This is a genomic window from Sphaerisporangium album, assembly GCF_003323745.1.
GTDB lineage: Bacteria > Actinomycetota > Actinomycetes > Streptosporangiales > Streptosporangiaceae > Sphaerisporangium > Sphaerisporangium album.
In genome coordinates this window covers 1-57,274 of record NZ_QOIL01000018.1, presented here as the reverse complement: position 1 = coordinate 57,274, position 57,274 = coordinate 1, and the positions used below count along the sequence as shown (strand labels likewise).

The 57,274-nt window shown below is 71.2% G+C and carries 52 protein-coding genes and 1 pseudogene; 27 read left to right on the top strand and 26 right to left on the bottom strand.

The features are described from left to right. The first annotated feature begins 216 nt into the window (after positions 1-216). The gene (locus DQ384_RS28320) at positions 217-1,335 is read left to right on the top strand and encodes a globin domain-containing protein (RefSeq protein WP_114031930.1); all 1,119 of its coding nucleotides are present in this window, start codon (positions 217-219) and stop codon (positions 1,333-1,335) included. Positions 1,336-1,650: 315 nt separating this feature from the next. Then, positions 1,651-1,956, top strand: a complete 306-nt coding sequence (locus DQ384_RS28315; RefSeq protein WP_114031929.1) for a ubiquitin family protein — start codon at positions 1,651-1,653, stop codon at positions 1,954-1,956. Positions 1,957-2,005: 49 nt separating this feature from the next. Here DQ384_RS28315 and thyX read toward each other — a convergent pair whose 3' ends face one another. From thyX to DQ384_RS28295, 3 genes are all read right to left on the bottom strand, one after another. Next, positions 2,006-3,232: an FAD-dependent thymidylate synthase gene (gene thyX / locus DQ384_RS28310; RefSeq protein ID WP_114031928.1), complete on the bottom strand. Its 1,227-nt coding sequence runs from the start codon at positions 3,230-3,232 to the stop codon at positions 2,006-2,008. Between the two features lie 62 nt (positions 3,233-3,294). After that, the gene (locus tag DQ384_RS28305; protein WP_245966842.1) at positions 3,295-4,659 is read right to left on the bottom strand and encodes an amidohydrolase family protein; all 1,365 of its coding nucleotides are present in this window, start codon (positions 4,657-4,659) and stop codon (positions 3,295-3,297) included. A gap of 111 nt (positions 4,660-4,770) precedes the next feature. Continuing rightward, the gene (locus DQ384_RS28295; protein ID WP_114031927.1) at positions 4,771-6,903 is read right to left on the bottom strand and encodes an anthranilate synthase component I; all 2,133 of its coding nucleotides are present in this window, start codon (positions 6,901-6,903) and stop codon (positions 4,771-4,773) included. Between the two features lie 326 nt (positions 6,904-7,229). Here DQ384_RS28295 and DQ384_RS28290 point away from each other — a divergent pair, with 326 nt between their 5' ends. From DQ384_RS28290 to DQ384_RS28255, 8 genes are all read left to right on the top strand, one after another. Continuing rightward, on the top strand, positions 7,230-8,825 hold the full coding sequence (locus tag DQ384_RS28290; protein WP_181871471.1) for a CocE/NonD family hydrolase: 1,596 nt from the start codon (positions 7,230-7,232) through the stop codon (positions 8,823-8,825). Positions 8,826-9,154: 329 nt separating this feature from the next. Further along, positions 9,155-9,385 (top strand): DUF3311 domain-containing protein, encoded by a 231-nt coding sequence (locus DQ384_RS28285; RefSeq protein ID WP_114031926.1) that lies wholly within the window; start codon positions 9,155-9,157, stop codon positions 9,383-9,385. Next, positions 9,382-10,989 carry a monocarboxylate uptake permease MctP gene (gene mctP / locus DQ384_RS28280; protein WP_114031925.1) on the top strand — a complete coding sequence of 536 codons (1,608 nt, stop codon included), beginning with the start codon at positions 9,382-9,384 and terminating at the stop codon, positions 10,987-10,989. The genes DQ384_RS28285 and mctP overlap by 4 nt, the downstream gene beginning before the upstream one ends. Positions 10,990-11,232: 243 nt before the next feature. After that, the gene (locus DQ384_RS28275) at positions 11,233-13,083 is read left to right on the top strand and encodes a serine/threonine-protein kinase (protein WP_114031924.1); all 1,851 of its coding nucleotides are present in this window, start codon (positions 11,233-11,235) and stop codon (positions 13,081-13,083) included. 83 nt (positions 13,084-13,166) lie between these two features. After that, a complete protein-coding gene (locus DQ384_RS28270) occupies positions 13,167-14,009 on the top strand; it encodes a hypothetical protein (RefSeq protein ID WP_114031923.1) in 843 nt (280 codons plus the stop codon). Positions 14,010-14,078: 69 nt separating this feature from the next. Further along, positions 14,079-15,188, top strand: coding sequence for a hypothetical protein (locus DQ384_RS28265; protein ID WP_245966841.1), 1,110 nt, complete (start codon positions 14,079-14,081; stop codon positions 15,186-15,188). 76 nt (positions 15,189-15,264) lie between these two features. After that, on the top strand, positions 15,265-16,734 hold the full coding sequence (locus DQ384_RS28260) for a hypothetical protein (RefSeq protein WP_114031922.1): 1,470 nt from the start codon (positions 15,265-15,267) through the stop codon (positions 16,732-16,734). 70 nt (positions 16,735-16,804) lie between these two features. Further along, entirely contained in the window at positions 16,805-18,103 is a 1,299-nt protein-coding gene (locus tag DQ384_RS28255; RefSeq protein ID WP_114032034.1) for an AAA family ATPase, read from the top strand. 25 nt (positions 18,104-18,128) lie between these two features. On the opposite strand, the gene DQ384_RS28250 is transcribed toward DQ384_RS28255, so the two are convergent. The 7 genes from DQ384_RS28250 to DQ384_RS28220 form a co-directional block, all read right to left on the bottom strand. Beyond that, the gene (locus tag DQ384_RS28250) at positions 18,129-18,416 is read right to left on the bottom strand and encodes a hypothetical protein (RefSeq protein ID WP_114031921.1); all 288 of its coding nucleotides are present in this window, start codon (positions 18,414-18,416) and stop codon (positions 18,129-18,131) included. A gap of 145 nt (positions 18,417-18,561) precedes the next feature. After that, complete coding sequence (locus DQ384_RS28245) at positions 18,562-19,494, bottom strand: Ppx/GppA family phosphatase (protein WP_114031920.1); 933 nt, start codon at positions 19,492-19,494, stop codon at positions 18,562-18,564. A 50-nt stretch (positions 19,495-19,544) separates the two neighbouring features. Then, a complete protein-coding gene (locus DQ384_RS28240; protein WP_114031919.1) occupies positions 19,545-19,988 on the bottom strand; it encodes a MarR family winged helix-turn-helix transcriptional regulator in 444 nt (147 codons plus the stop codon). Between the two features lie 21 nt (positions 19,989-20,009). After that, positions 20,010-21,713, bottom strand: coding sequence for an MFS transporter (locus DQ384_RS28235; protein WP_220183181.1), 1,704 nt, complete (start codon positions 21,711-21,713; stop codon positions 20,010-20,012). Between the two features lie 148 nt (positions 21,714-21,861). Next, a complete protein-coding gene (locus tag DQ384_RS28230; RefSeq protein ID WP_114031918.1) occupies positions 21,862-22,086 on the bottom strand; it encodes a DUF3592 domain-containing protein in 225 nt (74 codons plus the stop codon). Further along, positions 22,083-22,274, bottom strand: a complete 192-nt coding sequence (locus DQ384_RS28225) for a DUF3592 domain-containing protein (protein ID WP_114031917.1) — start codon at positions 22,272-22,274, stop codon at positions 22,083-22,085. Before DQ384_RS28225 ends, DQ384_RS28230 begins: the two co-directional genes overlap by 4 nt. A 235-nt stretch (positions 22,275-22,509) precedes the next feature. After that, positions 22,510-24,126, bottom strand: a complete 1,617-nt coding sequence (locus DQ384_RS28220) for an MDR family MFS transporter (RefSeq protein WP_114031916.1) — start codon at positions 24,124-24,126, stop codon at positions 22,510-22,512. Positions 24,127-24,265: 139 nt separating this feature from the next. Between DQ384_RS28220 and DQ384_RS28215 the strand changes: the two genes are divergently transcribed. Beyond that, a complete protein-coding gene (locus tag DQ384_RS28215) occupies positions 24,266-24,832 on the top strand; it encodes a TetR/AcrR family transcriptional regulator (protein WP_114031915.1) in 567 nt (188 codons plus the stop codon). Between the two features lie 93 nt (positions 24,833-24,925). Beyond that, entirely contained in the window at positions 24,926-26,677 is a 1,752-nt protein-coding gene (locus DQ384_RS28210; RefSeq protein WP_114031914.1) for an HAD hydrolase family protein, read from the top strand. A gap of 20 nt (positions 26,678-26,697) precedes the next feature. Here the strand turns inward: DQ384_RS28210 and DQ384_RS28205 are convergent, their stop codons facing one another. The 12 genes from DQ384_RS28205 to DQ384_RS43175 all read right to left on the bottom strand — a co-directional run bounded on the left by DQ384_RS28205 (position 26,698) and on the right by DQ384_RS43175 (position 39,578). Next, positions 26,698-27,456, bottom strand: coding sequence for a sugar isomerase domain-containing protein (locus tag DQ384_RS28205; RefSeq protein ID WP_220183180.1), 759 nt, complete (start codon positions 27,454-27,456; stop codon positions 26,698-26,700). Between the two features lie 25 nt (positions 27,457-27,481). After that, positions 27,482-28,219, bottom strand: coding sequence for a GntR family transcriptional regulator (locus DQ384_RS28200; protein ID WP_220183179.1), 738 nt, complete (start codon positions 28,217-28,219; stop codon positions 27,482-27,484). A 2-nt stretch (positions 28,220-28,221) separates the two neighbouring features. After that, positions 28,222-29,061, bottom strand: coding sequence for an ROK family protein (locus DQ384_RS28195; protein ID WP_114031912.1), 840 nt, complete (start codon positions 29,059-29,061; stop codon positions 28,222-28,224). Beyond that, positions 29,058-29,960 carry a carbohydrate ABC transporter permease gene (locus DQ384_RS28190; RefSeq protein WP_114031911.1) on the bottom strand — a complete coding sequence of 301 codons (903 nt, stop codon included), beginning with the start codon at positions 29,958-29,960 and terminating at the stop codon, positions 29,058-29,060. Before DQ384_RS28190 ends, DQ384_RS28195 begins: the two co-directional genes overlap by 4 nt. After that, positions 29,957-30,895: a carbohydrate ABC transporter permease gene (locus DQ384_RS28185; RefSeq protein ID WP_114031910.1), complete on the bottom strand. Its 939-nt coding sequence runs from the start codon at positions 30,893-30,895 to the stop codon at positions 29,957-29,959. Before DQ384_RS28185 ends, DQ384_RS28190 begins: the two co-directional genes overlap by 4 nt. Further along, positions 30,892-32,244 (bottom strand): extracellular solute-binding protein, encoded by a 1,353-nt coding sequence (locus DQ384_RS28180; RefSeq protein ID WP_220183178.1) that lies wholly within the window; start codon positions 32,242-32,244, stop codon positions 30,892-30,894. The genes DQ384_RS28185 and DQ384_RS28180 overlap by 4 nt, the downstream gene beginning before the upstream one ends. A 277-nt stretch (positions 32,245-32,521) precedes the next feature. After that, positions 32,522-33,784, bottom strand: coding sequence for a PucR family transcriptional regulator (locus DQ384_RS28175; RefSeq protein WP_114031909.1), 1,263 nt, complete (start codon positions 33,782-33,784; stop codon positions 32,522-32,524). Positions 33,785-34,070: 286 nt separating this feature from the next. After that, the gene (locus tag DQ384_RS28170; protein WP_114031908.1) at positions 34,071-34,307 is read right to left on the bottom strand and encodes a hypothetical protein; all 237 of its coding nucleotides are present in this window, start codon (positions 34,305-34,307) and stop codon (positions 34,071-34,073) included. Then, positions 34,294-34,566 (bottom strand): DUF6400 family protein, encoded by a 273-nt coding sequence (locus DQ384_RS28165; protein WP_114031907.1) that lies wholly within the window; start codon positions 34,564-34,566, stop codon positions 34,294-34,296. The genes DQ384_RS28170 and DQ384_RS28165 overlap by 14 nt, the downstream gene beginning before the upstream one ends. 399 nt (positions 34,567-34,965) lie before the next feature. Further along, positions 34,966-35,631 (bottom strand): response regulator transcription factor, encoded by a 666-nt coding sequence (locus DQ384_RS28160; protein ID WP_114031906.1) that lies wholly within the window; start codon positions 35,629-35,631, stop codon positions 34,966-34,968. Further along, on the bottom strand, positions 35,628-37,028 hold the full coding sequence (locus tag DQ384_RS28155; RefSeq protein ID WP_114031905.1) for a sensor histidine kinase: 1,401 nt from the start codon (positions 37,026-37,028) through the stop codon (positions 35,628-35,630). The genes DQ384_RS28160 and DQ384_RS28155 overlap by 4 nt, the downstream gene beginning before the upstream one ends. A 204-nt stretch (positions 37,029-37,232) precedes the next feature. Beyond that, the gene (locus DQ384_RS43175) at positions 37,233-39,578 is read right to left on the bottom strand and encodes an RICIN domain-containing protein (RefSeq protein WP_245966839.1); all 2,346 of its coding nucleotides are present in this window, start codon (positions 39,576-39,578) and stop codon (positions 37,233-37,235) included. 691 nt (positions 39,579-40,269) lie between these two features. Between DQ384_RS43175 and DQ384_RS28145 the strand changes: the two genes are divergently transcribed. Beyond that, entirely contained in the window at positions 40,270-41,016 is a 747-nt protein-coding gene (locus DQ384_RS28145) for a FadR/GntR family transcriptional regulator (protein WP_245966838.1), read from the top strand. Here the strand turns inward: DQ384_RS28145 and DQ384_RS44280 are convergent. The 3 genes from DQ384_RS44280 to DQ384_RS28130 form a co-directional block, all read right to left on the bottom strand. Then, positions 40,914-41,297: an L-rhamnose mutarotase gene (locus tag DQ384_RS44280; RefSeq protein ID WP_220183177.1), complete on the bottom strand. Its 384-nt coding sequence runs from the start codon at positions 41,295-41,297 to the stop codon at positions 40,914-40,916. The two genes, DQ384_RS28145 and DQ384_RS44280, sit on opposite strands and share 103 nt — an antisense overlap. Then, positions 41,294-42,535: a mandelate racemase/muconate lactonizing enzyme family protein gene (locus tag DQ384_RS28135; RefSeq protein ID WP_220183176.1), complete on the bottom strand. Its 1,242-nt coding sequence runs from the start codon at positions 42,533-42,535 to the stop codon at positions 41,294-41,296. The genes DQ384_RS44280 and DQ384_RS28135 overlap by 4 nt, the downstream gene beginning before the upstream one ends. Before the next feature lie 221 nt (positions 42,536-42,756). Next, complete coding sequence (locus DQ384_RS28130; RefSeq protein ID WP_114031902.1) at positions 42,757-42,945, bottom strand: hypothetical protein; 189 nt, start codon at positions 42,943-42,945, stop codon at positions 42,757-42,759. Between the two features lie 340 nt (positions 42,946-43,285). Here DQ384_RS28130 and DQ384_RS28125 point away from each other — a divergent pair, with 340 nt between their 5' ends. From DQ384_RS28125 to DQ384_RS28105, 5 genes are all read left to right on the top strand, one after another. Further along, positions 43,286-44,776: a sugar ABC transporter ATP-binding protein gene (locus DQ384_RS28125; protein WP_181871469.1), complete on the top strand. Its 1,491-nt coding sequence runs from the start codon at positions 43,286-43,288 to the stop codon at positions 44,774-44,776. 62 nt (positions 44,777-44,838) lie between these two features. Then, the gene (locus DQ384_RS28120; protein WP_181871468.1) at positions 44,839-45,780 is read left to right on the top strand and encodes an ABC transporter permease; all 942 of its coding nucleotides are present in this window, start codon (positions 44,839-44,841) and stop codon (positions 45,778-45,780) included. A gap of 59 nt (positions 45,781-45,839) precedes the next feature. Then, on the top strand, positions 45,840-46,814 hold the full coding sequence (locus DQ384_RS28115) for a sugar ABC transporter substrate-binding protein (protein ID WP_181871467.1): 975 nt from the start codon (positions 45,840-45,842) through the stop codon (positions 46,812-46,814). A 121-nt stretch (positions 46,815-46,935) separates the two neighbouring features. Further along, positions 46,936-47,844 (top strand): ABC transporter permease, encoded by a 909-nt coding sequence (locus DQ384_RS28110; RefSeq protein WP_147268925.1) that lies wholly within the window; start codon positions 46,936-46,938, stop codon positions 47,842-47,844. A 253-nt stretch (positions 47,845-48,097) separates the two neighbouring features. Next, positions 48,098-49,501, top strand: coding sequence for a ricin-type beta-trefoil lectin domain protein (locus DQ384_RS28105; RefSeq protein ID WP_181871466.1), 1,404 nt, complete (start codon positions 48,098-48,100; stop codon positions 49,499-49,501). Between the two features lie 55 nt (positions 49,502-49,556). On the opposite strand, the gene DQ384_RS28100 is transcribed toward DQ384_RS28105, so the two are convergent. Then, a complete protein-coding gene (locus DQ384_RS28100) occupies positions 49,557-50,393 on the bottom strand; it encodes a fumarylacetoacetate hydrolase family protein (RefSeq protein WP_114031896.1) in 837 nt (278 codons plus the stop codon). A gap of 269 nt (positions 50,394-50,662) precedes the next feature. On the opposite strand from DQ384_RS28100, the gene DQ384_RS28095 reads away from it, so the two are divergent. From DQ384_RS28095 to DQ384_RS28060, 9 genes and pseudogenes are all read left to right on the top strand, one after another. Further along, on the top strand, positions 50,663-52,192 hold the full coding sequence (locus DQ384_RS28095; protein ID WP_220183175.1) for a UxaA family hydrolase: 1,530 nt from the start codon (positions 50,663-50,665) through the stop codon (positions 52,190-52,192). After that, positions 52,189-53,076 (top strand): SMP-30/gluconolactonase/LRE family protein, encoded by an 888-nt coding sequence (locus tag DQ384_RS28090; RefSeq protein ID WP_114031895.1) that lies wholly within the window; start codon positions 52,189-52,191, stop codon positions 53,074-53,076. The genes DQ384_RS28095 and DQ384_RS28090 overlap by 4 nt, the downstream gene beginning before the upstream one ends. After that, on the top strand, positions 53,073-53,834 hold the full coding sequence (locus DQ384_RS28085) for an SDR family NAD(P)-dependent oxidoreductase (RefSeq protein ID WP_114031894.1): 762 nt from the start codon (positions 53,073-53,075) through the stop codon (positions 53,832-53,834). The genes DQ384_RS28090 and DQ384_RS28085 overlap by 4 nt, the downstream gene beginning before the upstream one ends. Continuing rightward, a complete protein-coding gene (locus DQ384_RS28080; protein WP_114031893.1) occupies positions 53,831-54,583 on the top strand; it encodes an SDR family NAD(P)-dependent oxidoreductase in 753 nt (250 codons plus the stop codon). The genes DQ384_RS28085 and DQ384_RS28080 overlap by 4 nt, the downstream gene beginning before the upstream one ends. Then, positions 54,580-54,951 carry an FAD-linked oxidase C-terminal domain-containing protein gene (locus tag DQ384_RS44275; RefSeq protein ID WP_181871465.1) on the top strand — a complete coding sequence of 124 codons (372 nt, stop codon included), beginning with the start codon at positions 54,580-54,582 and terminating at the stop codon, positions 54,949-54,951. Before DQ384_RS28080 ends, DQ384_RS44275 begins: the two co-directional genes overlap by 4 nt. Further along, positions 54,948-55,151 (top strand): hypothetical protein, encoded by a 204-nt coding sequence (locus tag DQ384_RS41610; protein ID WP_181871464.1) that lies wholly within the window; start codon positions 54,948-54,950, stop codon positions 55,149-55,151. The genes DQ384_RS44275 and DQ384_RS41610 overlap by 4 nt, the downstream gene beginning before the upstream one ends. Next, positions 55,148-56,158 carry a LysR family transcriptional regulator gene (locus tag DQ384_RS28070; RefSeq protein ID WP_114031892.1) on the top strand — a complete coding sequence of 337 codons (1,011 nt, stop codon included), beginning with the start codon at positions 55,148-55,150 and terminating at the stop codon, positions 56,156-56,158. Before DQ384_RS41610 ends, DQ384_RS28070 begins: the two co-directional genes overlap by 4 nt. Positions 56,159-56,171: 13 nt before the next feature. Next, positions 56,172-56,363, top strand: a pseudogene (locus DQ384_RS44270) (hypothetical protein); the annotation flags it as partial. 623 nt (positions 56,364-56,986) lie between these two features. Next, on the top strand, positions 56,987-57,274 hold a 288-nt coding region (locus DQ384_RS28060; protein WP_245966837.1), incomplete at its 3' end, for an endo-1,4-beta-xylanase.

Genomic DNA, 57,274 nt, shown 5'->3' with positions numbered 1-57,274 from the left:
GATCGGCCATTACGGAGAATCAATCGCCAATTACGAACAGTTCGCTTTCCCGCCACATTGTGGTGAAACGGTTGTGAGGCCCATGTAGGAATGGAAGACTCCAATTCGAGCGATCGGTGGCGCCGGGGCCGCCGGACGCTCACCGACCCGGAACCATCAGGAGGTGGCACGACAAGATCGGACACCGTTTCCGGTCTATTAGGGTGGCGTTGACAAATGTCGTTGAATCCCCGTCTCGTCAAGGAAAGTTTCTCGGACATCCAGCCCGTCATGGGCAAGGCCGTCGCGTACTTCTACGGGAGGCTGTTCGCTGAGAGCCCACACCTCCGGGGGCTGTTCCCGCCCGCCATGGACGTCCAGCGCGACCGCCTCTTCAGCGCGCTCACCCGCGTCGTGTGGAGCCTGGACAGCCCGGACAGCCTCCGCAGCTACCTGGGGCAACTCGGCCGCGACCACCGCAAGTACGGCGTGGTCCCCGAGCACTACACCGCCGTGGGCAACGCGCTCCTCGCCACCATCAAACGCTTCTCCGGCGACGGCTGGACCCCCGAGGTCGAGGCGGCGTGGGCCGCCGCGTACACCGCCGCGGCCAACATGATGATCGAGGCCGCCGAGGCCGACGCCGGGGTCTCCCCGGCCTGGTGGACCGCGGAGGTCGTCGACCACGAGACCCGCGCCCCCGGCATCGCCGTGATCACCCTGCGCCCCGGCGCCCCCCTGCCCTACACCGCCGGGCAGTACGTCAACGTGCAGACCTCCCGCTGGCCCCGGGTATGGCGCACCTACTCCATCGCCAACGCGCCCCGCCCGGACAACACAATCAGGCTGCACGTGCGCGCCGTCCCCGGAGGCTGGGTCAGCACGACGCTGGTCTCCCGCACGCGCGTCGGCGACTCGGTCCTGCTCGGCCCGCCGGTCGGCAGCATGACGCCCCCCGAGGGCGAGCACCCGCGCGACCTGCTGCTCGTGGCCGGCGGCACCGGCCTCGCCCCGCTGAAGGCCGTCGTCCAGCACGTCATCGCCTCCGGGCACCGCCCCAACATCCACCTGCTGTTCGGCGCCCGCACGGCCGCCGAACTGTACGACCTCGGCGACCTCATCCAGATGGAGGCCCGGTACCCGTGGCTGAGGGTCGTGCCGGTCGTGTCCGGCCAGCCCGGCTACGACGGGATGCGCGGCACGCTCACCGACGCCGTGCGCCGCTTCCACTCCTGGACCGACCACGAGGTGTACGTCTGCGGGCCGCCCGCCATGGTGAGCGAGACCGTACGGCTGTTGGAGGACGACGGCGTGCCTCCCGCCCGGATCCACCGGGATCCGGTCCGCGAGCCGTGAGGGCGCGCGCCCGGCCGAAAAACGGCCCTCCTCGCAGGGTAAACAGATATCGCAGGACGATCCGGGCGATCTGATCACCAACATCGCGGGGAGCCCGGCGGACGCCCCGCCGACGTGACACGATGATGCCGATCCGCGCGCAGCGGCCGACACGTCGGCCGGGCGGCGCCACGCCGTGTCGGGGGAACGGCGACGCGGCCCGGCCCCGAAAGGAAGGGCGATCATGCAGGGCACCCCGCCCGCCGCCGACCCCCGGCGGCCCTCTCCCCCATTCGCCCGGGCCCGTCTCACCGCGCCGGCGGTGCACTGACTCCCATGGCCAAGCCGGTCACGCTCGTGACATTCGTGCTGCCCAGCGCGCTCGGCCACTGGGGCAGCGGAGCGACCGAGGTGCGGGTCTTCGCCGTGGCGGACTCCGCCGAGAGCCGTCCCACGCTCGGCGCCGCCCTCCACACCCTGCGCCGCACCCACCCGATGCTGGAGAAACGTCTGTGCGACGAGTACGGCGGGATCCGCCGTCACATCAGCATGTTCGTCTGCGGGGAGAACGCCCGCCGCCTCGGGGGGCTGGCCTGCGCCTTACCCCCCGGGGCCGAGGTGTACGTGCTGCCGGCGCTGTGATCACCGTGTGATCGGCGCGGGGTGATCGGCGCGGGGATCGGTGTCGCGGTCAGGGGGCGACGCGGCCCGCGGCGTTGAAGGCGGCGTACGTGAGCGGCATCAGCCCGGCCCAGATCGCCTCCATCTTCTCGGCGACCATCTCGATCTCGCGCTGCGGGAACGACGGCACCGTGGCCCGCTCGTCCTTGGTGCGCAGCGACAGGAAGTGCATCAGCGAGCGGGCGTTGCACGTGGCGTACATCGAGGAGAACAGCCCGACGGGCAGCACCGCCCGGGCTACCTCCCGGGCGATGCCGGCCTTCAGCATCTCCTGGTAGGCCTCGTAGGACCGCCGGTAGGAGTCCTCCATGGCCTCGGTCACCAGCTTGTACTGCTCGTCGTCCCCCTCGACGAAGGTGTACTTCCCCGGCTTCCCCTGCTGCACGAGCCTGCGCTCCCGCCCGGGAACGTAGAAGACCGGCTGGAGCTCGCGATATCTGCCGCTCTCCTCGTTGTAGGAGTTGTGAACGACGATGCCGTCGGCGATGAAGTTGTGCCAAGGGCCCGGCATGGAGATGTCATAGGTCTCCTCCTCGCCGTCCGGCACGACCGAAAGGATCTCCTCGTCGCGGACACCCTCCCGCAGAGGCCCGGGAACACCGGTGGACTCGCCGGCCGGCACGGTCGCCTGTGCGGAGATCAGGTCTGCGGGCGCGAGATCCTTCGCCTTGACCCAGGCGCCGCGCGAGAGGAGCGCATGGTCGGGTGAGCATCGCAGGACCTTGCCGTGGACCGTCGTGATCTTCAGGATCGGCTTGATCCCGCTCCTGAAGACATCGGCGATGCGGGCCGATTCGATCAGGCCGGTGTCGAGGTTCACCGTACGCGTGGTCGGATGGCGGCGGGAGGGGAGTTCGCGGACGCCGCCCACGGAGTCGTGAACGCCCTCGTGCCAGTCCGCGTAGATGTCCTTGATCTTCTTGTTCACCCCGTTCGTCAACGGCCCCACCGGAATCAGCGCGTCTCCGGGGAGGCACCAGCCCACGCGGTGGCGGTGGAATTCGCGGAAGACGAGGATGGGGGCGCTGATGAAGAAGGTCATCGAGTTGTGCTCGAAGGGGCTGCCGTGGCGGTCGCGCATGAGGTAGTTGATCAGGCCCCTGGAGCGCTCGGGGTCCTGGTGGACGGCCTCCAGCGACTGCTCGCCCGCGGTGGAGACACGGGCGGCCCACACCACGTCGGAGTCGGCGGCGTTGTGCCTGACCAGCTCCACCGTCACATCGCTCAGGAATTCCACGCCTCGGTTCCCCCTCCGTCTGCGGCCGCCGCCATCGTACTGGAGTGCGAGCCCGGGGCCCGCTAGAGGCGGTAGACGCGGCGGGCGTTGTCGGATCCGATCATGTGGGCGACGCGGGCGGCGTCGGGAGCGCTCCACTTCCCCTGCTCCAGCCGGTCCGCCAGCGCCCGCCCGAGGCCCCGGCGGAAGCGCAGCGCGGCGAGGTGGCAGGTCTCGGCGACGCCGCGGCCGTGCGAGCCGAACATCAGCTTGTGGAACGGGAGCAGGTCCAGCAGCTCGCCGACGACGCCCGCCGCGCTCCCGGCGCAGTGGATGAGGGCGGAGCCGGCGTCGAGGTACACGTGCGGGAACCCGGCGGCGAGGTGGGCGGCCTGCCGGTGGAACGGGTGGCAGTGCAGCAGGACCAGCGGCACGCCCGCGGGGCCCAGCGCCTCGGCGAACCCGGCCAGAAGGGCGGGGTCGCAGTGGCCCGGGCCGGCGACGGGGCCGTAGCCGGTGGAGATCTGGAGGGACAGGCCGCGTTCGCGGGCGACGGCGGTGGCCGTCCAGAGCAGGTGGCGCAGCAGGACGGGGTGGTCCAGGGGGCGCCCGGGGTCGGCGAGCCGCCTGCCCGCCGCGGCGATCACCGCGCCGCGTGACGGCCGTGCGGGGTCGAACCCCGGCCCGCAGCGACGGGCGACGACCGTCTTCAGCGCGACGGCGCCGGCGGCGCGTGCGGACAGGTGCTCCTCCAGCGCCGCGAGGTACCCGGCGGCGGTCGTGCCCCCGCGGGCCACGTCCTCCTCGACGCTCTCCAGGCGGACGATCTCGTCGGCGGCGGCCCCGCCGAGCCTGCCCATCTCGGCGGCCGAGAGCAGCTCACGCCCGCCCGCGGCCGCACGGGTGACCGTCTCCTCCCGCGCGCCGCCGTTGGCCGCCCATTCCCGGACGCCGCGCGCGGCGCCATTGGCAGGCCCCACCGGACCGTCGCCCCCCACCGGCGCGCCGCCCCTCGCGCCGTCGGCCGTCCCTGCCCGCGCGCCGCGCGCCGTGCGGTCCGCCATGCCGTCCGGCCCGGTGTCCGTGCCCGTGTCCACGAGGAACGCCACGACGCCGGCGGCGCGCAGGAGGCGGCGGTTGACCTCCTGGGGGCCGAGTTCGGCGCGGCGGGCGAGGTAGACGGCGGGCGGCGCGTGTGGGGCGAGGCCGAGCACGGGGGCGCACCAGCGCCTGATGGCGGCGCCCAGGGGGGTCTCGAAGTGCGTGGTTCCCGGGACCGGCGGGGCGCCGGTCCCGGCGATGAGCGTCTCGAACCGCGCCCGGGGAAGCTCGTCGCGGCGCACGCCGTGGCAGTGGTGGTCCACCAGCGGGGCGAGCAGCGCCGCCCGCACCGAGTCGGGGAGGGCGGCCGGAACCGCGCCGGCCGCGGCCATGTCGGCCGGATCCATCGGCCCCCTCACCCCGCTCTCGGCGTACGTCGTACGTCGCGGGCGGGCCGGACGCCCGCTCGCGCCCGTGGACTCTACGGCCGCGGGCCGCTTCTCATCCCCCGCCTTTACTCAACCCCGGCACAGCCGCAACACGTTGGCGATGATCCTGGCCCCGGCCCCGCCCTCCACGGTGAGGATGGACTCGGGGTGGAACTGGACGCCGAAGCGGCGGTTCTCGGTGTCCTCGATGGCCATGACCGCGCCGTCGGGGGTCTCGGCCGTGACGGTGAACCCCTTCACGCCGGGCCGTTTGGCGTGCAGCGAGTGGTAGCGCGCGGCGGTGAACTCCTGCGGCAGCCCGTCCAGCAGCGCCCCCCCGCCGACCCGGGCGACCTGCCCGCGCTTGCCGTGCTCGGGGTGGGACAGCAGCGAGAGGCTGCCGCCCGCCTGCTCGACCATCGCCTGGAGCCCGAGGCAGACGCCGAAGACGGGCAGCCCGCGCGCGTAGAGGGCGTCCAGAAGGGCCGAGCAGCCGAAGTCGGACGGCCAGCCGGGGCCGGGCGAGAGGACCACCATGCCCGGGTCGACCTCCTCCAGCATCGACAGGGGGAAGCCGTGGCGGAGCGTGACGACGTCGGCGCCGTGCTGGCGGAAGTAGTCGGCGAGGGTGTTGACGAAGGAGTCCTCGTGGTCGACGAGCAGGACCTTCACGCCCTCGCCCGGCCGCTCGGGCGCGGAGGACGGGACGGCATGCTCCTGGGGACGGCCGACGGCGGCGAGGGCGCCGAGCAGGGCGCTTGCCTTGAGCTCGGTCTCGCGTTCCTCGGCGGCGGGGTCGGAGTCGAACAGCAGGGTGGCGCCCGCCCGGACGATGGCCACGCCGTCCCTGATCTGCGCGGTGCGCAGGGTGAGCCCGGTGTTCATGGACCCGTCGAAGCCCAGGTAGCCGACGGCGCCGCCGTACCAGCGGCGGGCGGTCGCCTCCTGGTCCTCGATGAACTGCATGGCCCAGGTCTTGGGGGCGCCCGTGACGGTGACGGCCCACATGTGGGTGAGGAAGGCGTCCAGGGCGTCGAAGCCGGGGCGGAGCCGTCCTTCGATGTGGTCGACGGTGTGGATGAGGCGCGAGTACAGCTCGATCTGACGGCGGCCGATCACCTGCACCGAGCCGGGGACGCAGATCCGCGACTTGTCGTTGCGGTCGACGTCGGTGCACATGGTGAGCTCGGACTCCTCCTTGACGGAGCTGAGCAGGGTGCGGATGGCCTCGGCGTCCTCCACGGGGTCGGCGCCGCGGGCGATCGTGCCGGAGATCGGGCAGGTCTCGACCCGGTCGCCCTGGACGCGGACGTACATCTCGGGCGAGGCGCCGACGAGGTGCTCACCCTCGCCGAGGTTGAACAGGAACTCGTAGGGCGCGGGGTTGCTCTGGCGCAGGTGGCGGTAGAAGCCCGCCGGGTCGGCGCAGGGGGCGTGGAATACCTGGCCGGGGACGACCTCGAACAGGTCGCCGCGCCGGAACTTCTGCTTGGCGGCCTCGACGACCTCGGCGTACTCGCCGCGCTTCGGGTCGGCGGGGACCTCCGCGGGCGGGACGGGCAGGGAAACCGTCTCCCCCTCGCGTTCGAGGCCGCGCGTGGAGACGCCGTCGACGGTGAACTCGTAGAGGTACTCGTAGCTGGTCTCGCGCTTGCGGTCGATCACCATGACGCGGTCGGGCAGGTGCAGGACCAGGTCGCGCTGGTCGGCCGCGCGTTCGAGTCGCCGGCGGATCGGCTCGAACTGGAACGCCAGGTCGTAGCCGAAGGCGCCGTACAGGCCGAGGTGCTCGTCCTCGCCCGCGAACGCGGCGATCACCTCACGGATCGCGGTGAACACGGTGGGACGGCGGCTGCGCATCTCTTCGGGGAGGATCTCCCCGGTCTCGGCGATGTGGACCTCGACGTGGTCGGGGGCCGGCTCGGTGGTGGGCTTGCCCACGGCCAGCAGGCAGCTGGTGACCGCGGGCATCACGACCCGGCCGCGCGCGTTGAGCGCGCGGGCGGAGATGGCGCGGCCGCGGGCGACGATCTCCAGCACCGGGTCGACGTAGGCGAGGTGCCATCGGCTGTAGCGGCCGGGGTACTCCATTCCGGAGGAGAGCACGCCGCCGCGACGCTCGCCGAGCGAGGAGACGACGTCCTCCAGCACCGACTCGGGTACGTCGGCGGTCGTCACCTCGACCTCGATGCCACCGGCGGTGGTATATGCGCTCGTTTCCACCCTTGCCCCGCCCTTCTTGATCTTCGATTGGCCCCGGGCGGGCACGAAAAAGGCCGCCTCCCGGGGCGGCCGTCCGTGGGTATGCGAAAGTCGCGCCGCCTATGCGGGGCGCCACCACTGAGCAGAAGAGGTCTTTCGCATGCTGGAATGCTAGCGGCCCCCGGTGCGCGGCGCCACTTGTTCGCCCCGACACGCCCGCGGCGGCGGCACCCGGAGGGCGGAGTGACGTACGTCACAGCGCTCGACGCACGATAGCACTAGCATGTTACCAGTGAGTAACGCGCCGCTTACGTCCACGAGGGTATGACTCCAAGCGAGGAGCGCCCATGACTCGGTTACCGCACAGGGTCGTCGTGCACAGGGACATGCGGGTCCCCATGCCGGACGGCGTCATGTTGCTGGCCGACCGGTACATCCCGATCGGCGTGAGCGCCCCGCCCACCATCCTCGTCCGCTCCCCCTACGGCAGGCGCGGACTGTTCGGCCTGGTCTACGGCAGGTCGTTCGCCCGGCAGGGCTTCCAGGTGATCCTGCAGAGCTGCAGAGGCGGGTTCGGGTCCGGCGGCGAGCTCACCCCGCTGGACGAGCAGGACGACGGGCTCGCGACCGTCGAGTGGATGCGCGCCCAGCCCTGGTACGGCGGCACCTTCGCCATGCACGGCCCGAGCTACCTCGGGTACGCCCAGTGGGCCATCGCGCCGTTCGCCGGGCCCGACCTCAGGGCCATGGCGACACAGGTGACCGCCTCCCAGTTCCGTGACGCCGCCTACGTGGGCGGCTCTTTCGCGCTGGAGGCCGTGCTGAGCTGGAGCACGCTGACCGCCATGCTGTCCGGGCCGCTCAGCGGCGCCGCGCCGGTCTTCGCCCCGCGCCGCACCCAGCGGGCCGTGATGTCCGGCCGTCCCGTCGGCGAGTTCGACCAGGTGGCCGCCGGGCGCACGCTGCCCTTCTACCAGGAGGTGCTCAGCCACCACGCCGATCCGGCCGTGCCGTTCTGGAAGAAGAGGGACTTCTCGGCCACCGTCGGCGAGGTCGAGGCGGCCGTCACCATGACCGGCGGCTGGTACGACGTCTTCCTGCCCTGGCAGCTCAAGGACTACGCCGCCATGCGCGCGGCCGGGCGGCGTCCCCACCTCACGATCGGGCCCTGGCACCACGCCGACGTGCGGCACGGGCGGCTCGCCAACCTGGACGCGCTGCAATGGTTCCGCGCCCACCTGCTCGGCGACTCCTCGGGCCTGCGGGCCAGCCCCGTGCGGCTGTACGTCACCGGCGCGGGGATGTGGCGCGACTACGACGACTGGCCCGTGCCCGGGATGGCGCGGCGGCGCTGGCACCTCCAGCCCGGCTTCGGCCTCGGCCCCGGCGCCCCGGCCGAGTCCTTCCCGGACCGCTACCGCTACCACCCCGCCCGGCCCACGCCGGTCCTCGGCGGCCCCACCCTGCTCGGCAACTCCGCGCCCCGCGACAACCGGCGCCTGGAGGCGCGGCCCGACGTCCTCGTCTACACCGGCGACGTGCTGCGGGACGACCTGGACCTGATCGGCCCGGTCACCGCCGACGTCTACCTGCGCTCCAGCACCCCCTACACCGACCTGGTGATCCGCGTCTGCGACGTGCACCCCGACGGGTCGTCGTACAACGTGTGCGAGGGCGTGCGCCGGCTGTTCCCCGGAGCGCCGCCCACCGGCGAGGACGACGTGCGCCGCGTCGAGGTCGAGCTGTGGCCGATCGCCCACCGTTTCCTGCGGGGGCACCGGGTGCGGGTCCAGGTGGCCAGCGGGGCCTACCCCCGGCTGGCGCGCAACCTCGGCACCGGCGAGCCGCTGGCCACCGGCCGTACGGCGGTCGCCGCCGACCAGGAGATATTCCACGACCCCGGCCACCCCTCGGCGATCATCTTCCCCCACGCCCGGGCCTGAGGCCACCGCCGAGGATCGCGGGCGCCCGCGCCTCAAGTCATGGCCGTTCCCGCGCGCGTCAGGCCGCTTGTCAAGACCCGCGCCGACGACGATCGGCGACCGGGCCCGCCGCGTCGCCGAAAGGCCACCCCCGGGGCACGCCTCCCCTTCACGACCCCCCTGAGCTGGGAAGATCGCCGAGGGGCGCGCACGGGGGCCCGTTCACCGCGCCAACAAGTCCGTTCACAGATCGGTGAAGGTTTCGCCTCGCACGCGAAATTACGCTTCCGCTCGACCGGATCACCGGCCTCGCCAGGCCGGTGCCGCCTCCCTTTCGCGAGGAGAGTGAGTTGACCACGCCACCCAGCGATCAGCGCCCGGCCAGGAGCGATCGCAGCCCGTGGAACTGGCTGCTGCTCGTGCCGATCGTGATCCCTCTGATCACCGCCGTCTACAACGCGGACGAGCCCCGCCTGTTCGGGCTCCCGCTGTTCTACTGGGCGCAGCTCGCCTTCATCATCCTCGGCGTCGCCTCCACCACCATCGTGTACCAGGTCGGCAAGCGGAGGAACGGCCGATGAGCGAGCATCTCACCGAGATCGTGGTCTTCGCCGTCCTGTTCCTGCTCGTCAGCGGCATGGGGTTCGTCGCGGCCCGCTGGCGCCGCCCCGACGACCTGGCGAGCCTGGACGAGTGGGGCCTCGGCGGACGGAAGTTCGGCACGTGGATCACCTGGTTCCTCGTCGGCGGCGACCTCTACACCGCCTACACCTTCGTGGCGGTCCCCGCCCTGCTGTACGGCGCCGGCGCGACCGGGTTCTTCGCCCTGCCCTACACGATCATCACCTACCCGCTGATCTTCCTCGTGGTGATCCGGCTGTGGTCGGTGTCCCACGTGCACGGCCTGGTGACCCCCGCCGACTTCGTCCGCGCCCGGTTCGGCTCCCCGACGCTGGCCCTGCTGATCGCGATCACCGGGCTGGTCGCCACGATGCCCTACATCGCCCTCCAGCTCGTCGGCATCGAGGCGGTGCTGAAGTCGATGGGCGTCAGCGGCGAGCTGCCGCTGATCATCGCGTTCGCGATCCTCGCCGCCTACACCTACCAGTCGGGCCTGCGCGCCCCGGCGCTGATCGCCTTCGTCAAGGACACGCTCATCTACATCGTGATCCTCGTGGCGGTGATCTACATCCCGACGCGGCTCGGCGGCATGGGCTCGATCTTCGACGCGGCCCGGGCGAAGTTCGAGGCCACCCCCGCGCCCGGTGACGGCTACCTGCTCAACGCCAACAACCAGCTCCAGTACGTCACGCTGGCGCTCGGCTCGGCGATGGCGCTGTTCCTGTACCCGCACAGCGTCACCGGCGTGCTCGCGGCGCGCAACCGGGGCGTGATCAAGCGGAACATGTCCGCGCTGCCCGCCTACAGCCTCCTGCTCGGCCTCATCGCGCTGCTCGGCTACATGGCGATCGCGGCCGGGGTCAAGCCGATCACCGCGGGCGGCAAGGCCGACCCCAACACCGTGGTGCCCCAGCTTTTCGACGCGATGTTCCCCGACTGGTTCACCGGAGTCGCCTACGCCGCCATCGGCATCGGCGCGCTGGTGCCCGCGGCCATCATGTCGATCGCGGCGGCCAACCTGTTCACGCGCAACATCTACAAGGAGTACATCAGGCGGGACGCCACCAACGCCCAGGAGGCGGCGGTCAGCAAGATCGCCTCGCTGGTCGTGAAGATCGGCGCGGTTCTGGTCATCCTGCTGATCGACCCGCAGTTCTCCATCGACCTCCAGCTCATCGGCGGCGTGATCATCCTGCAGACGCTGCCCTCGGTCGGGCTCGGCCTCTACACCCGCTGGTTGCACCGGGGCGGGCTGATCGCCGGCTGGACGGCGGGCATGGCCGCCGGCATGCTGATGCTCTACAACATCGCCAACCCCGCCACCGACCACGCCCACTTCGGCGGGTCGGCGTTCCCGCTGGCGAAGCTGGGCCTGGACACCAAGATGACGATCTACGCCGGCTTCCTGGCCCTGGCCGTGAACCTGGTGGTGGCCCTCGTCGGCACGCTGATCGCCCGCGCCGCCAAGCTCGCCGAGGGCGCCGACGCCACCCGCCCCTCCGACTACTTCGCCGACGAGGGCGACCCCCGCGTCCACGACATCCAGCTCACCGGCTCCCACTGACCGCCCGTCCTCCGGCGGCCCGTCACCCGTGGCCGCCCGGCCGGCACACCCCGCGCGGCACGCCCGCCCGGCGGTCCCCGTCGGATCGCCGGGCGCTCGCGTTCCCACGCGCCGCGCCCGGTGGTGAGCAGGGCTTTTCCTCCCTCCCCGCCGTATCGGCACCGGGTGAGTGTGATCTATACGGAAATATGAGCGAGAACCTTCCGATAGGGTGCCGCTCGCGGGCCGTGAGGGAGGTGGCGGGTGGGCGAGCCTGGGGCGCCCGAGGTGCCGGGGTACGAGGTGCTCGGAATCCTCGGTCAGGGCGGGTTCGGCGTGGTGTACCGCGCGCGGCAGCTCGCCGTACGCCGCGAGGTCGCTCTCAAGGTCGACAACCGCGTGCTGGTCTCCGAGCGCGACCGGCGGCGCTTCATGCGCGAGGTCAGCTCGGCCGGGGCGCTGTCGGGCCACCCGCACGTGGCGGACGTGTACGACGCCGGGGTGCTCGGCGACGGGCGTCCGTACATGGTGCTGGAGCTGTGCCCGGGCGGTTCGCTGTCGGACCGGCTGCGCGAGCAGGGCCCGCTGAGCCCCGCCGAGGTGCGCGACATCGGGGTGCGCATCGCCGACGCGCTGGCGGCGGCCCACACGGCGGGCGTGCTGCACCGTGACGTGAAACCGGCCAACATCCTGGTGAACGGGTACGGGATGGTGGCGCTGTCGGACTTCGGGCTGGCCGCGACCGCTCACACCGAGGGCGAGATGTCGGTGACCCGCGAGTCGCTGACCCCGGCGTTCGGCCCTCCGGAGGCGTTCGAGCTCGCCGAGCCGAGCCCGGCGGGCGACGTCTACTCGCTGTCGGCGACGTTGTACGCGCTGCTCAGCGGGCGTCCGCCGCGTTTCCCCGAGAGCGGCGTGGTCAACGTCGCGATGATCATGGCGTTGCACCGGCGGCCGGTCCCGGAGATCCCCGGGGTGGCGCCGGAGCTGACCGCCGTGCTCCGCGCGGGCATGGCGGCCGACCCCCGCGAGCGCATCCCGTCCGCCGCCGACCTGCGGGACGCCCTCGCGGCGATCCCCGCGGCCGTGCTGCCGGGACGGCCGGGGCACTCCGGGCGATCCGGATCGGGCGGTCCGTCGGTGGCATATCAGGTGGCCCAGCCGAGCCACCCCGGTCCGGCCGCCCAGCCGGGCCACCCCGGGCACTCGGGACCGCTGTCGCATCCGGCCCCCCACGGACATTCGGCGCCGCTCCCCCACGCGAGCGCGCCCGGCCACTCCGGGCCGTACGAGCGCCCGCCGCAGTACTCCCGCCCCGCCGCGCGGAGCGCGCCGTCCGCGCCCCCGGCCCATTCCCGGCATTCGGCTCCCACCGGGCCGTCCCGGCGGCACGGGGACGGCCCTGACCGAGGCGGGCGCCCGTCCCCCCGGGAGGCCGTCACCGGGCCGAGCGCACGTGCCGTGTCCAGTACCCTCCCCCCGCACACGCCGAAGCAGAACGCGCACACCGGCGCGTACGTCGCGGTCGCCGGGGTGTTCGCCCTGCTGCTGACGATCGGGACGGCCCTCGCCCTCCACGAGGGCGCGACGCCCGACGCCGCCACGACCATGCCGGCGAGCGCTCCACCGGCGACGGGGGCGGGCGTGGGCACGGGCCTGCCGTCCGGCGGCCTGGAGCCGACCGCCGGGGCCGTTGCGACCGTCACGGCCAACTGCCCCGCGGCGTCGGTGGCCGCGGCGCGGGCCGCCTGCAGTCAGGAGGCCGAGTGCTGGGGCGGCATCGTCTCCATCGCGGGGTCGGTGACGGTCAAGCGGCGCGGCTGCGAGGAGGCCCACTCGTGGGAGACCTTCGCCGTGGCGCCGATGCCCGTGGACGGGATCACCTACGACCTGCAGGACCTCGAGGCGCACCCCGTGGTGAAGAAGCTCTGCTCGATGCAGGTGCTGCTGAAGTCGAGGCAGGGCGTCGCCAGGGAGATCTCCCCCTCCAAGTGGATGGTCTCGGCGCTGCCCCCGAGCCCGGAGGCTTTCAAGGAGGGGGTGCGCGTCTACCGGTGCGTCGGCGGCGTGATGGGCAGCGAGCGCCCGGGGACCTACTTCAGACCCCTGAGCTGAGAGCGCCGCGCCCGCGGAACGGCGACGCGCTGTGAATATTGGAAATGTCTGGAACTCAAGGGAACTGTTGGTACGCTCCGGGCGTGAGTGAAAGGCTGGACGCTCTGGAGGAGCGCATCAACGCGCTCCGCGCGGAGGTCCGCCGGGCCGTGCGCGCCCGGGACGGCGCGCTGGCGAGGTCGCTGCGGGCCGAGCTGCGCGGCGTGGAGCGCGCGTGGGACCAGGCGCTGGCCGACCAGGAGCCGCCCGCCCGCGAGACCCCCTCGGCGAGCGAGCCGGACGAGGCGCCGCGGGCCGGGGCGGCGCGGGAGCCGGGCGCGCTGGTGCCCGTGCGCGAGCAGGTGCACCAGGCGCTGACGATCCTTGGCGTGCCCGCGTCGGCGAAGATGATCGTCGCCGTGCACGGCGCGCTGCGGGCGGGCTCGTTGCGGGGCACGCAGCTCGCCAGCCTTCGCAGGGACGAGGAGCGTTCCTTCAGGTCCTCGCCGTTCGCGCGGCCGTACTACCTGTGCGCCGCGCTCACCGACCGCCTGTCGGCCTCGCGCGGCCTGCTCACGGTCAGCACGTGGCCACTGGAGCGCCGGGCGATCGGCCCGCTGAGCCCCCGCGTCGACTTCCTCACCACGGCGATCCGCGTGGCCGAGCACATCCTGCGGCTGGAGGAGGCGGGCGAGCCGACGCCGTCCGGCGCGGAGAGACTGCTGTCGCGGCTCGCGTACAACGTCCCCGGCGTTCCCGTCGCGCCCGACGCCCCGCCCCGTCCGGCCATGGTGGTCAAGGCGGCCCGCGCCGAGCTGGAGGTCCACGCCGGCGCGGACGCGGACGCCCGCGCGCGGATCGCCGACCGCGCCCGCGCCCGCCTGGGGGACGCCGAACGGCTGTTCGGCGGCACGATCCTGAGCCTCGCCCGCGAGGAGGCGTCGTGAGAGCCCGCGCCGCGCCCGGGGCGGCCGTGCGGTCCGGTGTTCATGTCGCGTGGCAGAGAGAGGTGTGAGGTGGAGCGGTTCGACCGGTTGCGCGGCGCCGTGCCCGCGCGGCCGCACGACGCGCGGGCGATCGCCGCGCTGGCGGCCAACCCCGGGTGCGCGCGGCGCGCGGTGATGGACGCCGCGGGGGTGGACAAGGACGCGACCGCGACCCATCTGGGGTTCCCGGCGCCGTTCGGGCAGTCGCCGTTCGCGATCACCCGCGGCAACGCGTTCGAGGCGCTGGTGAAGGACTCGGGCTGCGCCGAGTTGCTGCGGCTGCTGCGCGAGCTGCTGGGCCTGCCGATCCCGCTCGCCGCCTACACCGACCTCGGCGACATCGGCGGCAACCCGTCGGCGCACCTGCGCCACGCCCACACGCTCAAGCTGATCGACCGGGCCGCCCGCGACGACGACGAGGCGGGCACCCTGTACGACCACCCGCTGCTGCGGCTGGAGATCGCGGGGCACACCTCGTACCTGGAGCCGGACGTCGTGGCCTTCCGGCTCGCGGGCCGGTTCCACATCGTGGAGATCAAGTCGTTCGCGATCGTGGACGGCCAGGCCGAGCCGGACAAGGTGGCGGCGGCGGCGCGCCAGGCGGCGGTGTACGTGCTGGCGCTGCGCACCATGCTGGCGGAGCTCGGCCACGACCCGGCCCGGGTGTCGCACGAGGTCGTGCTCGTGTGCCCGGAGAACTTCGCGAACCGCCCGGCGGGGACGCTGCTGGACGTGCGCAGGGAGCTGGCTGTGCTGCGCAGGCAGCTCTCGCGCATGGCCAGGGTCGGCGCGATCGTGGACGGGCTGCCCGAGGAGCTGACCTTCGACCTGGCGCCGGACGCCGACGGCGTGCCGACGCGCCCGGTGCCCGAGCTGCGTGAGGCGGTGCGCACGGTCGGGGCCCGGTACGCGCCCGAGTGCCTGTCGACGTGCGACCTGTGCTTCTTCTGCCGGGACGAGGCCGCGGCCGGGGGGTCGACCGAGCTGCTGGGACGTCAGGTCCGCGACGCGCTCGGCGGGGTGGCGACGGTGTCGGAGGCGCTGGGGCTGGCCGACGGCTCCCTGACCCCCGGCGAGGGCCAGGAGGAGATCGCCCGGCTGCTGCGCCTGGCCGACCGCATCTACGCGGAGGCGGGATGAGCCCCACCCGCCGCCGGGCACAACCGCACCGGCGCCCGCGCCCGCGTGGACGCCGTCGCCCGATCGCGGAGGCACGATGAGCACGCTCGCCGCCCTCGCCCGCCTGCGGGCCGTGCGAACCGGGACGGCCCAGCGGCTCGCCACCGTGCGCCACTGCCACCTGTCCGAGCGGCCCATGGTGTTCATCCCGCTGCGGCTCGCGGGCGAGGCCGCCGCGCCGCTGGCCGCGATGGTGGGCACCGACCCCGGCCATCCCCACCTGCTGGTGGTGCCCCAGCCACGCGACCGCGACCTGCGGTTCGCGTTCGCCGCCGAGCTGGCCGAGATCGTCCTGCCGTACGTCGAGGGCTTCCTGAAGGAGACCGAGACGGTCGAGCGGCGCGGCGCCGAGCCGTACGAGCGGTGCGCCGACGCGCCGCAACTGCTGGTCCCGGGCCGCTCCGCGCTGGCGTTCACGCTGCTGCTCGGCCGCTCGACGCGGTTCCGCCGCGCGGAGGGCCCGCACGCCGTCCACCCGTCGGTGCCGATCCTCGGCCGGTGGCTCACGTTCTTCGCCCAGCGGGCGCGCCACCCCGGCTCGGCGCTGCTGCTGGCGGCCACCGAGGCGCTGTCGCTGCACTGGGCCACGGGCCAGAGCGCGCTGGAGGACGCCAACCTCGCGTCGCTGATCGGCTGGATCGACCCGCCGCCGGGCACGACCGGGGCGGACGCGGCGAGGGAGGCGGAGGATCCGCTGGTGTGGCCGCCCGCGGGCCCGGCCACCGACCCCGGCTTCGACGCCGAGGTGCTGGCGCCGGCGATCCGGGCGTACGAGGAGGCGCCGGGCGAGCGGGCGGCCGCGCGGGTCGCCGAGGCGGTGCGCACGCAGCTCGATCCGACCTGGCGGCTGATGTGGCGAGCGGTGGACCTGCTGCGCGGGCTGCCCGAGGGCAGGGGCGCCTCGGCGCGGTGGGAGACCGACCGCGGGTCGTTCACCGCCTTCGCCGAGCAGCTCGCCGAGGGCGGGCCGCCCCAGCCCAAGCACGACGGCGCGGTCGCGGCGGCGTCCCGGCTGGCCCGCATGGAGCGCGCGCAGGCGTCCTACGACGCGCAGCGCGCCTACGACGACCCGCTGGTGATGGCGGCCTACCGGCTGACCGGCGAGGCGTTCACCGGCACGGTCGTCGCGTCCGACCCCGCCAACGCCGAGGGCGAGGGCAGGGGGCGCAAGCTGCGGCCGCTGCTCACCGTGCGGACGGGCGATCCGGTGCGGCTGGCCACCGGGACGAAGCTGGGCACCCCGGACCGGCGCGGCCAGCAGGCCGAGGTCGTGGAGGTCGACGGCGAGCTGGTGACCCTGAAGATCGTCAAGGGCATGGGGCGCGGCAAGGTCGCGACGCCCGGCGCGGTCCCCGAGGTCGGCGACCAGGTCTGCTACGCCGCGCTCAGCGACGAGTACCAGCCGCCCGCGAGCCTGCCCGCCCCCGAGGAGACTCCCTGGACGCACGGCGGCCCCCCGCCGGAGTACGTCCCGAGCACCGAGGACGATCAGGAGGAGTGGTCATGAGCGCGCCCTCCGGCGTGAGGAGAGCGGCGGCCCCGCGCGGCGGCCGGGAGGAGCGGCCGTGATCGGCGCGATGCCGTCCCCCGCGGCGGAGGCGGCGGCGGTCGTCGACGCCGTGCTGGACGATCTGCCGCGGCACCGGGGCGTCGTCGTCGACTCGCCGCCGGGCGCGGGCAAGTCGACGCTGGTGGTGCGCGCGGCCGGGCACCTGGCGGAGTCCGGCGAGCCGCTGATGATCGTCGCGCAGACCAACGAGCAGGTGGACGACCTGATCGTCCGCCTCGCCGAGGAGCACCCCGGCCTGCCGGTCGGCCGGTTGTCGGCGTCCGACTACGTCGTGCCGGCCCGGGTGATGGGCAAGGCCGCCGTAGGCACCAAGCTGCCCGAGCTGGGCGACCCCGCCGTGGTGGTGGCCACCGCCGACAAGTGGGCGTGGGCGGGCGACCGCACCTGGCCGTGGGCGATCGTGGACGAGGCGTACCAGATGCGCTCGGACAAGCTGCTGCGCGTCGCGGGCATGTTCGAGCGGGCGCTGTTCGTGGGCGACCCGGGGCAGCTCGACCCGTTCTCGGTCGTGGACGGCGACCGCTGGGCGGGCCTGTCGTGGGATCCGCTGCAGAGCGCCGTGGCCGTGCTGCTGCGCCACAACCCCGACCTGCCCGTGCACCGGCTGCCGGTGTCCTGGAGGTTGCCCGCCTCGGCCGCGCCGGTCGTCTCCGAGGCGTTCTACCCGTTCACGGGCTTTCGTGCGGGCACCGAGCCGGGCGAGCGGCGCCTGGTGTTCCGGGCGGGCGGCATGCGCACCGCCTACGACCGCGCACTGGAAGAGGCCGCGTCCGGCGGCTGGGCGCTGTACGAGCTGCCGAGCCGGCACACCCTGCGCACCGACGCCGAGGCCGTCCAGGCCGCCGCCCTGCTGGCCACGAGGCTCGTGCAGCGCGCGCCGGTGGCGATCTCCGAGCGTGGCGAGCGCCCGGTGACGGCCGAGCGCATCGCGATCGGGGCGGCGCACCGCGACCAGGTGGCCGCGATCTTGGCCGCCGGGCCGCCGCCGGGGGTCACCGTCGACACGGCCAACCGGCTGCAGGGCCGCGAGTACGACGTCACGATCGTCCTGCACCCGCTGTCGGGGCGCAGGGACGCGACGGCCTTCCACCTGGAGTCCGGGCGGCTGTGCGTGCTGACCTCACGGCATCGGCACGCGTGCGTGGTCGTCGCCCGCGCCGGGATCCCCGAACTGCTCGACGCGCATCCTTCGGCCGAGCCGGTCCGCCTGAACGTCCCGGTGAAGTTCCCCGACGGGTGGGAGGCCAACCAGGCCGTCCTGGCCCATCTCGCCGGGCACCGTGTCGAGGCGGCGCCGCTTCGCTGACCGCGGCGCGGGCGTACGACCCGCCTCACGGGACTCCCGGGTGGCCCTCCCTCCGGATGACGACGCCCCTGGCCTGGCCCATCATCACGCGGCCGTCCCTGCGCTCCTGGACCGGCCGGGGGGCCGGAGAGGCCGCCGGGAGCTTCCCGGAAGGCTCTGGACGCGGGACGGACGTGAGGTCGGGCTCGGGGCTGGTGGCCGAGGCCATCAGCGCCAGGAGGATCAGCGTCACCACGGCGATGAGTATCAGGGCGAGTCCCGCGAGCATCAGGACGGCCAGAACTGTCCAGGCCGCGCCGATGATCTCCATCATCGCCCATCCTCCTCTTGTGTTGTGGCGTGGGACTCGTGCCCGCGACGGGCACGCTCACACTTCGCCCCACGCAGGTGAACGTACTGATTCCGCGGGGCCGCCGCGCCGTTCGCGGGGGTTGCGTTACGCAAGAGACGCCGACCGCTCACGTGCCGGGCATGCCGTCCAGGCGGCGCAGGATGACTCCCTCGCGCAGCGCCCACGGGCAGATCTCCAGCTCACCCAGCTCGAACAGGTCCATGGTGGCGTCGGCGACGATGGCGCCGGCCAGGAGTTGCGGCGCGCGGCCGGAGGAGACGCCGGGGAGCCCGGCGCGCTGGGCGTTGGTCATGGAGGTGAGCCGCTCGGTCCAGTTGGACAGGTTCTTGTGGCTCAGCGTCCGCCGGACGTAGGGGCCCTCGGCGGAGGGCGCGGCGCCGGCGATGCGGGCGAGCTGCTTGAACGTCTTGGACGTCGCCACCGCGTGGTCGGCGCGCCCGTACTTCACGACGTCGCCGACCACCCTGCCGATCTGCGCGCGCACCTGCCGGCGCAGGTCCCGCACCTCCACGGCGGGCGGCGGGTCGCCGGTGAACCAGCGGCGCGTCATCCGCCCGGCGCCGAGCGGCAGCGAGACGGCGACGTCCGGCGCCTCCTCGACGCCGGAGGCGATCTCCAGGGACCCGCCGCCGATGTCCACCACCAGCAGCCTGCCGGAGGACCAGCCGAACCAGCGCCGCACCGCCAGGAACGTCAGCCTGGCCTCGTCCTGCCCCGAGAGGACCTGCAGGTCGACGCCGGTGGCGTCGCGCAGGCGGCCCAGCACGTCCTCGCCGTTGGACGCCTCGCGCACGGCCGAGGTGGCGAAGGCCATGATGTCCTCCACGCCCTTGTCCTCGGCGATGCGCAGCGACTCCTCGATGAACCGGCGCAGCTCGCGTTCCCCCTGCGTGGACAGCGTGTCGCCGTCGTGGAGGTGCTCGGCCAGGCGCATCTCGGCCTTGTGCGAGTACGCCGGCAGCGGCTGCGCGCCCCTGTGGGCGTCCACCACCAGAAGATGCACCGTGTTCGAGCCGATGTCGAGGACGCCTAGTCGCATGATCCGACGCTACTACCTGCGGGGAATCATGAAGAAAATCACCTATGTGATCAGGGCGCGGCGAGCGACTCCAGCGCGGGCAGGGCGGCGGCGAGCGCGGCCCGCTGGGCCGGCGGCAGGGCGGCGACCCGGGCGGTGAAGAACGCCGAGCGGTCGTCGCGGAGCTGGGCCAGACGGGCGCGTCCCTCCTCGGTGAGCGTGAGGAGGGACGCGCGGCGGTCGGCGCGGTCGGGCGCGCGGGTCAGCAGGTTCAGGGTCTCCAGGCTGCCGACCAGCCTGCTCTGCGTGGGGGCGCTGACGCCCTCGTGGGCGGCCAGGTCGACCAGGCGGACCGGGCCCAGGGCTTCCACGGCCGACAGCGTGGAGACCTGGCTCACCGTGAGCGCCTGCGGCACCTGCTGGCGGGCCCGCCGGGACAGGCGTGCCAGGGCCTTGCGCAGGCGGTCGGCGAGTTCGGCGTCGGCGAGGGTGACGCCGGGGGATTGTTCGATCATGAGGCCTTCCACTGCGCGCGGTCACGACTCGCCCACGGCGACCACCTTCCGGGGCGTGGGCTCATCCTCGTGCACGTACCGGCCTCCGCGCAGCAGCGAGGCGAGGGCGGCGAGCAGCGAGATGGCGATCGCGAGCGTGAACACGATGACCAGGCCGTGGTGGAACGGGCCGGAGATGAGGTTCGGGAAGTAGGACCCGCCGGTGAGCGTCCCGGCGTCGGCCGGGGTGAGCGAGGCGAGCGTGCCGGTGGGGGCGAGCAGGCTCTCGACCGGGTTGTAGCCGAGGAAGGCCGCGAACAGCGTGCCGACCGGGGGCAGGTTCCCGATCTGGGCGGCGATGGCGGACGGGACGCCGTGCTCGGTGAGGCCCGCGGTCAGCGTGCGCGGCAGGGTGTCCGCCAGGCCCGCGATCATCAGCGAGAAGAAGACGCCGATCGACAGCACCATGCCGGCGTTGGTGAACGTCGCCCCCATGCCGGAGGCCACGCCGCGCTGCCCCGCCGGGACGGAGTTCATGATCGCGGTGGAGTTGGGCGCGGCGAACAGGCCCGAGCCCACGCCGTTCAGGAAGATGAGCACGGCGAACAGCCAGTACGGGAAGTCGGTGGGGATCAGCAGCAGCCCGGTGAAGGCCAGCGCGGACAGCACCAGCCCGCCGGAGGACAGCGCCCGCGCCCCGTGCCGGTCCGACAGGTGCCCCGAAAGCGGGCCGGCCACCAGGAAGCCGACGGTCAGCGGCAGCAGGTAGATGCCCGCCCACAGCGGGGTCTCCTCGAAGCGGTAGCCGTGCAGCGGCAGCCAGATGCCCTGCAGCCAGATGATCAGCATGAACTGCATGCCGCCGCGCGCGATGGCGGTGAGCAGCCCGGCGGAGTTGCCGGCCACGAAGGCGCGGACGCGGAACAGCTCCAGGTGGAACATCGGCTGGGCGACCCGGGTCTCGATCACGCAGAACAGGCCCAGCACGGCCGCGCCGCCGACGACCCCGGCGAGCACCCACGGGTTGGTCCATCCCATGGGATGGCCGCCGTAGGGCTGGATGCCGTAGGTGACCCCGGCCAGCAGCGCCGTCAGGCCGACGGCGAAGGTCGCGTTGCCCAGCCAGTCGACGCGTGCGCCGGAGGTCCTGCGGACGGTCTCGCGCAGGGACTTGTAGGCCCAGATCGTCCCGGCGACGCCGATGGGCGCGGAGGCGAAGAACACCAGCCGCCAGTTGATCTCGCTGAGCAGCCCGCCCGCGACCAGGCCGAAGAAGCTGCCCGCGATCGCGGCGACCTGGTTGACGCCGATCGCCATGCCGCGCCGCTCGGCGGGGAAGGCGTCGGTGAGGATGGCGGCGGAGTTGGCCATGAGCAGCGCGCCGCCGATGCCCTGGAAGACCCGCCAGCCGATCAGCCACATCGCGCCGGCGTCGGCCTGGAACGGGTCCAGGGCCAGCGCGAGGGTGCCGAGGGTGAAGACGGCGAACCCGGCGTTGTACATGCGCACGCGGCCGAACATGTCGCCGAGGCGGCCGAGCGTCACCACCAGGACGGCCGAGACGAGCATGTACCCCATCAGGATCCACAGCAGGTAGCTGACGTTGCCGGGTTCGAGCGGGTCCAGGTGGATGCCACGGAAGATGGCCGGCAGCGAGATGATCACGATCGACGAGTTGACGGTGGCGAGCAGCATCCCCAGCGTGGTGTTGCTCAGCGCGACCCAGTGATAGTGCTTCGTCCGCACAGGCACCCTTTCAGCAAGTTAGTTGCTTACGCTAACTAACCATATCTTCGCCCGGGACTTCCGAGAAGTCCGGCAGGCAACCCCGCGGTGCCGCGCCTGTGCCGCGCCTCCGGCTCGGCGGCTCGGGGCGCCCGAGGCGCCCGGCGGGTCAGGGGCTGAACGCCGCTATGGCCGCCGCGGCCACCAGGAACACGAGGCCCAGGAACGCGAACAGAACGCCGACGCCGTTGCCGCCGGCCCAGAAGCCCTCCAGACGGATGCGGTCCGGCCCGGCCGGGTCGTACAGCACGGTCACCCGGTCGCCGACGCGGGCCGAGGGCGGGCTGCTCCCGACGCCGGTCTCGGCCTCGACGTACTGCCCGTTCAGCGTCATGAACCGGTGGTCGGGTAGTAGACGGATCCCTCGTCGTCGCGCCTCTCGCGCAGCCGCACGACCTCCCCGGGGACGCGAAGCGCGATGCGGCGGAAGTCGCGGGCCGACAACAGCAGACCGAGGCCGACACCTCCGAGGACCAGGGCGATCACGCCGAAGATGAGCACCATCAGGGCTGCGGTGGACACGTCGGGACTCCTCGTTCTGGCGGGTCTCCGTGGTTCCCGCCGGGGTTCTCGCAAGGGGGGCGCGCCCGACGCTAGAAGGGGTCGCTTGCAGGGCACTTGCCGGGCGCCTGCGGGGAACGAGCGATCAGATGCCTGCCGTGTCCGCCTACGGCCGGAACGGCTACGGCCGTGACCACGGGGAGGTGGCCACGGCCGTAGCGATGAAGCGGATGGGACGTGAGAGGGGCGCGGCGTCTCAGTCGAAGGCCGCGACCGGCATCGCGTCCTTGGCGTCGTCGCCCGTGCCGTCCTTCGGCGCGGAACCCGGGGCGGCGGGGCCGGAGCGCAGCGGGACCTCCTTGATGAAGGCCGCGAACACCGGCACCAGCACCGAGATGAAGATGGCCCAGAAGAACACGCTGGAGATGGAGTCGGCCAGCGAGGACAGGAAGCCGTCGCGGACCTGCGCGGGCAGCCCGGCCAGCGCGGTCGGGTCGAGACGGCCGCTGCCGCCCTGGGCCATCGCGGCCGCCTGAGGTCCGAGCCTGTCGGTCAGGTTGGCGGTGAGCTGGTGGTTGAAGATGGCCCCGAAGAGCGAGACGCCGAACGAGCCGCCGATGGAGCGGAAGAAGGTGGACGCGCTGCTGGCCACGCCGAGGTCCTTCTGCTCGACGCTGTTCTGCGCGATGAGCATCGTGGTCTGCATCAGGCCGCCCATGCCGAGGCCGAGCACGGCGATGAACAGGCCGGTCTGCCAGGTGGTGGTGTTGACGTCCTGGAGCGACAGCAGCCACATGCCGACCACCATGACCACGCCGCCGAAGAACGGCCACGCCTTGTACTTGCCCGTCTTGGTGATGGCCTGCCCGGCGATCAGCGAGATCGCCATCATGCCGGCCATCATCGGCAGCAGCAGAAGGCCGGAGTTGGTCGCCGATTCCCCCTGGACGGTCTGCTGGAACAGCGGCAGGAAGTTGATGGCGCCGAACATGGCGAAGCCGAGAAGGAAGCCCACCAGCGAGACGAGGGTGAAGTTCCGGTCGCGGAAGACGTGCAGGGGCATGATCGGCTCGGCGACCCGGCGCTGGACCGGGATGAAGACGGCGAGGCTCACGACGGCCACGGCCACGAGGCCGAGGATCTGCCAGGAGCCCCAGGCGTACTCCGTGCCGCCCCAGGTGGTGATGAGGACCAGGGCGGTGATGCCCACGCCCAGAAGGGCGGCGCCCAGCCAGTCGATGCGGTGCTCGGTGCGGTACTTCGGCAGGTGCAGGCGCAGGAGCAGCCAGACGAACGCGATGGCGCCGATGGGCAGGTTCACGTAGAAGGCCCAGCGCCAGTTCAGGTTGTCGGTGATGAAGCCGCCGACGAGCGGGCCCGCGACCATCGCCAGCGCCATGATCGCGGCCATGATGCCCTGGTAGCGGCCGCGCTCGCGGGGCGGGACCAGGTCGCCGATGATGGCCATGGCGTTGACCATGAGGCCGCCGGCGCCGAGTCCCTGGATGGCGCGGAAGGCGATGAGCTCGCCCATGCCGCCCGAGGTGCCGCCGAAGATGTCCGAGCCGGCCATGCCGCACAGGGCGGAGCCGACCATGAATATGGCGATGGACGCCAGGAAGATGGTCTTGCGTCCGTACAGGTCACCGATCTTTCCCCAGATCGGAGTCGAGACGGTCGTCCCGAGGACGTACGCCGTCACCACCCAGGAGAGATGGGCCAGGCCGCCGAGCTCGCCCACGATGCGCGGCATCGCGGTACCGACGATCATGTTGTCGAGCATGGCCAGCATGATGGCGAGCATCAGGCCTGGCAGGACGACCATGACCTCCCGCCGACGGCCGGGAACTATCTCGGCCTCGGTCTCCGTCATTCCTTTGAGCCCCCTTGGTAGTTACCTGGTAGTCGGTTGCTTACTTGCCGACCGGCTAGTGACTATACTGCCAAAGGTAGATAACTTACTTGTCGGCCGTCAAGTTAATAAATGGGGACAGGAGCGGTCCGAAACAGACATGAGGGAACATACCGACACAAGGACTCGCATCCAGGAGATCGCCCTGAAGCTCTTCACCGAGCAGGGCTATGAGGCGACCTCACTGAGGGAGATCGCCGAAGAACTCGGCGTGACGAAGGCGGCGCTGTACTACCACTTCAGGACCAAGGACGACATCGTGGCCAGCCTCGGCGAGGACCGGCAGGCCGAGATGGAGCGCCTGATCAAGTGGGCGCAGGACCAGCCGCGCACCGTCGAGACCCGGCGCGAGTTCGTCCTGCGGTACGCCGAGTCCCTCTACAACGCCAACCACCACGCGTTCATGAGGTTCATGGAGCGCAACCAGACCGCGCTGCGCGATCATCCGAAACTGGAGAAGATGCGCAGCCTCATGACCAGCCTGGTCGGCATCCTGTGGGAGGAGCACGACTCGACGGCGCAGCGCCTCAGAAGCTCGATGGCCATCTTCACGCTTCACGCGGCCTGGTTCCTGCTCAAGGAGGACGAGGTCAGCGAGGACGAGCGTAAGAAGGCGGCCGTCGAGGTCGCCCTGGAGCTCATCGAACCTCTCCGCCGCACCGCCTGACGCCCGGGCGCGGGCCGCCGGCGCCCGCGGTTCGCCCGATGTTCGCCCGGCGTTCAGGAGCGTGACCCCGCCCCCAGGGGTAGGGGGCACGGCATGCGCTACCACGTGCTCGCCTGCGACTTCGACGAGACGCTCGTCCACAAGGGGCGGATCGCCGACCAGACCCTCACCACGCTGGAACGCCTGTCGCGGGCGGGGGTGAAGCTGCTGCTGGTCACCGGCCGGCAACTCGACGACCTGCTGGAGGTCTTCGCGCACGCGCGCCTGTTCGACCTGATCGTCGCCGAGAACGGCGCCGTGCTGTACGACCCGGCGCAACGCACCCGCGAGGCCCTGGCCGCGTCGCCGCCGGAGGGGTTCCTGGAGCGGCTGCGCGCGCGGGGGGTGTCCCCGCTCGGCACCGGGGACGTGATCGTGGCCACCCGCACGCCCCACGACGTGCCCGTGCTGGAGGCCATCCGCGACCTGGGGCTGGAGCTCCAGGTGATCTACAACAAGGGCGCCGTCATGGTGCTGCCGCCGGGCGTGAACAAGGCGAGCGGCCTGGCCGCCGCCCTGGACCGGCTGAACCTCTCCCCCCACAACGTGGCCGCAGTGGGCGACGCGGAGAACGACCACGCCTTCCTGACGGCCGCCGAGTGCGGCGCGGCCGTCGCCAACGCGCTGCCCGCGCTCAAGGAGGGCTGCGACCTGGCCCTGGCCGGGGAGAACGGCGCGGGCGTGGCCGAACTCGCCGAGATGATGCTGTCGGGCGAGCTGGACGCGCGGGAGATTCCCCGCAGGCACGTCCTGCTGGGCCACCGCGAGGACGACTCCGAGGTGCGCCTGCCGCCCTACGGGCAGGGCCTGGTCGTGGCCGGGCCGTCGGGCAGCGGCAAGTCGACCGCGACCACGGCGCTGCTGGAGCGGCTCGTCGACGACGGCTACCAGTGCGTCGTGATCGACCCCGAGGGCGACTACAGCGAGTTCCCGGAGATGACCGTGCTGGGCGGCCCCGACGGCGCCCCCGGCGTGGAGGAGGTGCTGGGGGTCCTGGAGTCGCCGGGGCACAACGTCGTGGTCAACCTGATCGGCATGCCGCTGCGCGACCGGCCGGGGTTCTTCACCGAGGTGCTCCCGCGCCTGGCGAGCCTGCGCGCCCGGCTCGGGCACCCCCACTGGGTGGTGGTGGACGAGGCCCACCACCTGATGCCGGCCGAGCTTCCCGAGATCGCGGTGAAGGAGGCCGAGGACGTCGGCTCGCTGCTCATGGTGACCGTGCACCCCGAGGCGATGAGCCCGGCGGCGCTGCGCCTGGCCGATTCGGTGATCGCGGTGGGCGAGAACCCCGCCGGGACGCTGGCGGCGTTCGCGCGGGCCCGCGGGGACGAGCCGCCCGCGCCGCCGGCGTCCGGGAAGGGCGACATCGCGCTGTGGAGGACCGGCTCCGCGCGGGCGGAATCGCTCACGCTGGTGCCCGCCCGCACCGAGCGGAGCCGGCATCGGCGCAAGTACGCCGCGGGCACGATGTCCAAGGACGACAGCTTCTACTTCACCGGCCCCGAGGGGCGGCTGAAGCTGCGGGCCCGCAACCTGCACACCTTCGTCGAGCTGGCCGAGGGCGTGGACGACGAGACCTGGCTGCACCACCTGCGCCAGGGCGACTACTCGCGCTGGATCGGCGGCGCGCTGGGCGACGACGACCTGGCCGAGCGGGTCGCGGAGGTCGAGGAGGCGCACGACCCCGGCGACCCCGCGGGCGGCAGGCGCAGGATCGTCGACCTCATCGACGAGCGCTACACCCTGCCCGCCGAGCCGACCAGCTACGACCCCGACCACGAGGACGAGGACCGGCCGCCCGCGTGACCGCCGGGGCCGCGCCCGGGTCAGGAGATCCCGCGTCCCTTGGCCGCGTGCAGCCGGCGGCGGTGCTCCTCGAACACCTCGTCGTTGGACTCCACCGAGGCGCCCGGCACCGTGGGCGAGACGAACGTGGGCACCACGACCCCGCGCCCGGCCAGCACGGCCGCGGTGCGGGTCACGATCTCGTGGCTGACCACGCAGGCCACGACGGTGGAGGACCCGCCGACCGGGCGGTCCCAGCCCTCGACGTCCACGATGGCGTCCTGGATCGGCACCCCGGTGTCCACGGTGACGTCGCAGACCTCGGCGATGCGCCGTCCGCTGGAGTGCTCGGCCGGCCGGTCGAGGTTGGCCAGCGAGGTGACCGCGACGGTGAACAGCCCGCGCTTGGCGCCGTACATCGCGGCCTCGACGGGGGCGGCGTTGCGTCCGCCGTGGGAGTAGACGATCAGGACGTCTCCGGCCGAGAGCGGCTCGTGGTCCAGGTACTGCTGGACGTAGCCCTCGGTGCGCTCCAGCCAGAGCAGCTCGCGCACCCCGCCGGGGCCGAGCACGTTGTGCCACATCAGCCGGGGGTCGGTCAGCGGGTGCAGCCCGGCGAAGCTGCCGTACCGGGGGAAGGCGTCCATGGTGGGGATCACCGAGTGCCCGCTGCCGTACAGGTGGATCAGGCCGCCGTTCTGCACGGCGTCGGCGCACCGCTCGGCCACGGTGTTCAGCGCCTCGCCCTGGGACGTGTCCAGGCGGTCGAGCATATCGATGAGCGTACGGGTGTACGTCACGGTGTGTTCCTCTCCATCGGTTCCATCAGTGGGTGTCGCGCAGCGCCAGCCGCACGCGGTATCGGTCACCGCGCATGACGCTGCGCACGTATTCGAAGGGCCCCGCGGCGTCGAAGGTCAGCCGTTCGACGTAGAAGGCGTGGGCGCCGGGGGCGACGCCGAGGGTGGGGGCGTCCTCGTCCAGCACTCCGCCGACGGTGAAGGTCTCGACCGCCTCGCGGGGGACGACGCCGAAGACGCTCCTGAGCGTCTCGTAGAGCGACCGGTCGGCGAAGTCCAGGTCGGCGAGGCCGGGGAAGCGCGTGATGGGCAGCAGCGCCGTCTGCACGCCGACCGGCCGTGAGCCGTCGGTCCTGAGCCTGCGCAGGCGCAGCAGCGGGTCCCGCGGCGCGAGCCCCATCTCGGGCGGCAGGTCGGCCTCGGCCGCGGTGACGACCACCTGCTCCAGCACCCGGGCGCCGGAGGTGTGGCCGAGGACCTGGAGTTCGGCGCTGAACGAGGTGACGCCCCGGGCTCCGGCGGTCAGGCTGGTGTCGCGGACGAACGTGCCGCGGCCCTGCTCGCGCACCAGCGCGCCGCGGTCGACCAGCCGGGCCAGCGCCTGGCGGACGGTGACGCGGCTGACGCCGTAGGCCTTGCCGAGCTCGCCCTCGGTGGGCAGCTTCTCCCCCGGCCGCCACTCGCCCGCGTCGATGCGCAGGCGCAGGCTTCTCTCGACCTGCAGGTAGAGCGGGACGCCCGAAGTGGGGTCGAGCGGGGGCACGATCACCATTCCTCCCCGAGGCGGGCGGCCAGCAGGGCCCCCACCACTCCCGCGCGCGACCCGAGGGCGGTCGCGCGCACCGGAACGCGGCGGCCGTCCGGGGACGTCCAGCGCGCGACGTGCGCGTCCAGAAGCGGCCCGAGGACGTCCATCGCGTCGGCCATGCCGCCGCCGATCAGCACGACCTCGGGATCGAGCGCGGCGGCCAGGGCGGCGACGCCCGGCGCGAGGCGGCCCGCGTAGTCGTCGAGCCCGGCGAGCGCGGCCGGGTCGCCGGAGCGGGCGGCGGCCACGAGCCTCGGCCCTCCCCGCAGCGCCGAGCCCGCCGCCACCCGCTCGAACGGCCCCTGGCGGGGGTCGGCGGGCACGGGTGCGGGGAGCCAGCCCCACGAGCCCGCGCTGCCGTGCGCGCCGCGCCAGACGCGGCCGTCGACGAGCAGCGCCCCGCCGACGCCGGTGCCGAGGGCGACCAGGACGGCCGAGCGCAGCCCCTTCGCGGCGCCCTCGGCCGACTCGGCCAGCAGGGTGAGGTGGCCGTCCAGCGCCAGCGAGACCGGCGCGCCGACGCGCTCGGCGAGGTCGGCCGCGAGCGGGCGTCCCTCCAGCCACGGCAGGGCGGGGACGAAGACCGGGGTCCCGCGCAGCGAGGTGCCCGGCAGCCCGACGGCGACGGCCCGCGGAGTGGGCGGGCACAGGGACGCGAGCTGGGCGAGGAACGCCTCGTACCCGCGCGCGACCGGCAGCGCGACCGGCTCGCCGCGGCCCCGCGCGGTCTCGGTGAGGCCCCGGACCGAGGTGCCGCCGACGTCGACGCCCACGTACGTCCCGCTGGTCCCGTTCATCCCTTGACCCCCGTGCGCGAGACGCTCTGCACGAAGACGCGCTGCGCGAGCAGGAACACGAGGATCGTCGGCACGCTGGCGATCAGGGCGCCCGCCATGACCACGTTCTGGTACCGCACGCTGGTGCTGTACGAGAGCAACTGGCCGAGGGCGAGCACGACGGGGAACTTCCCGTCGTCCTGGAGGATCGACAGCGGCCACAGGAAGTTGTTCCAGTGGAAGACGAACGCGAACACCGCCAGGCTGACCAGCGCGGGGCGCAGCAGCGGGGTGACGACCCCCCACAGGATGCGCATCTCGCCCGCGCCGTCGACCCGCGCGGCGTCGATGAGCTCGTCGGGGACGTCGGCGATGAACTGGCGCATGAGGAAGATGCCGAAGGCGTTCGCCAGCCAGGGCAGCATGACGCCGGCGTAGGAGTCGGCGAGGCCCATCGTGGAGACGAGCCAGTACAGGGGGACGAGGGTGACGATGGGGGGAAGGAACATGGTTGCCACGACCGCCCAGAAGATCACATCTCTGCCGCGGAAGTGGTACTTCGCGAAGACGTAGCCCGCCATGACGCTGGTGACCAGCACCGACAGCGTGGACACCCCGGCGATGAGCGCGCTGTTGAGGAAGGCGCGCCCGAACGGGACCACCGAGAACACCTCGGAGAAGGCGCCGAAGGTCACGTCGGCGGGGAACCAGGTGGGCGGGGTCTTCTGCAGTTCCTCCGGCCCCTTGAGTGCGGAGACGAGCATCCAGTACAGGGGGAACAGCGGCGGCAGCATGACCAGCCCGATGACGAGGGAGACCGCCGCGCGCCTCACGAGCCGCCCGGACCTCACCGGCGCCGCGGGCACCCGGGCCGCCTCCGGGGCGGCCTGTTCCCGCGCGGGGGCGACCGGCGCGCTCATGAGCGCCTCCGCATCGCCGCGAGGAACAGCCCGCCGATGGCCAGCAGCACGATGAGCAGGCTGAACGCCATCGCGCTCGCCTGGCCCGCCATGCCGTACTGGAACGCCTCGCGCTGGATCGAGAAGGACACCACCGACGTGCTCTCGGCGGGGCCACCCTGGGTCAGGATGTACACCGGGTCGAACACCTGGATCGCGTTGATGACGGTGATCAGCGTCATGAAGATCGTCGTGCGGCGCAGCAGCGGCAGCGTGACGCTGACCGTCTGGCGCCAGAAGCCGGCGCCGTCGATGCGCGCCGCCTCGTACAGGTCCGGCGGGATCTGCGTGAGCCCGGCGACGACGAGGATCGTGTAGTAGCCGATCATCTGCCACACGTGGAACACGACCAGCGAGACCAGCGCCGTGCCGGGCTCGCTCAGCCATGCCGGGGCGCTCAGGCCCACGGCCGAGAACATCTGGGCGAAGGGGCCGTAGTCCGGGGCGTACAGGGCGCCCCACACGATGGCGGTCGCGACGGTCGGCACGACGTAGGTCGAGAACAGCACCGCGCGCGCCACGCCCTTGGCCGCCGACTTCGGGAAGTACAGCAGCATGCCGAGCGCGACCGCCAGGGGCAGCGTGACCGCCACGACCAGCACGACGTAGACGAGCGTGTTGCGCAGCGCCGTGAAGAAGTCCCGGTCCGCCAGCAGCTCGCGGTAGTTGGCGAGGCCGCGCCAGGCCATGTCGGTCAGCGGGGTGTACATCGACCACTCGTGCAGGCTGATCCAGAACGTCAGGCCGATGGGCACCACCACGAACAGGACGATGACCGCCATCGCCGGCGACAGGAACACCACCGCGGCGCCGCGATGGCCCGCGGCGAGGTCACGTCCCCACCGGGCGGAGGGGCCCCGCCCGGCGGTCGCGGTGGTCACGGAGGGAGAGGTCATGCGCCGGCCTTGGTGAGGATGCCGGCGACCTCCCGCTGCGCGGCGTCCATGGCCTCCTTGGCGGTCTCCTTGCCGAAGACGACGTTCTCGATGTGCTTCTGCACGGCCTGGCTCATCTCCTCGCCGCCGAGGACAGCGGGGAACGGCCTGGCGTGCGGGAGCTGCTCGACGTAGACCGACAGGAACGGGTCCGACAGCTCGGCCTTGTGGGCGGACAGGTCCCCGGTCCGGCTGGGCAGGATGCCCATCGAGACCAGGATGTCGCCCATGGCCGACGAGCCGTTCTGACCGCTGTCCGGCCCGTTGAGGTAGGTGAGGAACTTCCACGCGGCGTCCTGCTTGGCCTGGTCGGCCTTGCCGTTCACCATGGTCAGCCAGGAGTAGGACACCGGTGCGGACGCGGCGCCGTCCGGGCCGACGGGGATCGGCGCGACCCCGACGTCCGCGAACCGGTCGCCCATCGCCTCCTTGAGCGCGCTCTGCCACCAGTTCGCCATGATGATCATGCCGGTCTTGCCGTTGACGAAGTTGTCCAGGTAGGGGCCGGTGGTGTTGGCGTTGGCGTTGCTCATGGACGGCTGGGTCACGCCGTCCTTCACCAGCTTGGCGTACAGGTCGGTGGCGGCCTGGACCTTCGGGTCGTCCAGCTTGGGGGCCGAGCCGTCGACGAGGGCGCCGCCGTTGGAGTTCACCAGCGACAGCCAGGGGTGCACCACGCCCGCGGCCCAGCTCGTGATGACGCCGAAGCCCTGCTGGGTCACCTTGCCGCCGCCCCCGTCGCGCTTGGTCAGCTTGGCGGCGGTGGCGGCCAGCTCGTCCCAGGTCTTGGGCGGCGCGGCGATGCCCGCCTCGGCGAACAGCTTCTTGTTGTAGTTCAGCGCGTACAGGTCGACCTCGTTGGGGTAGCCGCGGGGCCGCCCCTGCTTGGTGACGCCCTCGACGAGGTTGGCGGGCCAGCCGGCGGACAGGTCCTGGGCGACGTCGGCGGGCGCGGGGGCGGCGAGGCCGTCGCGCACGAGCTCGGGCAGCCAGAGGTCGTAGATGCTCGCGATGGTGGGGCCGCCGGGGCTCGCGCCCTGCGTGCGCAGCGTGCTGAGCAGGTTCGCGAACGGCACGGCGCGGACGGTGACCGTGACGCCGGGGTTCTTCTCCTGGAAGGCCGTGGCCGCCTTCTTCAGCATGGCGACCTGCTCGGGGCCCCAGTGGGTGAGGAAGGTGACGGCGCGCGCCCCGCCTCCCCCGCCGGTCCCCCCGGCGTCCGTCCCGCCGCACCCGGCGGCCGCGATGACCAGCGCGGCGCTCAGCGCGACGGCTCCGGCCCTGCGGCCACCGCTCGTGATGATCCTCAAGAGTCCTCCTCCCCGCCCACGCCGCCCCCTGGTGAGCAATCGTTACGTTGATAGGTTGTTATAACGAATTTGCGGGCCTATGGGAACCCCTTTACCGGTCTTTCCGGAAATCCGAAACCGACCCACCCGTCGTGACCAGGGATGCCACCGGCGAAGACGGCCCAGGCCCGTCACGGGCGGCTGGGATCCGCCACGGCCGGCTGGGATCCGTCACGGGCGACTCAGATCCGCCCAGGTCGGCTCGGGTCCTCTCAGGCGAGCACGGCGGGCGGGCGGGTCACCGGGAGGCGTTCCAGCGGGCGAGCTTGAGGGCGAGGTGCAGTTCGAGGCGGTCGCGGCCGTCGCGCAGGTCGCGGCCGGTGATCTCCTCGATGCGGCGCAGGCGGTAGTAGAGGCTCGTGCGGTGCAGGTGCGTCGCCTCGGCGGTCGCCTGCGCGTCGCCGCCCGAGTCAAGGTAGACCTCCAGGGTGCGGGCCAGCACCCCGCGCGGGTCGCGGCCTTCCAGCAGCGCCAGCGGCTCCGGCCGCGCGCCGGAGGGCTCCTCGGCGGAGGGGCCGAAGAAGCGGTAGACCCCGACCTCCGGCCACACCGCCACCGGGCCGATCGCCGGGTCGGCCGCCACCGCCCGCGACGCGGCCAGCGCCTCGCGGTAGGCCGCCCGCGCGGTCTCCAGGCCGGCGTGGCGGGCGCTGACCCCCACGGCGCCGCCCAGGGGGAACGTGCCGGGGACGACGCCGGGCCACGTGCTCCCCCGCCCCGCCCGGTCCGGCGGCGGGGCGCCCGCCACCGGACCCTCGGGGACGAGCACGACGGTCAGGCCGTCGATGCGGGCGTAGGCGGCGGGAACGCGCGGCCCGCGCAGCCCGCCGCCGATCAGGCGCTCCAGGTCGGCCGCCGAGGTGACCACCCCGTCCCCGGCACCGGAGAACCCGGAGCCCACCCCCGCGGGCGTCACGCCGAGCGTCCCGGCCTGCCCGGGATCGGTCACGACGTCCGGGCGAGCGGCGAGCACGCGGTACGGCCGGTCGTGGTCGGCCAGGCCCCGGGCGAGCATCTCGGCGGCGGCCTCGTACCGGGTCTCGCGGTCGCCGGTGAGCAGGCGGCGCAGGACGCGGCGGCTTCGGCTCGACGGGCCGGGGAAGTCCTGCTCGTCCAGCAGCGCGGCGACGGTGGCGGCGTCCCGTACGGCGCGGTCGGTCTCGGCGGGCGTCAGCGGGCGCTCGCCCTCGGTGATCCACAGGTACCCGAGCCGCCGTCCCCGGTGCAGGAGCGACACGCACAGCCGCGCCCCCATGGACAGCGCGGGATTGGCGGGCACGCGCACGGGCCCGGTCGCCGCGCCGACGCCGTGGGCGCGCTGCCACTCGCCGACCTCGGCGGGCACCGACCGCGACAGGATCGCCCGCGCGCGCACGGGGTCGGCGTCGGCGCCGTGGGCGCTGTGGGCGATGACGCGCCCGTCGAGATCGTCGACGGAGACGCCGCGCCCCACCGCGGCGGCGAGCGACTCGAGCGTCTCCTGGACATCGTCGGCGACCATTGCCGCATGCTAACGCCGGTGCCGGGAGGGCCGTACCATCGGCCGCGCACCCGCCGCGCGCGTCCGCCGCGCGGTCCCGAGCCGGGATCCGCACGGGCGCGAGCGCCGGCCGGAGCCGCAGACGCATCTGATCGCCGAGCACGGCGACACGTTCGGCCTGATCATGCGGTGCCGGACGCGGGGGTCACGTGCGCCGGCGACGCCGTCTCCGTGGCGCACGTCCCGGCGCCGTCGCCCGGTCCCGCCTCCGCCTGACGGCGTCAGGCCGGGGAGGACGCTGACGGCGTCAGGCCAGGGCGGGCGGCCTGCCGCCGGCTCCGAAGCCGGACTCGTGGTTCCAGAGGTGGGCGCACCCGGGGCACTGCACGTGCAGGACGCTGCCGGTGTTGCTCAGCAGATAGCGCCAGTGGTCGCGGCAGTTGCGACCGGAGCCGCAGTCGGCGCAGCCGCGGTCGTCACGGCAGCGGGGGCAGGGGATCCAGGCACGACGGGCGATGTCGGCGTGCGGGTCAATCGGAAGCACGGTCCGCCTCTCGCCGGGGCAGGACGCCGGCCGCCACGAGCATGTCGTAGGTCTCGCGCTGCCGCGCGTCCAGGCCGGAGTAGAGCAGGTCGCAGGCCTCCTCCTCGGCCCGCATGACCGCGAGGGGGTCCCACCCGGGGCCGAGCGCCGAGATCACTTCGGCGCGGCGGCGGGACTCGTGGAGGGTGAGGTCCATCTCGAACACCACGTGCTCGGGTGCTGCGTGCTCGGGCGGGTTGTGACCGCTGCCGTGGCTCATGACGCGACTTTCCGTGGGATTTCCGGTGGGCGATGACGAGGGGGCACGACGTGTCCGGAGCGGAGCGGCACAATGCCGGGTTACACGCCTTTTGTCCGCTTTCAACCCTATGCACAGCCCCAACGGATTGCCAAGAAGGGTGACGCGACTCACTCACCGGGCAAAGCCGGGTCAAGACCGCCGGATCAGCTCGCCTCCTCCGCCGGAACGTCCGGCCGTTCCCACTCGGGGTCGATGGTGGCCAGGTGGACGGACCTGCCGTCCACGCCGAGCGCGTCGTCGGCGATGCGGCCGAGGACGCGGTAGGAGATGGCGGTGAGGATCCATCTTGTGAGAAACGCCCCGGCCGCGAGGCCGGGGGTGCTCCCGGCGGGCCGCCGCCTGACGGGAGGCGGCCCCTCAGGGGCCGAGGACGCCCGCGTCGTGGACGAGCAGGGCGATCTGCACCCGGTTGTTGAGATCGAGCCTGGTCAGGATGCGCGAGACGTGGGTCTTGACGGTCGGCACGCTCATGTAGAGCTCCGCGGCGATCTCGGCGTTCGACTTCCCCCGCCCGACGGCCGCCGCCACCTGGCGCTCCCGGTCGTTGAGCTCGCGGAGCCGCGCCAGGGCCCGTGCGCGCCGCAGGTCCGGCCGGTTCCCGGCGACGTGGGCGATGAGCCTGCGGGTCACCGCCGACGACAGCACCGGGTCCCCGGCCGCGACGCGGCGCACCGCGGACACGATCTCGGCGGGCGGGGTGTCCTTCAGCACGAACCCCGCGGCCCCGGCGCGCAGCGCCCGCAGCACGTACTCGTCGGCGTTGAACGTCGTCAGGATGATGACCTCGGGGGCCCGGGGGCGCCGCCGCAGGGCCTCGGTCGCCGCCAGGCCGTCCGTCCCGGGCATGCGCACGTCCATGAGCACGACGTCGGGGGCGTGCAGGTCCACCAGGGACGGGACGGCGGCGCCGTCGTCCGCCTCGGCCACGATCTCCAGGTCGGGGGCGCCGCCGAGCATCAGCGACAGCCCGGCGCGCACCAGCGGGTCGTCGTCGACGATCATGACGCGGATCGGCGGGTTCATGCGGGCCAGGGTAGCCAGGCCCGCACCTGGAACTCGCCGGACGCCAGCGGGCCGCAGGCCAGACGGCCCCCCGCCAGCGTCGCCCGCTCGGCCAGCCCGATGAGCCCCCTGCCCGCGCCGGGAATCTCCGTCCCCTCCCGCTCGACCGGCCCGACGAGTCCCCTGCCCGCGCCGCCGACCCCCGGCCCCTCCCGCTCGGACAGGCCGCCGGGCCCCGCGCCGGGGACACCCGTCCTCTTCCGCGCGGGCAGCGGGTTGCGCAGCTCGACCGTCAGCCCGTCCCCCGGGCCGCCGGACACGCGCACCAGCACCTCGGCGCCGGGCGCGTGCTTGCGGGCGTTCGTCAGCCCCTCCTGGGCGACGCGGTAGGCGGTGCGCCCCGCGGCCGCGGGGGCCGCGTCCGGGTCGCCGACCTCGGACAGCAGGGTGACCCGCATGCCGGCCTGCCGGGACTCCTCGACCAGGCTCGGCAGCCCGGCCAGGGTCGGCTGCGGCCGGTCCGGGTCCGACGGGCCGGCCTCGGCGTCATCCCCGGCGCGCAGCACGCCGATCACCTCGCGCAGGTCCTGGAGCGCCTGGTGGGCACTGTCGCGGATCACGCCCGCCGCCTGTGTCACCTGCTCCCGGGAGGCCCCGGCGTTGAACTCCAGCGCGCCCGCGTGCACGCTGAGCAGCGAGAGCCGGTGCCCCAGCATGTCGTGCATCTCGCGGGCGATCTGCTCGCGTGCCAGCCGCTGGGCCTGCTCGGCGCGCAGCCGGCTCTGCTCCGCGCGCAGCTCCGCCTCGGTCTCGGCCCGTTCGACGCGCTCGCGCAGCGACAGCATGAGCCGGCGCTGGGCCCGGACGAACATGCCCCAGCCGATCACCGCCACGTTCAGGGTGACGCCGAGCGCCACCAGGAACGCGAACGGCATCTCGGGCTCGGGCCGCAGGTAGGCGTAGGCGAACGACGCGGCCATGGAGACCGCGCCGACCGGGGCGACCACGCGGAGGGGCCGGTGCACGGCCACGGTGAACAGCGCGGCGAGGCCCGCGCCCCCGACGAACTCGGAGAACGTACTGAGCAGGCACAGGACCACGGCCAGCGCGACCGGCCATCTGCGGCGCAGCCACAGCGCCACGCACCCGAGGACGCCGGTGAGCTGGTCGGCGGCCAGCAGCCAGGCCGGCACGTAGGACGGCTCGCCCTTGGCCGCCGCGGTCGCCACCGCGAAGCAGGCCGCGCACAGGAACACGCACACGTCCACGAACCAGTCGCGCGTGGTCCGCCGGACGCGCCGCCCTGACCTACCATCACCGGGCTCCCAGGCGTCCGCGACCGCCGCGGGCAGGAGCCGGCGATACCGCGGAGCGCCGTGCTCCCGCACGGCCTCGCCGACGGACTCCGAGGGGGACATGAGCCGAATCTACCCGCGAACCCCCGCGGGAGCCCGCGCCCGCGAACACCCCGCGACTTAGGTCACCGAAGAAGAGGCTTTCGACTCTCGCCCCCACCCCGAGCGTCGATTCGCCATGAGATGGGCGACACAAGCGTGCCTGGCCCGATCCGGAAGCCGGGACGCCCCGCCGAGGCGGGCCGCCTCAGCGGGGTGTCCAGGCTCTCAGCCCCGGGTCCAGTTCTGGTTGGTGCCGCCGTGGCAGGTCCAGATGTGCACCTTGCTGCCGTTGGCGGTGCCGTAGTTGGACACGTCCAGGCACTTGTTCGCGCCTGCCGCGGTGATGCTCCCGTCGGCGTTGAAGTTCCACTTCTGGTTGTTCTGCCCGTTGCAGTCCCAAATGATCACCGCCGTGCCGTCAGCGGTGCCCGCGGCGTTGACGTCCAGGCACTTGTTGCCGTACACCCGCAGCTCACTCGCGCTGGTCATGGTCCACTGCTGGTTGGCCTGCCCGTTGCAGTCCCAGATCTGCGCCTGCGTCCCGTTCGCCTGGGAGGCGCCGGTGATGTCCAGGCACCTGCCCGACCCGGTGCCCCGGATCGCGGTCGGGGTGCCAGGAGTGGGGGACGGCGAGGGAGATGTGCCGTTCTGGGGCCCGGCGGACGCCATCACGGCCTGGGCGCCCGAGGGCCAGTTGCCGTTGGTGACCGTGACGTTGTTGGCGACGACGTTGCCGCGGTCGCCGTTGGACACGTTGGTGGCGCTGTTGCTCGTCCAGTTGCCGGTGACGGTGAAGTTGCCCATGTTCTCGCCACCCCAGTAGTTGGCGGTGGCCCAGGTGCCGATGGCGGAGAGGACGTTGTTCCGGACCGTGTAGTACTTGGAGCCCTCGTCGAAGTAGATTCCGAACCAGCCGTTGGTCCGCAGGCAGTAGTTGTCGCTGATCACCGCGTTCGGGTTCCACGAAAGCGTGTAGATGCATCCGCCGTCGGTCATCTGCTGCATGACGTCGTGGATGTAGTTGCCGATGAGCTGGTTGTTCGACGCGGTGGTGGCGGTCGTGTACCGCGGCTGGTAGTTGTACAGGCCGCGGTTGGTGTAGCTGTTGTTGCCGCCGGGCTCGTTGGCGCCCCAGCCGTACCCGAGCGACATGCCGGTGTACGGCAGGTTGTAGACCTCGTTGTGGGAAATCGTGGCGTTGGTGACATAGGTGGGCAGGACCGAGACGATGCCCCGGTAATCAAGGCCGAGGTCGTGGATGCGGTTGTTGCTGACGGTGATGTTCCGGTTGGCCATCCGCTGGTCGCTGGGGTGGTGCGCGTCGGCGCGCACGCCGCCGATCACGATGCCGCCCGCCGAGTTGCGGGCGATCTCGGACCCGGTGACCGTGATGTTGGCGGCTCCGAGGCCGACACCGCTGGCGTGGGCGTTGGCGTCGTTTCCGATGCCCACGGCCGTCTGCCCCAGGTTGACGAACTGGGAGTCGCTGAAGGTGATGTTGTTGGCGGCGGAGACCTGGACGGCGGCGGGCATCTGGAACCAGTTCGGCCGAGTGGCCTCGAACTGCTGGCAGCCCTCATGGCAGGCGGTGAAGCCGGGCCAGCTCCAGTTTCCGGCGATGTACGAACCGGTCTGCTGGTCCACGTAACCCTGGTTGCCGCTGGGGCCGAGCCAGCTCGTGCCGGTGAAGGTGATCCCGCTGAAGGTGACGTGGTGCGCGGGCGCGTCGTAGGTGCCCCCGACGTTCACCAGGGACTGCAGCACCGGCAGTTCCACGCTGACGTTGCTCATGTTCTGCCCGGCGGCCGGGATGTAGTACAGGACTCCGGTCCCGGGATTGATGTACCACTCCCCCGGCGAGTCGAGGAACTCGTAGGCGTTGGCCAGGTAGAGCGGGCCCGCCCGGTGCGGGCTGCTGAAGGTGTCGTACCCGAAGTTGTTGTTGTTCCAGGCGGGCTGCTGCATCGTGATGAGGTTCCCACTGATGCTCTGCACCGGCACGTAGCGGTCCGTGAACGAGCCGACGCTCTCCATCTCGACGCGGCTCTGGTTCGCGAGGTTGTTCAGATAACTCAGCGCGGTGTTGCCGAACCTCATCCCGGTGTTGCCGGCGGTGAAGTCGGCCCGGTTCACCTGGGTACGCGCGCGCGTGGCGATGGCACCGTTGACGTAGAGCTGCCGGGTGTCGATCCCTGCCCCGACGTTGGCCCGCCAGATGTTCTTCGCTGAGTCGGCGAGCGACCACCCGGTGACCGCCCTGGCGCCACTGATCACCGGACGTGCCGACGAAGCCGCCCTCCACACCACCTGATATCCGTTGGTGCCGGAGTCGGCCGCGGTCAGCCGCAACGGCGCGGACAGCCGGTACACCCCGCCGGCCAGCTCCACGACGACGTCACCGGACATCGAGCCGGTGCGCGCCCGCACCGAGGACTGCGCGGCCGCCAGTGAGCAGGGCTGGGCGGCGGTGCACTCGGTGCCGCTCCCAGAAGGGGAGGCGTAGAGCGTCGTGACCGCCGCCGAGACGGGAGAGGCCGGCGCCACCAGGGCGACCGCGGCGGTCAATCCCATCGCGGCGACTCCGGCCGACACCAACCTGCGCAGCGCAGGTAACGACAATCCGAACATTGGGACCTCCTGATATGGGTGGGGGGTGTGGTGAGCGCCTACCGCAGCCGATCCGGCGGGTGCGGCCCAGGTCTCGGTGCCCGCGTCGCTTCGAGTTCGCAGCCCGCGCTCACGCTCCGCGACCAGCGCCCACGGCCACAGGGCTCGCTGCTCATCGCTGCTCACTTTCCACAGGGCGGCCGGTGATCCCAACCGGCCTGCCGCGGAAGGTAATTCGTATGACGTCCTTCGTCAATAGGGGCCGTCCGAGACGGCGGCCACATGAAGGCGGACGGCCGCCCCGGCTTGGCGGCCAGGAAGGCACATAGGTGCGGGCGAGCAGGTGCGCACCCCCACGAGGGGCACGGCGACCCCCCAGTTCAGAACGTCATCTCGCCCGACGCGCGCAGCCGCCGCCGGCGAAAGTTTCATCGCGGCCGGCGGTGGCCGTTCCCGAATCGCGGCCCGGGGAGAGACCATTGAGCGAAGTGCGGGCGCCAATGTCCTCGACCAGGTCCGTGTTCCGCGAAGAGCGCTCAGTCATAAGCCGTATGACGTGTAACGTCAATGCGGTGAAGTACAGTGAGAGCCAAGTCGTGACGCCGCCTGCGGCGCGTCATCCGGAGGGGACATGACGGCATCACAGCATGCAGGGGTGACTGCTACCACTCCCCCGGCCTGGGCGCGACGACCGGCCAATCTCGCCAAGGCGGTCACGGTCGAGCTGGTGGAGCGGATCGTCCGCGGAGTTCACGCGCCCGGGACGGCGTTGCCCCGTGAGGCCGACCTGTGCGAGACCTTCTCGGTGAGCCGGACCGTCATCCGTGAAGCGGTGAAGATCCTCCAGGAAAAGGGCCTGGTACAGGTCCGCCAAGGCTTCGGCACCATCATCACCCCGCCCACAAGCTGGGACATGCTCGACGAGCTCGTCCTCGCCGCGACCATCGCCGAAGACGAGACCTTGGCGATCCTCGACGACCTCGTCGTCACCCGGCGTCTGCTGGAGTCCGACATGGCGAACGTCGCCGCGCGCCTGGCGGACCAGGAGACCGTCGATCGGCTGCGCGCGCTGGTCGATCGCATGGACGAACTCGTGGAAGACCCCGTCACGTACGCCGAACATGATCGCGCCTTCCACGACACGATCATGCGGACATCCAGGAACCGCATCGCCCGCGGTGTCGTCCGGTCACTGGAGAGCCAGGCCATCAACACCGCCCGTTACATGGGCCGCACGGAGCGGGCGTTGTGCGTGGCGTCCAATCAGGGCCACCGGCGCGTCTACGAACGCATCGCGGCTCAAGACCCCGCGGGCGCCGCCGAGGCGATGTTCACACATATCACCGAGGCCTGGCTCGTCCGCCGCACCGGACTGAGCGACCCCGTACGTTTGCAGCGGTAGCCAGGGCCTTCGCCACGGCCGCCCAGAACACCCGAGCGCCACGTCGGCCGGACGGCGCGGGCCGGCTCGGCCGCCGCCGGCCACGACCACGGGTCGGTCACCCTGTTCCAGATATGACGTGCGGGTCGAGGGACGCGGCTCACGACAGATGCCAGATCTCGTCGATCGGCTGCCTCGACCTGCGGCCAGACGTTGCGATGCAGCTCAAGGTACTCCTCCCGGCGCTCCGGCCGGACGCCGACGACGAGGGCGTGACGCTCGATGCGGTGCCGCGCGCTCACGACCCCACCCGCTCCACCGCGGGGCCGCCGATCGGCTCCTCCTGGCGGGAGTCGGGGACGATACGCAGACCCGCCCGGTCGGGACGGACATGGGGCCCGGAGATCACGGCCGGCGGGCCAGCGGCTCGCACGGCCTTGATCCGGTCCTCGTCGACCCGGATGCCGAGGCCCGGCTCCTCACCGAGGACGATCCCTCCGTCCGCGAACTCCTGGTCGACCTCGATCCCGACCGGAGACGAGAGGTCCTGGACCTCGCAGGTCAGGTGGTTGGGCACCGCCACGGCGGCGTGCGCCAGCGGGTTGGCGTGGTAGGCCACCGGGCTCACAGGGAGGTCGCGGCCGTGAGCCACCGCGGCCACTCGCAGGAAGTGCGTGATGCCCCACACGTTGCCCACCTGGACGATGTCGATCGCGTCGGCGTCCAGGAGCGGCCGGTACTGCTCAAGGCCGGTGAGATTCTCGCCGGTCGCGACGGCGGCGCGGACGCCCCGCCGGACCGAGGCCAGTCCGGCCGCGTCCCACCTTCGCACCGGCTCCTCGATCCAGGTGAGGTCGACCGTGCGCTCCAGCGCCGTGACGAACCGCACGGCCTGCGAGCGGTTCCACGACTCGTTGGCGTCGAACATGAGGGCAGGGTGCGCCGAGTTGCGCCCGAGGACGTCCCGCAACGCCTCCAGCCGGCGCAGGTCGTGCCCGAGGTTCCGGCCGCCCTTGAGCTTTCCGGCGCTGAAGCCTCGGTCCGCGAAGCGCTCGTACAGGTTCGCCAAGGCGTCGTCGTCGAGTGCGATGTCCAGCCCGGAGGCGTAGCCGGGGACGAACCGGTCCAGGCCGCCGAGGGTGCGCCAGAGCGGTTCGCCGGCCGCCTTCGCCTTGAGGTCCCAGAGCGCCATGTCGATCGCGCCGATCGCGCCGAACGTCGCGCCCGAGTGGCCGGTCTTGAAGACCCGCGCCAGCATCCGGTCGTAGAGCGCCGAGACGGCCCGCGGGTCCTCACCCTCGACGGCGCCGAAGACGCGGTCGATGTCGCCGTGCGGGCCCACCCCGACCCCCTCAAGACCGCTGTCGGTCTCGACGATGAGCACGTGCACCTCGGTACGCGAGTCCGGCATGACCCCGTTGGCGTCGCCGATAGGTCGCCCCCAGTCGTGCTCCGTCGTCAGGCTGCGGTAGCCGGTGACCTTCAAACTCGCTCCTTTGGCGGTGTTCGGCGTCGAGAAGTAGATGTACGTGAGGTACACGCCGAAGGAGTGTCCCTGTCTGGACGGTCATGTTGACGAGCTGTTCATCGCGTCGAAATATAAGACCATACGTATTATGTTTGCAAGGTTCCCGCAGGGGCCGCCGCGGGTCGCTCATACTCCTTGACCGCAGGCGGAGAACCTGGCCGATGCATTCGTTGAAATTTTCATGACCCGGGATCGGTCCGGATGGTCCTGAACTTCCAGGTCAGCGGGACCGATCACGACACGCGGGGGTCAGGGCACCGGAACCGGTTGTCGACGTGCTTCTCCCCCGACGGCTGGATCCGGTCCACGAGCGCGCTCGGGCCGCGGTGGGAGTGGAACCACGACCCCGACGACACCAGGTGGTCGGCACCCGAGCCCGCGAGCGCGTCGGTCTCCGGCGGCCGGATCTGGCTGCGGGTCAACGCCGACGTCCGGCAGCGGCGCAACGGGGACTGCCGCGGTGACGCGACCGCGAGTTCCCCGGCATCGAGCGCAACGCCGACTACCGCGAACGCCGCCGGCCATGGGCATCGAGCACCCGGCGGGCGGCGCGGGCCAGGGAGCGGCTGATTCGCTTACCGGATCGTTGCCTGCTGAAACATGCGCTTCACAGCCTCGACCTCGGGCCTTAACGTTCTACAGCATTCCCGCAGGCGAATACACCGCTCGGGAACGTCGCAAGGCTCATTGCCAGATGAATGGCGTTTCGGACTTATGGGAGGACCTCATGCCTGTGGCTGTGAACCAAGCGTGGTGAGTCCGGTGGCCGCGATCACGGTGAGCAGGCTGTCGAAGTCGTTCGGCGGTGTCGTCGCGGTGGATGACGTCTCGTTCACGGTCTCGAATGGCGAGGTCGTTGCTTTGGCCGGGGAGAACGGTGCCGGCAAGTCCACCATCAAGAACATCATCGGCGGAACTCTGCGGCCCGACTCCGGGCACGTCGGTATCGGCGGCGAGGGCGCCCATGCGGGAGCCGGCGCGAGGCACTCGGGCGTGGCCACGGTGCACCAGGAGACCAGCCTATTTCCCGACCTGACGGTCGCCGAGAACATTTTCATCGGCCATCTCAGGTCCTCCCGGGCGATGACGGTCCGGCCCGCGGCCCTGCGGCGCGCCACCGCCCCCATCCTTCAGCGAGTCGGGGCCGGTTTCGGTCCCGACGCCGTCGTGCGTGAACTCTCCGCCGGGCAGCGTCAACTGGTAGAGATCGCCAAGGCCCTGGCGGCCGAACCCCGCGCCATCGTGTTCGACGAGCCGACCGCCTCGCTCAATCTCGCCGAACGCGAGCTGATCATGCGGATCGTCGAGCAACTGAGCAGCGACGGGGTGGCGGTCCTCTACATCACCCATTATCTCGAGGAGATCTTCAGACTCAGTCGGCGAGTCGTGGTCATGCGCGACGGGCGACTCGTGGCCGACCGACCGACCGGCGAGCTCGACCGCCCCACCCTCGAGTCGCTCATGGTGGGACGCGAACTCGCCCAGGGATACCCGGAGCTTCCGGAACCGCAGCCCGAGATCGCGCTGTCCGTACGTGACCTGAGCGACGACTCCCGGGTCGAAGGAATCTCGTTCGACATCGCCCGGGGCGAGATCTTCGGCCTGGCCGGACTGATGGGCTCGGGCCGTACCGAGGTCGCCCGGGCGATCTTCGGACTCGCGGGCCGGGCCGGGCAGATCGAGGTGGCCGGACGGCCGCTGCGGCGCGGAGACGTTCGCGCATCCATCGGTGCCGGAATCGCATTCGTCACCGAGGACCGGCGGCACGAGGGACTGTTCCTCGAGCGGCCGATCCGCGAAAGCCTCTCCATCGTCGACCTCGACTCGGTCTGCCGTTTGCGGCCGTTCGGATGGCTCGACAATACGGCTGAGCGCCACCTCACCCGAGAACTCGCGACGACCGTGGGCCTGACCGCGCGCGGCGGGTTGGACGCGGGCGGCGGTTCGCTGAGCGGCGGCAATCAGCAGAAGGTGGTCCTCGCCAAGTGGCTGAGCAGACGACCCCAACTGATCATTCTGGACGAGCCGACACGCGGTATCGACGTGGGGGCCAAAGCTGAGATCTACCGGCATCTGGCCGACTTCGCGCGAGCCGGCTCGGCGATCCTGCTCATCAGCTCCGAGATGGAGGAAGTGCTCGGGCTGAGTCATCGCGTCGGTGTCATGCACGATGGCCGGTTGGTCGGCATTCTCGACCGGTCGCAGGCGACCCAGGAGGCCGTCATCCGGCTCGCCACTGGGGGTGCCCGATGAAATCTGCCTACAAATGGTCTGTTCTCGCTCTGCGACGGCAGCCACTTCTGCCGGTGTGGGTGGTGCTGCTCCTCACTCTCTCCGGTCTCTACAGCGGTTTCGGCACGACGGCGAACTTTCGCAATATCGCCATCCAGGCAAGCCCGCTGATCATCGCCGCGGTCGGCGCGACATTCGTGATCATGACTGCGGGAATCGACCTATCCGTCGGCTCGACTCTGTTCCTGGCAGCCGCGATCGAGTCCAGCCAGGCGCTCATCTCAGCGCCGACCGGTGTGGTGTTCCTTGCCATCGCCGCGGCGGGACTGCTCATGGGCCTGCTCAACGGGGTCGCGGTCGCGATGACCCGGGTCCCCGCCCTGATCGTGACCCTCGCCTCGATGCAGGTCTTCCGAGGTGCCGGCGGTCATATCACCGGCCAGCAGAACATCGATCTGCCCGCGCACCTGCGGGGTATCGGCACAGGGAGCCTCCTCGGCGTCCCCGCTCCGGTTCTGCTCGCCGCGGCGACGGCCATCGGCGGGGGCATGCTGTTCAGCCGGACCGTGTTCGGCAGATACACCCAGGCCGTGGGGTCCAACCGCGCCGCCGCCCTCAACGGGGGGCTCCCCGTCAGGACGGTGACGGCCGGTGCGTACGCGCTCGCGGGCCTGCTGGCCGCTGTCGCCTCACTTACTCAGACCGCACGTCTGGGCGCCGTCCAGCCCTCCATCGGCGACGGCTACGAGCTGACGGTGATCACGGCGGTGGTCCTCGGCGGCACCAGCCTGTTCGGGGGGCGGGGAAGCATCACCGGCCCCGTCCTCGGCGCTCTCGTCCTCACCACCGCGCAGACGGGGCTGGTCTTCTCCGGAGCCTCGCCCTATGTCTTCGACATCGTCCGCGGCGGCGTCCTTCTCACCGCGGTCATCGCCGCCGGAATGCGGTGGCGGAACCTGGCTCAGACCTTGCGGCTGCCTGGCCGTTCATCGTCCGGCGGGGGCCGGATGATTTCCAGCGCATGAATCGTGCGTCATGAAATGAAAGGTAACCCCCAATGAAAGCCTTCCCGATCATTCGATCCATGGCAGCGCTCACGGCGTCGTGTCTCGTACTCGCCGCCTGCGGTTCGAGCGCGAAGCAGTCCGAAGCGGGCGCGTCCGCCAAGAAGGTCACGATCGGTGTGAGCTTCGATCTGCTCAACGCGATCCGGCAGGCAGAGAAGGCGGCGATCGAGAAGGCGGCCAAGGCGGCCGGATACGACGTCATCTTCGCCGTCGCCGACAAGGACCCGCAGAAGCAGTCCTCGCAGATCCAGGACCTGATCCAGACGCGCAAGGTCAGTGCGGTGATCGTGATCGCCCAGGACGGCCAGCAGATCGCCTCCTCCATCAGCCTGGCCAAGGCCAAGAACGTCCCGTTCGTCGCCATCGACCGGGCGGTCGCCGACCAGCAGAACGTCACGTTCCAGATCACCGGCGACCCTTCGGCCGACGGCCGGCTTTCGGCGACCGAGTTCGCCAATGCGGCCAAGACCAAACCGTTGAAGGTACTGGAGCTGGTGGGCGCGCTCACCGACCAGAACGCGATCGGCCGCAGGGACGGATTCAACGCCGCTCTCAAGGGCGACCCGAACGTCACCGTCGTCAGCCAGGTCCCCACCAACTGGGATCCGGCCCAGGCCCTGGACGGGACGTCCAACGCGCTCCAGAAGAACCCCGACATCAACGCGATCTTCGTTCCCTCGGACTTCCTGCTGCCGTCGGTGCAGTCCGCGCTGACCTCGGCCAACCGGCTGGCCCCGGTCGGAGATCCCAAGCACGTGTTCCTGGTGACCATCGACGGTGACCAGAACGGATGCAAGGCCATGCGGGACAAGACCCTCGACGCCGACATCGCCACCCCCGTCGACGACTTCGGGCGGCAGGCCATCACGGCGATCACCACCGCACTGGGCGGGAAGGCCGTCGACCCCAGAACCGTCCAGACGGAGGGGCTGACCCTCAACCAGGCCGGCTTCGCCAAGACCAGCCCACAGGTGTGGGGCTGTGTTGCCTGAACCAGTCCGCGGGGAGGGAACCGCCGACGTGCCCTCCACCGTGCCTGCGACCTACTCCACGAAGCGGACGTCGTGGCTGCGTGATCCGGCCCGGCGTCCCGGGTGGTTCGCCGATCTTTCGATGCTGCCCGCGCTGGTCGTCCTCATCGCGGTGCTGAGCCTGCTCACCGATGGATTGCTGACGCCTTCGAACATCACCAACGTGTTCAGCCAGTCCGCCGTGGTCGCGATCGCGGCGATCGGCGCGACCTTCGTCATCCTGACCGGCGGCATCGACCTGTCCACCGGAGGCGTGATCGGCGCCAGCGGGGTCGCGGGCGCCTGGATCATCACCAGCACCGGTAACGTCCCGGCGGGTGTCGCGGCAGGACTGCTCACCGGAACCGCGATAGGTCTTGTGGTCGGAGCCGTCGTGGCGAGGATGCCTGTCGTCCCGTTCGCCGTGACCCTTGCCGCGCTCTATGTCGTGAGCGGGGGGACCACGCTCCTCAGCCATGGCAAGACGATCGCCCCGGTCCCCTCCGGGTTCATCGGCTTCAGTATCGATGGGCCTGGCGGGGTTCCGTACTCCGTGTGGCTGGCCGTCGTGCTGTACGCCATCGCGCAACTCGTCCTGACGCGCACCGCGTGGGGAAGGCGTGTCCTGCACGTTGGAGCAAATGTCGAGGTCGCTCGCATCAGCGGCGTCAGCGTCACCCATGTCAAGACGAGTGTCTACGCCGTCGCGGGCCTGTTTTCCGCGATCGCCGGCATCGTTCTGACCTCCGGGCTCGCCGGAGCAGGCGCCGGCATGGGGAGCCCGCTGCTGCTGAACATCGTGGGCGCCGTCGTCCTGGGCGGCACCGGCTTGACCGGGGGACGGGGCAGCCTGCTGCGTACCGGCATCGGCGTGCTCTTCCTCGGATTTCTCTCCAACGGTATGAGCCTGCTCGGCCTGGCCTCTTTCGACCAGCAGATCGTCACCGGCGTCATCATCTTCATCGCCGCGTCCGCCGATGGACTCCACCGTCGGCTGAGGCGCGGACCCTGAAACTCAATGACATTCGCGGCACAGATCGGCGAGTTCCGAAAAACGCTATCGACGCCTCAAGGAAGCGTGGATACGTTCATTTCAAACTTGTTAACGCGCGCTAGTGGCCAATCGAACTCCATCCGCCATTTTCGCGCGCCGAGCGGAAAGGAATTCCATGCCGCGCCCCCATCCCATCCCATCCGTTCCTGCCCGAACCCGCCTCGGCCGCCGCACGTCGGCCTGGGTGCTGGCCGCACTGATGACGTTGGTCATGACACCGCTCCTGGCCATGTCCGGCGCATCAGCGGCCGCCGCGGACCCCGCCCTCGACCCCAGCCAGTTCCAGGGCGTGCACTGGTCCCGCCTCGGCGACAACTTCAGCTCTGACCGGCTCGTCCTGCAGGGGCTGTCCGCGAACGACGACTACAACGCCGCCAGAAGCAAGGCCGACGCCGTGTTCGCCACGTTCCAGAGCGACCTGGGCGCCAACACCGTCCGGCTGCCGATCAACCCCGCCACCACGGCCTGGAACACCTACAACGGCGTCATCGACGCCGCGACGGCCAGGGGCTTCAAGGTCATCCTGTCCTACTGGGTGGAAGACGGTAGCAACAAGGTCGTCGACAGCTACCTGCCCACCTGGAACCAGATGTGGGACACCCTCACCGCCAGGTACGTGAACAACCCCCAGATCTATTTCGACCCGATAAACGAGCCTATCGGATTCACCACCCCCCAGTGGCTGAACTTCGCCGCCAATTGGATAGCCCGCGTGAGTTCTGCCGGCTTTCCCAGGTACCGGATGCTCATTGAGGGCGCCCAACTCGATGGCGGCGGCTGGGGAAGCGACCTGCGGCCCCTCTGTAACGACCCCCGCTTCAACGGTGTCTATCTCGCCATGCACCGCTATGCCTTTCCATACGCTGCGCGGACCTACGACCAGTGGGTCAGCGACATCACGACCCTCATGGGCAACTGCGCCTCACGCACCGTCATAGAGGAGTTCGGCGCGGACGCCGACAACGGCATCAACTACAACGCCACCCCCAGCGGCTCGACCCCCAAGGAGGTCGCGTTCCTGCGCGCCATCACCGATGTCATCCACGACTACCACCTGGGTGCGATCTGGTGCCACGGCCTCGGCGGCAGGACCACGAGCCCGGACCACGACTCGCTCAACATCCTGAGGCTCTACAGCGGGTTCTACGGCGGCACCACCAACCTGCCGCTGTGGACGCCGAACCCCACGGCCGTCGACCGCCTCAAGTACGCCTGGGGCAGATCCGTCTCGGGCACGAGCCAGCTGCGAAACGTCTTCTATAACAAGTGCCTCGACATACCCGGCATCTCACACAACAACGGTGTCCAGCTCCAGGTCTGGGACTGCTGGAACGGCGACAACCAGCGATGGACCAGGCAGTCCAACGGCACGATCACCGTCTACAACGGCACGAAATGCCTGGACGCCTTCGGATTCGGCAAGACCAACGGCACCCGGGTCGTCATCCATGACTGCTTGGGCAACGCCAACCAGAAGTGGCTCTTCTTCTCCGATGGGACGATCCGCGGAGTCGACTCCAAGCTCTGCCTGGACGCCGACCTGTACAACGCCCAGAACGTCCAACTGTGGTCATGCGGGAACGGCAACAACCAGAAATGGCAGCAGATCCTCTGACGGGGACGCACGAAGGCCGGTCTCGGAATGAAGACCGCGACCGGCCCCCTCAGGTTCAGGGTGTGGCCCGGAGATTCTGGCGTTGGCGTCCCAGGTGGTCGATCTCCAGCTCGACCACGTCGCCGGCGCGCAGGTAGGGCCGGCCTGGGCTGCCGAGGGCGACACCCGCGGGCGTGCCGGTGTTGATGACGTCACCGGGGTTGAGGACCATGAACTGGCTGACGTACCAGATCAGGTGGGCCACGTCGAAGATCATGTCCGCGGTGGTGCCGTTCTGGCGCAGGTGTCCGTTGACCCACAGCCGCAGGTTCAGCTTCTGCGGGTCGGGGACCTCGTCAGCGGTGAGGATCCACGGTCCGAGGGGGTTGAAGGTCTCGCAGTTCTTGCCCTTGTCCCACTGGCCGCCTCGTTCCAGCTGGAATTCGCGTTCGCTGACATCGTTGCTGATCGTGTACCCGGCGACACAGGCCAGGGCGTCGTCGGGGCTGGTCAGGTAGCGCGCCCTCGTCCCGATGATCACGGCGAGCTCCACCTCCCAGTCGGTCTTGCGTGACGCGCGCGGGATCAGCACGTCATCCTGCGGGCCGACGACGGTGTCGGGGGCCTTGAGGAAGATGATCGGCTCGGGTGGTGGGGCGGCCCCGGTCTCCTCGGCGTGATCGCTGTAGTTCAGCCCGATGCAGATGATCTTTCCGATACCGGTGAGGGGCGGTCCGAACCGCTCCAGGCGGGTGACGACCGGCAACGCCTCAAGGCCGAGCTCGGGTTCCGATCGCGACAGCAGGTCCGGCGTCACGTCCGGAGCGATCGGTGTGAGGTCGCGCCAGAGTCCGTCGGCACCGCTCACGATCGGGTATTCGTGGCCGGGCTCACCGTGCCGTGCGAATTTCATGTTCCTGCCTCTCCCGGACCCTGCTTGGATTGTTTCGACACACTAACCTCAGGTATTCGGATCATGGAGACCGTTATCCGAATGGGCGTCATTCGGATTCCGGCTCTGGCCTGTGACTATTCGTGGGACGGATGACGTCGTTCTGTTACTCGCGCTTCATCTGACGTTGCCCCGGGAACTAGGGTGACTTGCGTGACACCCTCTGAATCTGGACTTGAACGATTTCAAGATTACTGGTTCGGCATGTTCGCGCATTGGCTGGATCTTGGATGACCGCACCGATGCCGGCCGATGTCGCCGTCCCTTTGGTTCCGCTGGAGGGCGTGGACGACGTAGGGCTTGCCCGCGAGCACCTCGGCCGCGGGACGCTCGTGCAGGTGGTCGACGGCGTCGTCGCCGCGATCGATGACATCCCGGAGGGCCACAAGGTTGCCGTGCGCGCCGTCGCCAAGGGGGCGGCCGTTCGCAAGTACGGCGAGGTCATCGGCGTCGCGCTGCAGGACATCCTGCCCGGCGCCCACGTTCACATGCACAACCTCGGGGTCGGGCCGCAGAGCGTCGGCCTCGGGACGGTCCCCTCCACGCCATCGCTGTGGTCTCCGCCGGCCGTCCCGACGCGCGACCATTTCCTCGGCTATCGCAGACCCGACGGCCGGGCCGCGACCCGTAACTACCTTGCCGTGCTTCCGACGGTGAACTGCTCCTCGACGGTGGCCCGGATGGTCGCACAGGCCGCGAACGCCCAGGTCAGGGTGCCTGGTTTGGATGGGGTCATCGCTCTCACCCACGAATTGGGCTGCGGTATGGCCGAGGGCACCGCCGGCGATGACATCCTGCGCCGCACCCTGCGCGGGTATGCCAGGCACGCGAACATCGCCGGAGTGGTGATGGTCAGTCTGGGCTGCGAGATCAACCAGCCGGAGAACATCTTCGGCGACAGCCTGGCCGTCGAGACCCTCTCCATCCAGGACCTGGGTGGTACGGCCGCCACCGTCAACGCCGCCTTGGACTCCATCGCGGCGATGGCGTCGCAGCTCGCCGGCCTGCGGCGTGAGCCCATTCCGGTCGACGAGCTGATACTGGGGTTGCAGTGCGGCGGCAGCGACGCCTACTCGGGTCTGACGGCCAATCCGACACTGGGCGTGGCGGCCGATCTGCTGGTGGCCGCCGGTGGCCGGGTCATCCTCGGTGAGACTCCCGAGATCTACGGTGCGGAGCACATGCTGCGCAAGCGGGCCGAGGCGCCCGCGGTCGCCCACCGGATCGACGAGCTGATCGCCTGGTGGCAGGCCTATACGGCGAGCAACGACGCGGAGCTGGACAACAACCCGTCCAAGGGCAACCGGGACGGTGGCATCTCGACGATCTGGGAGAAGTCGCTGGGTGCGGTCCTGAAGGGCGGTACGAGCCCGCTCAACGACGTGGTCGCTTACGCCGCCCCGGTCACCGCCCCAGGGCTGACCTTCATGGACACCCCCGGTTACGACCCGGTCTCGGCGACCGGTATGGTCGCCGGCGGGGCCAACCTGCTGGCGTTCACGACCGGCCGAGGGTCGGTCTTCGGGTCGCGCCCGACCCCCTGCCTCAAGATCAGCACGACGACCCGGCTGTACGAGCACATGCGCGCCGACATGGACTTCGACGCGGGCCCGGCGATGTCGCGGGAAGACCAGATCCGCTATGGAACCCTGCTGTTCGAGGCCCTGGTGGACATGGCATCGGGTACGCCGAGCAAGTCCGAGGCGCTCGGGTTCGGCACCGAGGAGATCGTGCCGTGGCGGATGGGAGCCGTTGTATGACCTCAGTTTTCTGGGACGGCCGGGCCACCCTGGGTGAGGGGCCGCTGTGGGACGCGCGGATCGACACCCTGTACTGGGTGGACATCGTCGCGGGAACCGTTTTCACCCAGGCCGCCGACGCCGGGCGTCCGGCACAGATCAATGTCGAGACCCAGGTCGGTTGCCTCGGCCTCACGGATGATCCGCATGTGCTCGTCGCCGGTATGCGTTCCGGCTGGCATCTCCTGGACGTCCGTACCGGCGACCGTACATTCCTGGCCGACCCCGAGGCGGACCGCCCGGCCTGCCGGTTCAACGACGGGTCGGTCGACCCTGCCGGGCGGTTCTGGACCGGCTCGCTTGAGGACGGCGAGACGCGGCCCGAGGGCCGGCTCTACCGGTTGGACGGCGACGGCGCCTACACCGTCATCGATGAGGGGTTCTACTGCTCCAACGGCATCGACTGGTCGCCGGACGGGCGGTGGACATACTTCGTCGACTCCCGCAACGACGTGATCTACCGGTACGCCTTCGACGTCGAGTCAGGGGAGGCGACGGCTCGTCGGGTCTTCGCGGACACCTCGTCGCTCCGCGGTATCCCCGATGGGCTTCGGGTCGACGCCGCGGGTGACGTCTGGTGCGCCTTCTGGGACGGAGCCCACGTGACCCGTTTCACCCCCGATGGCGTCGTGGCCGAGCAGGTGCGGGTTCCGGTCATCCGTCCGACGAGCATCGCTTTCGGCGGACCGCAGCTCCAGACGATGTACATCACCTCGGCGTCCATTGGCCTCAGCTCCTCCCAACTGGACATGTGGCCGCTGTCAGGGGCGGTACTGCGGCGCGAGGCCGACACCCCGGGGCGGCCGTCGACCCCCTTCCGCCTTGCACGAGAGGTCATCGCATGAGATTCAGCGAGAAGGTCGCCATCGTCACCGGCGCCGACTCCGGCATCGGCCGGGCGACGGCGGTCCGGTTTCTGCGCGAGGGAGCCACGGTGGTGGCGGTCGATCTGAAGCACACCACGCCGTGGCCCGACCACGTAGAGGGGCGCCTTCGCCTGCTCGACCTGGACGTCGCGGACCTGGATGCGGCGCGGTCACTGGAGGAGTACCTGCGCGGGGAGTTCCAGCAGGTCGACGTGCTGGCCAACGTCGCCGGAATCCTGCATATCGCCCCCTTCCTTCAGGTCTCACGGGCCGATTGGGATCGCGTCATCGCGGTGAACCTGACAGGGGTCTTCTTCTTGAGCCAGGCCGTCGCTCGCATCATGGTCGAGCACGGCACGCCCGGCCGCATCGTCAACGTCTCCTCGGTCCACGCCGTGGTCTCCGAGCCGAACGCCGCGCCCTACACGGCGACCAAGGGCGGGCTCGAGGCGATGACCCGCACGATGGCATCGGAGTTGGCTCCCTCCGGCATCACGGTGAACTGCGTACGCCCGGGCGCCACCCGGACCAAGATGAGCGAGCCCATTTACACCCCCGAGATCGTCAGCTCTCTGACGGCGAAGATCCCGCTGGGGAAGATCGCGCCGCCCGAGTGGGTGGCCTCCGCCATCGCCTACCTCGCGTCCGCGGAGGCGTGCTACACCACGGGCGCCTGCTTGGACGTCGACGGCGGATACGCCATGGACGGTTCGCTGCCTGGAACGGTGTACTCATGAGCACCGTCGCCGTGGTGACGGGCGCGGCTTCCGGTATCGGCCGCGCCACCGCTCTGCGCCTGGCCCGCGACGGCTACGAGGTCGCGATGATGGATCTCGACGTGTCCGGTCTCGCCGAGACGGGCACCCTGATCCAGCAGACCGGTGGCCTGGCGCACCCTTTCACCGTCGACCTGTGCGACCCGCTGGCCGTGGGGTCGGTGGCCCGGGAGATCGCCGTCACCGTCGGCGCCCCGGAAGTGCTGGTGAACGTGGCCGGGATCGGCCTGGCCGCGACCGTACTGGAGACGAGTGACGCGGATTGGAACCGCGTCATGGCGGTGAACCTCACCGGACCGTTCCTCACCATCCGGGCCACCCTGCCGCTGATGCTCGACCGCGGCAGCGGCGTGATCATCAACATCGCCTCCGTGGGCGGTCAGGTCGGGCTGGCTCGCCGGGCGGCGTACTGCGCGTCCAAGGCCGGGCTGGTCGGCCTCACCCGAGCGGTCGCCGTCGACCACGCACGCGAAGGAATCCGCTGCGTGGCGATCTGCCCCGGAACCGTGGAGACCGAGTGGATCGGGAAGATCCTCGCGAACGCGCCGGATCCGGTAGCGGCCCGCGCCGCGATGGCGGCGCGGCAACTGGACGGGCGCATGGGCTCACCGGACGAGATCGCGGCCATGGTCGCCTTCCTCGCGGGGCCCGAGGGCCGGTTCGTCAACGGGGCCGCACTCGTCCTCGACGGAGGGATGACGGCGGCATGAGGACTCCGGCCGTCGCCGATGCCCGAGCGATCTCCGCCGACCTGCGCAGGATCGTCGGTGCGTCGAACAGCAGCCCGGATGAGGTGGCCCGGACCGTACGGGAGATGGCCGAGCTCATGCCAGAGCACGGTGCCACCTCAGTGCAGGTCGCCGCAGCGGCCGCCGAGTCGGAAGCACTGCCGGCAGCGCGGCGCTGCGCGCTGCCGGCACTGGCCCGGCTGGGCGGCGCGACCATGCTGGAGGACGTCGGCGTGCCACGCTCACGCCTACCTGAACTGGTTCGCCGCGTCGACAGACCGCCCTGCCGGCCCGGATCAGCAGGCTTTCGACCCGGCGGGCATCCTCAACCCCGGGAAACTCATTCATGACGAACGTCTTTGACCCCGACGAGCTGGGCACCGCGAAGATGGCGGAACCGGCCGAACTTAATCTAGATTTCCTGGTTGTGGTGAACCCAGGCTGCCAGCGTCAGCTGATCAAAGCGGTGCGCCGCGCTCGGCTGCGAACGCGGGTGCTCCACCTGGCCGAGCTCGTCGCCATGGCTCAAGCGGGAACGGCGGACGGATGAACGGCTCGCCGTCCTCTTCGAACGATCACCCCGCCGACGAGATCGTCGACCTCGCCCCACGCGATCCGCGGGACGCCATGTCGCTGCAGACCGCCTGGTTGCGCAGTTTCCTCGCGGTGGCGGACAAAGGCGGATTCGGCGCCGCCACCCTCGGCCTGCATCTGTCGCAGTCGCGAGTCAGCGCCCACATCGCAGCCCTGGAACATGCCCTCGGAGTGACCCTCTTCGATCGCAAGGCACGCCCCATCTGCACGACCGAGGCGGGTGAGCTGTTCCGCGGACACGCCCTGAACGCCCTCCTCGAGCTCCAACGCGGCATCGAGGCCGCCCGCAGCACGCTCGACAACTTCGTCGCGCACGTCAAGATCGGCAGCTACCCGAGCGTCAGCTCGACGTACCTTCCCTCGGTGTTACGGGAGTTGACGTCGAAATACCCGGGCATCACCATCGAGCTCCACGAGGGAACCGCCTCGACACTGGAGGAAATGGTCGTCAGCGGGGCCGTCGACCTCGCGTTCCGGCCGCTGCTCCCGAAGATGCACGAGACCACGCTCTGCCATCGAACCATCTGGCGCGAGGACATCGTCGCCGTGATGCGCGAGCAGGACCCCCTCACCCAGAGGACCTCGGTCAGCGTCGACGACATCCTGCAGCGGCCACTGATCGGCAATCCGGCCGGCAGCGAGGACGACGGCGGCGGATTCGACCTGCGCAACACCCTCGGCGACGAGGCTGGACGAGCCGACATCGCCTACCTCACCGACCAGCCGGCGACCCTGGTCGCACTGGTCCGCTCCGCCTTCGGCATCGGCGTCATCAACCGCCTCGCCCTGGAGACCACCAGCACCGAAGGCCTCGCGATCCGCACCATAGACTCCCCCACCGCCCGCCGAGAAGTCGCCCTCTTCTGGACCAGACGCCGCTCAGACGCCGCAGTAGTCAAAGCGTTCCTGGACGCCCAGGAACGGGCCCAACTACCCCCCGGCGTACAAGCCATCCCAAACTAATCGCCACTCACTAGCGGCTCTGCGCCTCGGCAAACTTCCCACGCCCGAGGACTTCGCCAACCTGGAAGGCCTCGGCGTGCAGGGCATCGTCGACGGTCACGCCGTGCTCGTCGGCCGGCCCAAGCTCCTGGCCGAGTGCTCGCAGCACCTCGCGCGCGACCTGGACAGGGCCTTGCACGCCGCGCAGGCCGCCGGCCGGACAGCCGGACGGCAGATAGGTGGTATCTGTCCGGGGCGCACGGCGTCCGCCCGTCGCGGACAGGGCCGCGAGGCGTCGTTAACGTTCACATTTCGTCTTACCGGTGAAGTCCCCTCTCCGTCGATCGGTTGGAGGCGGCGTGGGCGGAGCTAATACGAGGCGGACCGCCCCTGTCAAGGTCCGCGGCGTGCCCGTACCGACCGCGCGGGGACCGTGGGGGGCTTATCTGGCGTCATCGAGATGGCCCGCCTCATCTCCAGGGTCTGGTGATGAAACTTTCAATCATGGTCACTGTCGCGCACCGGGCGGCGAAAGTTTCAGCCCAACCCACCTGGCACTTCGAGCCGATGTCACGCACGTGCGACGCCAGGAGTACCGAAAATTTCTGACATGCTTGACAAGTTTCAGAGAGGTTTCCACACTGAGTCTCCCAGGAGATCTTCCCCTGCGCGGCGGCGGTGCAAAGGCAGGGGTCGCCGTTCGCGACGCCCTGGTGGTGTGCGTCCCCTCGTCGGGAAGCACGGCGTCGCTTTCGCGAGCGCCCCGCATCTCCCCATTTCCCGTGATTTCACTATGGAGGCTCAGTCATGAACTCGAACGCCATACCTCCGCCTACCAGGCGGCCGTCCTTGAGCGGCCTACGTCGGCCCCTTGTCGCCGGCATCCTCTGCACACTCGGCGTACTCGGCTCGATCACGGCGCTGTCGGTACCCGACGCGGCCGACGCCGCGGCGAGCACGCTCGGCGCGGCGGCCGCGCAGAGCGGGCGGTACTTCGGCACCGCGATCAACGCCGGCAAGCTCGGCGACTCGGCGTACACCACGATCGCCGGCCGCGAGTTCGACATGGTGACGGCCGAGAACGAGATGAAGATCGACGCCACCGAGCCCAACCGGGGCCAGTTCAACTTCACCAAC

What these genes read in the sequence shown, in the direction of transcription:
- DQ384_RS28320 (WP_114031930.1), top strand. Translation starts at nt 217, where the DNA reads ATGTCGTTGAATCCCCGTCTCGTCAAGGAAAGTTTCTCGGACATCCAG.
- DQ384_RS28315 (WP_114031929.1), top strand. Translation starts at nt 1,651, where the DNA reads ATGGCCAAGCCGGTCACGCTCGTGACATTCGTGCTGCCCAGCGCGCTC.
- DQ384_RS28305 (WP_245966842.1), bottom strand. Translation starts at nt 4,659, where the DNA reads ATGGATCCGGCCGACATGGCCGCGGCCGGCGCGGTTCCGGCCGCCCTC.
- DQ384_RS28290 (WP_181871471.1), top strand. Translation starts at nt 7,230, where the DNA reads ATGACTCGGTTACCGCACAGGGTCGTCGTGCACAGGGACATGCGGGTC.
- mctP (WP_114031925.1), top strand. Translation starts at nt 9,382, where the DNA reads ATGAGCGAGCATCTCACCGAGATCGTGGTCTTCGCCGTCCTGTTCCTG.
- DQ384_RS28260 (WP_114031922.1), top strand. Translation starts at nt 15,265, where the DNA reads ATGAGCACGCTCGCCGCCCTCGCCCGCCTGCGGGCCGTGCGAACCGGG.
- DQ384_RS28255 (WP_114032034.1), top strand. Translation starts at nt 16,805, where the DNA reads ATGCCGTCCCCCGCGGCGGAGGCGGCGGCGGTCGTCGACGCCGTGCTG.
- DQ384_RS28250 (WP_114031921.1), bottom strand. Translation starts at nt 18,416, where the DNA reads ATGATGGAGATCATCGGCGCGGCCTGGACAGTTCTGGCCGTCCTGATG.
- DQ384_RS28245 (WP_114031920.1), bottom strand. Translation starts at nt 19,494, where the DNA reads ATGCGACTAGGCGTCCTCGACATCGGCTCGAACACGGTGCATCTTCTG.
- DQ384_RS28240 (WP_114031919.1), bottom strand. Translation starts at nt 19,988, where the DNA reads ATGATCGAACAATCCCCCGGCGTCACCCTCGCCGACGCCGAACTCGCC.
- DQ384_RS28230 (WP_114031918.1), bottom strand. Translation starts at nt 22,086, where the DNA reads ATGACGCTGAACGGGCAGTACGTCGAGGCCGAGACCGGCGTCGGGAGC.
- DQ384_RS28220 (WP_114031916.1), bottom strand. Translation starts at nt 24,126, where the DNA reads ATGACGGAGACCGAGGCCGAGATAGTTCCCGGCCGTCGGCGGGAGGTC.
- DQ384_RS28215 (WP_114031915.1), top strand. Translation starts at nt 24,266, where the DNA reads ATGAGGGAACATACCGACACAAGGACTCGCATCCAGGAGATCGCCCTG.
- DQ384_RS28210 (WP_114031914.1), top strand. Translation starts at nt 24,926, where the DNA reads ATGCGCTACCACGTGCTCGCCTGCGACTTCGACGAGACGCTCGTCCAC.
- DQ384_RS28195 (WP_114031912.1), bottom strand. Translation starts at nt 29,061, where the DNA reads ATGAACGGGACCAGCGGGACGTACGTGGGCGTCGACGTCGGCGGCACC.
- DQ384_RS28190 (WP_114031911.1), bottom strand. Translation starts at nt 29,960, where the DNA reads ATGAGCGCGCCGGTCGCCCCCGCGCGGGAACAGGCCGCCCCGGAGGCG.
- DQ384_RS28185 (WP_114031910.1), bottom strand. Translation starts at nt 30,895, where the DNA reads ATGACCTCTCCCTCCGTGACCACCGCGACCGCCGGGCGGGGCCCCTCC.
- DQ384_RS28175 (WP_114031909.1), bottom strand. Translation starts at nt 33,784, where the DNA reads ATGGTCGCCGACGATGTCCAGGAGACGCTCGAGTCGCTCGCCGCCGCG.
- DQ384_RS28165 (WP_114031907.1), bottom strand. Translation starts at nt 34,566, where the DNA reads ATGAGCCACGGCAGCGGTCACAACCCGCCCGAGCACGCAGCACCCGAG.
- DQ384_RS28160 (WP_114031906.1), bottom strand. Translation starts at nt 35,631, where the DNA reads ATGAACCCGCCGATCCGCGTCATGATCGTCGACGACGACCCGCTGGTG.
- DQ384_RS28155 (WP_114031905.1), bottom strand. Translation starts at nt 37,028, where the DNA reads ATGTCCCCCTCGGAGTCCGTCGGCGAGGCCGTGCGGGAGCACGGCGCT.
- DQ384_RS43175 (WP_245966839.1), bottom strand. Translation starts at nt 39,578, where the DNA reads ATGGGATTGACCGCCGCGGTCGCCCTGGTGGCGCCGGCCTCTCCCGTC.
- DQ384_RS28115 (WP_181871467.1), top strand. Translation starts at nt 45,840, where the DNA reads ATGGCAGCGCTCACGGCGTCGTGTCTCGTACTCGCCGCCTGCGGTTCG.
- DQ384_RS28110 (WP_147268925.1), top strand. Translation starts at nt 46,936, where the DNA reads ATGCTGCCCGCGCTGGTCGTCCTCATCGCGGTGCTGAGCCTGCTCACC.
- DQ384_RS28105 (WP_181871466.1), top strand. Translation starts at nt 48,098, where the DNA reads ATGACACCGCTCCTGGCCATGTCCGGCGCATCAGCGGCCGCCGCGGAC.
- DQ384_RS28100 (WP_114031896.1), bottom strand. Translation starts at nt 50,393, where the DNA reads ATGAAATTCGCACGGCACGGTGAGCCCGGCCACGAATACCCGATCGTG.
- DQ384_RS28095 (WP_220183175.1), top strand. Translation starts at nt 50,663, where the DNA reads ATGACCGCACCGATGCCGGCCGATGTCGCCGTCCCTTTGGTTCCGCTG.
- DQ384_RS28090 (WP_114031895.1), top strand. Translation starts at nt 52,189, where the DNA reads ATGACCTCAGTTTTCTGGGACGGCCGGGCCACCCTGGGTGAGGGGCCG.
- DQ384_RS28085 (WP_114031894.1), top strand. Translation starts at nt 53,073, where the DNA reads ATGAGATTCAGCGAGAAGGTCGCCATCGTCACCGGCGCCGACTCCGGC.
- DQ384_RS28080 (WP_114031893.1), top strand. Translation starts at nt 53,831, where the DNA reads ATGAGCACCGTCGCCGTGGTGACGGGCGCGGCTTCCGGTATCGGCCGC.
- DQ384_RS44275 (WP_181871465.1), top strand. Translation starts at nt 54,580, where the DNA reads ATGAGGACTCCGGCCGTCGCCGATGCCCGAGCGATCTCCGCCGACCTG.
- DQ384_RS41610 (WP_181871464.1), top strand. Translation starts at nt 54,948, where the DNA reads ATGACGAACGTCTTTGACCCCGACGAGCTGGGCACCGCGAAGATGGCG.
- DQ384_RS28070 (WP_114031892.1), top strand. Translation starts at nt 55,148, where the DNA reads ATGAACGGCTCGCCGTCCTCTTCGAACGATCACCCCGCCGACGAGATC.